Annotated in this window: 54 protein-coding genes (1 of these 54 running past the window's edge); 27 read left to right on the forward strand and 27 right to left on the reverse strand. The window is 46.5% G+C overall.

What is annotated here, in order from left to right; all coding sequences use genetic code 11:
• Positions 1–24: 24 nt before the first annotated feature.
• A complete protein-coding gene (locus RHEIN_RS06345) occupies positions 25–768 on the reverse strand; it encodes a YciK family oxidoreductase (protein ID WP_008898152.1) in 744 nt (247 codons plus the stop codon).
• 219 nt (positions 769–987) lie between these two features.
• Between RHEIN_RS06345 and RHEIN_RS06350 the strand changes: the two genes are divergently transcribed.
• From RHEIN_RS06350 to tmpT, 3 genes are all read left to right on the forward strand, one after another.
• On the forward strand, positions 988–3,384 hold the full coding sequence (locus tag RHEIN_RS06350) for a VolA/Pla-1 family phospholipase (RefSeq protein ID WP_008898153.1): 2,397 nt from the start codon (positions 988–990) through the stop codon (positions 3,382–3,384).
• Positions 3,385–3,732: 348 nt separating this feature from the next.
• Entirely contained in the window at positions 3,733–4,722 is a 990-nt protein-coding gene (gene sohB / locus RHEIN_RS06360) for a protease SohB (protein WP_008898154.1), read from the forward strand.
• Positions 4,723–4,725: 3 nt separating this feature from the next.
• A complete protein-coding gene (tmpT, locus tag RHEIN_RS06365; RefSeq protein WP_008898155.1) occupies positions 4,726–5,376 on the forward strand; it encodes a thiopurine S-methyltransferase in 651 nt (216 codons plus the stop codon).
• A 248-nt stretch (positions 5,377–5,624) separates the two neighbouring features.
• Here tmpT and RHEIN_RS06370 read toward each other — a convergent pair whose 3' ends face one another.
• The gene (locus tag RHEIN_RS06370; protein ID WP_040554660.1) at positions 5,625–6,932 is read right to left on the reverse strand and encodes a dicarboxylate/amino acid:cation symporter; all 1,308 of its coding nucleotides are present in this window, start codon (positions 6,930–6,932) and stop codon (positions 5,625–5,627) included.
• A 168-nt stretch (positions 6,933–7,100) separates the two neighbouring features.
• Between RHEIN_RS06370 and RHEIN_RS06375 the strand changes: the two genes are divergently transcribed.
• Positions 7,101–9,305, forward strand: a complete 2,205-nt coding sequence (locus tag RHEIN_RS06375) for an Ig-like domain-containing protein (protein WP_008898157.1) — start codon at positions 7,101–7,103, stop codon at positions 9,303–9,305.
• 139 nt (positions 9,306–9,444) lie between these two features.
• Here RHEIN_RS06375 and astB read toward each other — a convergent pair whose 3' ends face one another.
• On the reverse strand, positions 9,445–10,788 hold the full coding sequence (gene astB / locus RHEIN_RS06380; RefSeq protein WP_008898158.1) for an N-succinylarginine dihydrolase: 1,344 nt from the start codon (positions 10,786–10,788) through the stop codon (positions 9,445–9,447).
• A 554-nt stretch (positions 10,789–11,342) separates the two neighbouring features.
• Here astB and topA point away from each other — a divergent pair.
• Positions 11,343–13,940: a type I DNA topoisomerase gene (topA, locus tag RHEIN_RS06385; protein WP_008898159.1), complete on the forward strand. Its 2,598-nt coding sequence runs from the start codon at positions 11,343–11,345 to the stop codon at positions 13,938–13,940.
• Positions 13,941–13,980: 40 nt separating this feature from the next.
• Here topA and RHEIN_RS06390 read toward each other — a convergent pair whose 3' ends face one another.
• The gene (locus tag RHEIN_RS06390; RefSeq protein ID WP_008898160.1) at positions 13,981–14,742 is read right to left on the reverse strand and encodes a hypothetical protein; all 762 of its coding nucleotides are present in this window, start codon (positions 14,740–14,742) and stop codon (positions 13,981–13,983) included.
• Between the two features lie 91 nt (positions 14,743–14,833).
• Complete coding sequence (locus tag RHEIN_RS06395; RefSeq protein ID WP_008898161.1) at positions 14,834–15,526, reverse strand: sensor histidine kinase; 693 nt, start codon at positions 15,524–15,526, stop codon at positions 14,834–14,836.
• 158 nt (positions 15,527–15,684) lie between these two features.
• Here RHEIN_RS06395 and cysB point away from each other — a divergent pair, with 158 nt between their 5' ends.
• Together cysB and RHEIN_RS06405 are read left to right on the forward strand one after the other, a co-directional pair.
• A complete protein-coding gene (cysB, locus tag RHEIN_RS06400) occupies positions 15,685–16,662 on the forward strand; it encodes an HTH-type transcriptional regulator CysB (RefSeq protein ID WP_008898162.1) in 978 nt (325 codons plus the stop codon).
• A gap of 319 nt (positions 16,663–16,981) precedes the next feature.
• Entirely contained in the window at positions 16,982–17,860 is an 879-nt protein-coding gene (locus RHEIN_RS06405) for a LysR substrate-binding domain-containing protein (protein ID WP_008898163.1), read from the forward strand.
• On the opposite strand, the gene queC is transcribed toward RHEIN_RS06405, so the two are convergent.
• A complete protein-coding gene (gene queC / locus RHEIN_RS06410) occupies positions 17,848–18,525 on the reverse strand; it encodes a 7-cyano-7-deazaguanine synthase QueC (RefSeq protein WP_008898164.1) in 678 nt (225 codons plus the stop codon). The two genes, RHEIN_RS06405 and queC, sit on opposite strands and share 13 nt — an antisense overlap.
• 87 nt (positions 18,526–18,612) lie before the next feature.
• Between queC and queE the strand changes: the two genes are divergently transcribed.
• Entirely contained in the window at positions 18,613–19,278 is a 666-nt protein-coding gene (gene queE, locus RHEIN_RS06415) for a 7-carboxy-7-deazaguanine synthase QueE (protein WP_008898165.1), read from the forward strand.
• A 23-nt stretch (positions 19,279–19,301) separates the two neighbouring features.
• Here the strand turns inward: queE and RHEIN_RS06420 are convergent, their stop codons facing one another.
• The 9 genes from RHEIN_RS06420 to RHEIN_RS06465 form a co-directional block, all read right to left on the reverse strand.
• Positions 19,302–19,892, reverse strand: coding sequence for an LON peptidase substrate-binding domain-containing protein (locus RHEIN_RS06420; protein WP_008898166.1), 591 nt, complete (start codon positions 19,890–19,892; stop codon positions 19,302–19,304).
• Between the two features lie 55 nt (positions 19,893–19,947).
• Positions 19,948–20,376, reverse strand: coding sequence for a DUF2069 domain-containing protein (locus RHEIN_RS06425; RefSeq protein ID WP_008898167.1), 429 nt, complete (start codon positions 20,374–20,376; stop codon positions 19,948–19,950).
• The gene (gene wrbA, locus RHEIN_RS06430) at positions 20,373–20,960 is read right to left on the reverse strand and encodes an NAD(P)H:quinone oxidoreductase (RefSeq protein ID WP_008898168.1); all 588 of its coding nucleotides are present in this window, start codon (positions 20,958–20,960) and stop codon (positions 20,373–20,375) included. Before wrbA ends, RHEIN_RS06425 begins: the two co-directional genes overlap by 4 nt.
• Positions 20,957–21,304: an arsenate reductase (glutaredoxin) gene (gene arsC, locus RHEIN_RS06435; RefSeq protein ID WP_008898169.1), complete on the reverse strand. Its 348-nt coding sequence runs from the start codon at positions 21,302–21,304 to the stop codon at positions 20,957–20,959. Before arsC ends, wrbA begins: the two co-directional genes overlap by 4 nt.
• A gap of 16 nt (positions 21,305–21,320) precedes the next feature.
• Complete coding sequence (locus RHEIN_RS06440; RefSeq protein ID WP_008898170.1) at positions 21,321–22,781, reverse strand: M48 family metalloprotease; 1,461 nt, start codon at positions 22,779–22,781, stop codon at positions 21,321–21,323.
• 301 nt (positions 22,782–23,082) lie between these two features.
• Entirely contained in the window at positions 23,083–25,098 is a 2,016-nt protein-coding gene (locus RHEIN_RS06450; protein ID WP_008898171.1) for a TonB-dependent receptor family protein, read from the reverse strand.
• 16 nt (positions 25,099–25,114) lie between these two features.
• Positions 25,115–26,227 (reverse strand): PQQ-dependent sugar dehydrogenase, encoded by a 1,113-nt coding sequence (locus tag RHEIN_RS06455; protein ID WP_008898172.1) that lies wholly within the window; start codon positions 26,225–26,227, stop codon positions 25,115–25,117.
• A gap of 103 nt (positions 26,228–26,330) precedes the next feature.
• Positions 26,331–26,804, reverse strand: coding sequence for a thioredoxin-dependent thiol peroxidase (gene bcp, locus RHEIN_RS06460; protein ID WP_008898173.1), 474 nt, complete (start codon positions 26,802–26,804; stop codon positions 26,331–26,333).
• A 23-nt stretch (positions 26,805–26,827) separates the two neighbouring features.
• Complete coding sequence (locus RHEIN_RS06465; protein WP_008898174.1) at positions 26,828–27,355, reverse strand: glycine cleavage system protein R; 528 nt, start codon at positions 27,353–27,355, stop codon at positions 26,828–26,830.
• A 142-nt stretch (positions 27,356–27,497) separates the two neighbouring features.
• Here RHEIN_RS06465 and dapA point away from each other — a divergent pair, with 142 nt between their 5' ends.
• The 15 genes from dapA (at position 27,498) to RHEIN_RS06545 (ending at position 46,915) form a co-directional block, all read left to right on the forward strand.
• A complete protein-coding gene (gene dapA, locus RHEIN_RS06470) occupies positions 27,498–28,379 on the forward strand; it encodes a 4-hydroxy-tetrahydrodipicolinate synthase (protein WP_008898175.1) in 882 nt (293 codons plus the stop codon).
• A 10-nt stretch (positions 28,380–28,389) separates the two neighbouring features.
• Positions 28,390–29,454, forward strand: a complete 1,065-nt coding sequence (gene bamC, locus RHEIN_RS06475; RefSeq protein WP_008898176.1) for an outer membrane protein assembly factor BamC — start codon at positions 28,390–28,392, stop codon at positions 29,452–29,454.
• A gap of 801 nt (positions 29,455–30,255) precedes the next feature.
• Positions 30,256–31,338, forward strand: coding sequence for a DUF2066 domain-containing protein (locus tag RHEIN_RS06480; RefSeq protein WP_158005468.1), 1,083 nt, complete (start codon positions 30,256–30,258; stop codon positions 31,336–31,338).
• A complete protein-coding gene (gene hda / locus RHEIN_RS06485; RefSeq protein ID WP_008898178.1) occupies positions 31,338–32,045 on the forward strand; it encodes a DnaA regulatory inactivator Hda in 708 nt (235 codons plus the stop codon). The genes RHEIN_RS06480 and hda overlap by 1 nt, the downstream gene beginning before the upstream one ends.
• Positions 32,046–32,217: 172 nt before the next feature.
• On the forward strand, positions 32,218–33,198 hold the full coding sequence (gene pheS / locus RHEIN_RS06490; protein WP_008898179.1) for a phenylalanine--tRNA ligase subunit alpha: 981 nt from the start codon (positions 32,218–32,220) through the stop codon (positions 33,196–33,198).
• Positions 33,199–33,211: 13 nt separating this feature from the next.
• Positions 33,212–35,599, forward strand: coding sequence for a phenylalanine--tRNA ligase subunit beta (gene pheT / locus RHEIN_RS06495; protein WP_008898180.1), 2,388 nt, complete (start codon positions 33,212–33,214; stop codon positions 35,597–35,599).
• Between the two features lie 2 nt (positions 35,600–35,601).
• Positions 35,602–35,898 (forward strand): integration host factor subunit alpha, encoded by a 297-nt coding sequence (gene ihfA / locus RHEIN_RS06500; protein ID WP_008898181.1) that lies wholly within the window; start codon positions 35,602–35,604, stop codon positions 35,896–35,898.
• Between the two features lie 276 nt (positions 35,899–36,174).
• Entirely contained in the window at positions 36,175–37,761 is a 1,587-nt protein-coding gene (locus RHEIN_RS06505) for a S8 family serine peptidase (RefSeq protein ID WP_008898182.1), read from the forward strand.
• Positions 37,762–38,056: 295 nt separating this feature from the next.
• The gene (locus RHEIN_RS06515) at positions 38,057–38,998 is read left to right on the forward strand and encodes a YbgA family protein (RefSeq protein WP_008898183.1); all 942 of its coding nucleotides are present in this window, start codon (positions 38,057–38,059) and stop codon (positions 38,996–38,998) included.
• A gap of 79 nt (positions 38,999–39,077) precedes the next feature.
• Positions 39,078–40,511: a deoxyribodipyrimidine photo-lyase gene (gene phrB / locus RHEIN_RS06520; protein WP_008898184.1), complete on the forward strand. Its 1,434-nt coding sequence runs from the start codon at positions 39,078–39,080 to the stop codon at positions 40,509–40,511.
• Positions 40,504–40,968 (forward strand): nuclear transport factor 2 family protein, encoded by a 465-nt coding sequence (locus RHEIN_RS06525; protein WP_008898185.1) that lies wholly within the window; start codon positions 40,504–40,506, stop codon positions 40,966–40,968. Before phrB ends, RHEIN_RS06525 begins: the two co-directional genes overlap by 8 nt.
• A 235-nt stretch (positions 40,969–41,203) precedes the next feature.
• Complete coding sequence (locus tag RHEIN_RS06530) at positions 41,204–42,457, forward strand: NAD(P)/FAD-dependent oxidoreductase (protein WP_008898186.1); 1,254 nt, start codon at positions 41,204–41,206, stop codon at positions 42,455–42,457.
• A complete protein-coding gene (locus RHEIN_RS06535) occupies positions 42,454–43,209 on the forward strand; it encodes a DUF1365 domain-containing protein (RefSeq protein WP_008898187.1) in 756 nt (251 codons plus the stop codon). Before RHEIN_RS06530 ends, RHEIN_RS06535 begins: the two co-directional genes overlap by 4 nt.
• Positions 43,206–44,450: an SAM-dependent methyltransferase gene (locus RHEIN_RS06540; RefSeq protein ID WP_008898188.1), complete on the forward strand. Its 1,245-nt coding sequence runs from the start codon at positions 43,206–43,208 to the stop codon at positions 44,448–44,450. The genes RHEIN_RS06535 and RHEIN_RS06540 overlap by 4 nt, the downstream gene beginning before the upstream one ends.
• A gap of 65 nt (positions 44,451–44,515) precedes the next feature.
• On the forward strand, positions 44,516–46,915 hold the full coding sequence (locus tag RHEIN_RS06545; RefSeq protein ID WP_008898189.1) for an EAL domain-containing protein: 2,400 nt from the start codon (positions 44,516–44,518) through the stop codon (positions 46,913–46,915).
• 106 nt (positions 46,916–47,021) lie between these two features.
• Here RHEIN_RS06545 and RHEIN_RS06550 read toward each other — a convergent pair whose 3' ends face one another.
• The 3 genes from RHEIN_RS06550 to RHEIN_RS06560 all read right to left on the reverse strand — a co-directional run bounded on the left by RHEIN_RS06550 (position 47,022) and on the right by RHEIN_RS06560 (position 48,732).
• Positions 47,022–47,870: a CvfB family protein gene (locus RHEIN_RS06550; RefSeq protein ID WP_008898190.1), complete on the reverse strand. Its 849-nt coding sequence runs from the start codon at positions 47,868–47,870 to the stop codon at positions 47,022–47,024.
• Between the two features lie 4 nt (positions 47,871–47,874).
• Positions 47,875–48,441 (reverse strand): YaeQ family protein, encoded by a 567-nt coding sequence (locus tag RHEIN_RS06555; RefSeq protein WP_008898191.1) that lies wholly within the window; start codon positions 48,439–48,441, stop codon positions 47,875–47,877.
• 90 nt (positions 48,442–48,531) lie between these two features.
• Positions 48,532–48,732: a DUF2061 domain-containing protein gene (locus RHEIN_RS06560; RefSeq protein ID WP_008898192.1), complete on the reverse strand. Its 201-nt coding sequence runs from the start codon at positions 48,730–48,732 to the stop codon at positions 48,532–48,534.
• Between the two features lie 151 nt (positions 48,733–48,883).
• Between RHEIN_RS06560 and RHEIN_RS06565 the strand changes: the two genes are divergently transcribed.
• Together RHEIN_RS06565 and RHEIN_RS06570 are read left to right on the forward strand one after the other, a co-directional pair.
• Complete coding sequence (locus RHEIN_RS06565; RefSeq protein ID WP_008898193.1) at positions 48,884–49,252, forward strand: thiol-disulfide oxidoreductase DCC family protein; 369 nt, start codon at positions 48,884–48,886, stop codon at positions 49,250–49,252.
• Entirely contained in the window at positions 49,252–49,551 is a 300-nt protein-coding gene (locus tag RHEIN_RS06570) for a hypothetical protein (RefSeq protein ID WP_008898194.1), read from the forward strand. Before RHEIN_RS06565 ends, RHEIN_RS06570 begins: the two co-directional genes overlap by 1 nt.
• A 54-nt stretch (positions 49,552–49,605) precedes the next feature.
• Here the strand turns inward: RHEIN_RS06570 and RHEIN_RS06575 are convergent, their stop codons facing one another.
• Both RHEIN_RS06575 and RHEIN_RS06580 read right to left on the reverse strand, forming a co-directional pair.
• A complete protein-coding gene (locus RHEIN_RS06575) occupies positions 49,606–51,114 on the reverse strand; it encodes a DUF3413 domain-containing protein (protein WP_008898195.1) in 1,509 nt (502 codons plus the stop codon).
• 4 nt (positions 51,115–51,118) lie between these two features.
• Positions 51,119–51,343 (reverse strand): DUF1414 domain-containing protein, encoded by a 225-nt coding sequence (locus tag RHEIN_RS06580; RefSeq protein WP_008898196.1) that lies wholly within the window; start codon positions 51,341–51,343, stop codon positions 51,119–51,121.
• A 71-nt stretch (positions 51,344–51,414) separates the two neighbouring features.
• Between RHEIN_RS06580 and yejK the strand changes: the two genes are divergently transcribed.
• Entirely contained in the window at positions 51,415–52,449 is a 1,035-nt protein-coding gene (gene yejK, locus RHEIN_RS06585; RefSeq protein ID WP_008898197.1) for a nucleoid-associated protein YejK, read from the forward strand.
• Positions 52,450–52,467: 18 nt separating this feature from the next.
• Here yejK and RHEIN_RS06590 read toward each other — a convergent pair whose 3' ends face one another.
• From RHEIN_RS06590 to RHEIN_RS20335, 5 genes are read right to left on the reverse strand one after another with little or no spacing between them, the layout of a single operon-like run.
• Positions 52,468–52,725, reverse strand: coding sequence for a Protein of unknown function (DUF2897) (locus tag RHEIN_RS06590; protein ID WP_008898198.1), 258 nt, complete (start codon positions 52,723–52,725; stop codon positions 52,468–52,470).
• 2 nt (positions 52,726–52,727) lie between these two features.
• Entirely contained in the window at positions 52,728–53,402 is a 675-nt protein-coding gene (locus RHEIN_RS06595) for a M15 family metallopeptidase (protein ID WP_008898199.1), read from the reverse strand.
• Positions 53,399–54,532, reverse strand: coding sequence for a succinyl-diaminopimelate desuccinylase (gene dapE, locus RHEIN_RS06600; protein ID WP_008898200.1), 1,134 nt, complete (start codon positions 54,530–54,532; stop codon positions 53,399–53,401). Before dapE ends, RHEIN_RS06595 begins: the two co-directional genes overlap by 4 nt.
• Positions 54,529–54,882: an ArsC family reductase gene (locus tag RHEIN_RS06605; RefSeq protein WP_008898201.1), complete on the reverse strand. Its 354-nt coding sequence runs from the start codon at positions 54,880–54,882 to the stop codon at positions 54,529–54,531. The genes dapE and RHEIN_RS06605 overlap by 4 nt, the downstream gene beginning before the upstream one ends.
• Before the next feature lie 13 nt (positions 54,883–54,895).
• Positions 54,896–55,411: a PTS glucose transporter subunit IIA gene (locus RHEIN_RS20335; protein ID WP_158005469.1), complete on the reverse strand. Its 516-nt coding sequence runs from the start codon at positions 55,409–55,411 to the stop codon at positions 54,896–54,898.
• A gap of 613 nt (positions 55,412–56,024) precedes the next feature.
• Here RHEIN_RS20335 and yfbV point away from each other — a divergent pair.
• On the forward strand, positions 56,025–56,468 hold the full coding sequence (yfbV, locus tag RHEIN_RS06615) for a terminus macrodomain insulation protein YfbV (RefSeq protein WP_008898203.1): 444 nt from the start codon (positions 56,025–56,027) through the stop codon (positions 56,466–56,468).
• Positions 56,469–56,482: 14 nt separating this feature from the next.
• Here yfbV and RHEIN_RS06620 read toward each other — a convergent pair whose 3' ends face one another.
• Positions 56,483–57,103: an energy-coupling factor ABC transporter permease gene (locus tag RHEIN_RS06620; RefSeq protein ID WP_008898204.1), complete on the reverse strand. Its 621-nt coding sequence runs from the start codon at positions 57,101–57,103 to the stop codon at positions 56,483–56,485.
• A 3-nt stretch (positions 57,104–57,106) separates the two neighbouring features.
• On the reverse strand, positions 57,107–57,671 hold the 3' portion of the coding sequence (gene xthA, locus RHEIN_RS06625) for an exodeoxyribonuclease III (RefSeq protein ID WP_008898205.1). 248 nt of this gene lie beyond the right edge of the window; 565 of the gene's 813 nt are visible here — the last part of the coding sequence; its start codon lies off the right edge, out of view; the stop codon is at positions 57,107–57,109.

Below are 57,671 nucleotides of genomic sequence, written 5' to 3' on the forward strand. Positions count from 1 at the left end.
CTTGAGCCGGTTTTTTTTCAGGGGTTATTTCTGTTGTGCATCCAGTGACTGGCCATTCACGGCTGTGCTGTCATCACTCATTAAATACAAATACAACGGCATAATTTGCTCCGCTGTAGGCAAACTCAACTGATCTTCACCCGGATAGGCTTTGCTACGCATTTTGGTACGGGTAGCGCCAGGATTAATTGCATTGATTCTTAGTGTTGACCCTTCATACTCAGCAGCCATCAGTTGCATTAAACCTTCGGTGGCGAACTTTGATACGGCATAACCGCCCCAGTAGGCTCTGGCCTGACGACCGACGCCTGAAGAAGTAAAAACAACTGAACTCTGTGGCGCTAATTTTAACACTGGGATCAGAGCCTGACTCATCAACATCGCTGCTGTGACATTGACCTGTAAAATATCCTGCCAGGTGGGCAAATCAAGATGTTCAAAAGGGCTCAATACCCCTAACAATCCAGCGTTGTGCAGTACTCCGTCCAATTTACCAAACTCAGCTTTAATAGTGCCTGCCATGTCCTGATAGTGTTTGGCTGTTGCACCTTTTAAATCCAGCGGAACAATAGCGGGTTCTGGCCAGCCAGCTGCCACTATTTCATCGTACACCGCTGTAAGTTTGGACGTGGTTTTGCCCAGCAGGATAACAGTAGCGCCGTGTTTGGCGTAACAAAGCGCAGCTGCTTTGCCTATGCCGTCGCCAGCGCCTGTTACCAGAATAACTTTGTCTGCCAGTGCTTGAGGCTTAGCTTGATAATTAAACATAAAAAGGGGTCCCAGACGTTGAAAAACGGCGGCAGCATACCTGCTCTGTACTAATTTTGCACCTTTCTTCAACAAGCTTGAATTTGAGCTAGCGAATTTTTTCTGATTGGGTTAAGTTTAACTGGTCGTAGCTGTTAAAGGCTAACATCACAAAACGAATGACTCCTTTAGGTAACTACAGGGGCAGAATAAGAAAAATACAGGACACGGGGAGAAGATATGAACAAGCTTTTGCTTAGCTTTGCTATTGCCAGTGCGTTAGGTTTAGCCGGTTGTGGTGGCGAATCACTGGACGAAATTAAAGAAGATACTCAAACAGGTGGTGAGGTTCAAATCCCTTTATCACGTGTAGTCTATGACCCAGCCAACGGTGTGTTATCACCACCTAACGATTTATTATTACAAGGCACCACTGATGGTACTTTGTTTATGCCGGGCGAAAAAGATGCAGCAGGCGCACATCTTGCTGCTCCTAACTATGCAGACCCTTCAACGGCCTTAGGCGCGTTAGATGGCTGGTCAACACAAAACCCATTTACCATTGCACTGAGCTTTACCTCTGGTGTCAGCTTAGATGCAGCCAGTGTGCAGCAGCCTGGTTCAGTTTACTTAGTGGAAACCCTGATGGGCGACCCGGCATCACCAGATGCAGATTGTCGTGCTGTACCTCGGGGCGCTGCTTGTAAAGCTGTTGGCAGTCTGACCTTTGGTGTTGATTATGTGACCCGTGCCAGCGGCAACAGCGTTGCTGTTATCCCGTTAAAGCCATTAAAACCTGCGACCACTTATATTCTGGTGTTCACTGATGCGTTAAAAGACAGTGAAGGCCGTTCTGTTGCACCTTCCAGCAGTTATGAGTTGGTCAAGCAGGACATCAATACTAAGCCATTAGGCACAGCTGCTCAGTTGGCTTTACAAGGCGTCATTAACAGTTTTGAAAATGCAGTCTCTGCACAGTCGATTAACAAAGCCGGCATTATCTACACTGCTGCTATCACTACCCAGTCTACAGCTCCGGTATTTGCCACTATTAAACAGTTAATGGCACCAAGTCCGTTAAATAACAACACTCCTCCTTCAGTAGCTCTTGCTGATACTGGTGCTGTGGTTTCGGATTTATTGTTCCCGGGACAAACTGTAGCGGATAGTCTGGCTGATCCTCGTTTTATTTTTAAACTGGCTAAGTTATACAGCGGTACTATTAACCTGCCGTATTATTTGGGGGCAGCAACTGCAGAAAATCCAATGGCTCCTTTAAGTACCCGCTGGATGGCCCGTTGTGACTCAGGCGCAATTATTGCTTCATTAACAGATGCACAAAAAACAGCCTTAGAAGGCAGTATTACTGATCCGGCTCAGGCGGGGAATGATGCCTTCTGTAATGCCGCTTCAAATGGCGCTTTACGCGATTTTGGTCTGGATAAACAACGTCACCTGACCAAGTTTAACGTGATCCCCAAAGTAAACAGCACTCAAACTTTAGCAGTGCAGGTCACAGTACCTGATGAGGTTCGCGGTGCCGCTTTAGGTTTGGTGAAACCAGCAGCAGGCTGGCCTGTGGTGATGTTACAACATGGTATTACTTCGAAAAAAGAAGATATGCTTGCCATCACCGGTGCTTTATCTGCCCGCGGTTTTGCCACTATTGCGATTGACCATCCGTTACATGGCAGCCGTGGTTTTGGTCCATTAAACGCTAGTAATGGTAATGCAACTGTCTATATGAACCTGTCGAACCTGTTGGTGACCCGTGACAATTTACGTCAGAGTATCGCTGATATGCTGGGCTTACGTTTAGGCATGAACTTTAACAACCAACCTGGCTTGTTAAATACTCAGGACGTCCAGTTCTTAGGTCATTCTTTGGGTGCAATCTCTGGTACTGCTATGGTGGCTTTGGCCAACAGCACAACAGGCAGTGCTCAGTTGGATGCTTTGTATAACATTCGCTCAGCTACCTTAGCTATGCCTGGTGGTGCTGTGGCTAACTTCCTGTTGGAGTCAGCTTCTTTTGGTCCTACCATTAAAGCCAGCGTATTGTTAGGTGCTGGTGGTGCCACTGCTCAGGGTTACATTGACTTTGCCACCAACAATGCCTGTGGTGCAGGTCAGAGTGCCCCTTATGCGGCGTGTTTTAATGACTTTGCTCAGGCGCTTGCCGTATCTAATCCAGCGGCACTGGCAACATTAAACGCTTCGTTCTCGTCTTTTGCTTTTGCAGCTCAGACAGTAACAGATGCTGGCGATCCAAATAACTATGCTTCTATGCTGGTGGCTTCTGAAACCCCAACTTATATCATTGAAGTGGTAGGCAACGGTTCGGATCAGTTACCAGACCAGGTGATCCCAAATCGCTCTGCTGCTATGCCTCTGGCCGGCACTGAGCCTCTGGCTGCTTTATTAGGTGCTTCAGCTTTAAGTAACGTGGCTGGTACTTATCCAGTGACGGGCACAGCCTTAAGCCGCTTTATTGCGGGTAACCACAGCTCTATCCTGAGCCCTGAGGGCAGTGCTGCAGCGACAGCTGAAATGCAAGGCCAAAGCGTAAGCTTCTTTATGGGTCGTGGTGCAGGTGTTGTGGTCACCAACGGTGCTGTAATGGCTCCAGCTAACTAATAGCTCAACCTCTGTAAAGCCCGGCTCTGATGCCGGGCTTTTTTATGTCCAAGGATGGACGGTATGTCGCAACTGTCGGGAACATTGTTGTGACGATGTCCAAGGATGGACGGTATGTCGCAACTGTCGGGGTGATAACGGTCTTTCGAAATGCCAACAGTTTGGCATTTCGCCGTTATCACGCCTTCGCCTCTGGCGCAGGCCGGAAGTTTGTTGTGACGATGTCCAAGGATGGCACTGCGCTGCAGTTCCAATGCTGACATCAAACCCAGCTATCAGGGTCAGAGCATATTTTCGACACAATCACCGCCATCAAGTTACAATGCCTGTAGTTTTTCTTGAGAAGGAATGGAAGTGGAATTTTTATATCAATACGGTTTATTTTTAGCGAAAACAGCCACAGTGGTGATTGCTGTCGCAGTTATTGTTGCTGTTGTGCTGTCTGCTAAACAAAAAGCTAAAAAGGGTGAACTGGAGTTTAACGATTTATCAGAAGATTACGCTGATTTAACTGCTGATTTACAGCAACAGTTGCTGGATAAAAAGGCGTTTAAGGCCTGGACTAAAAACCAGAAACAAAAGGACGAGCCAAAAGAGCGGCTTTTTGTACTGGATTTTAATGGCAGTATGGATGCACATGAAGTAGAAGCACTACGTGAAGAAGTCACAGCTGTGCTTGCTGTTGCAACGGAAACAGATGAAGTGCTGATCCGCTTAGAAAGCCCGGGTGGGGTAGTGCATGGTTATGGTCTGGCGGCTTCCCAGCTTGACAGAATTAAGCAGCAAAATATCCGCCTGACGGTAGCTGTCGATAAAGTAGCAGCCAGCGGTGGTTATATGATGGCCTGTATTGCCGACCGTATTTTAGCTGCCCCTTTTGCCATTGTCGGCTCTATTGGCGTGGTAGCTCAATTACCAAACTTCCATAAGTTGCTTAAAAAAAATCATATAGATGTGGAGCAGTTCACTGCAGGTGAATTCAAACGCACTGTGACCGTATTCGCTGAAAATACAGACAAAGGCCGTGAGAAGTTTCAGCAAGAACTGGAACAAACCCATATTTTATTTAAAGATTTTGTGTTTAAACACAGGCCTGTGCTGGTGATGGATCAGGTGGCGACAGGGGAGCACTGGTTTGGTTATCAGGCCCTGGATTTAAACTTAATCGATCAGTTACAAACCAGTGATGACTATCTGGTTCAGCAATTTAAAACCAAAAAGGTTGTGCAGGTGAAATACCAGCTTAAACGCAAACTGGCGGAAAAAGTCGGTTTGGCGGCAAGCTCTGCGCTGACTGCCAGCCTGAACAAATTGTCGCAACTTAGTTTCTGGCGTTAATGCATGCAAGCGGAATTTTGGCACAATTGCTGGCAGAATCAACGTATAGGTTTTCATCAAAGTGAAATCCATCCACTGCTGCCTGTGCTGTTTTCGCAGTTAAATCGGGACAGTTCCAGCGCTATTTTTGCGCCTTTGTGTGGTAAAAGTCTTGACCTGTGGTGGTTGGCACAACATGGCAAAGTGACTGGGGCTGAGCTGTCAGAGCTGGCTTGTCAGCAGTTTTATCAGCAACAGGGACAAGAGTTTTCTGCTTCTCCATACAACGAATTTCAGCACTTTAGTCATCCGGCTGTTGATATCTGGCAAGGTGACTTTTTCGCCTTAAAGCCAGAGCAGTTGGGTTATATAGGGTTGATTTATGACAGAGCAGCTCTTATCGCTTTGCCTGAGCAGATGCGTAAAGACTATGTGCAGCAGTTAAAGCAACTCTGTCAGGGGCCTGTCTCTTTAGTGTTATTGAGTCTGGAGTATCAACAAGATGAAATGTCTGGTCCGCCATTTTCGGTGACAGAGCAGGAGGTCAGAAGCTTATTTGATTTTGCATCCTCCATACAGCTGGTGGCGGTTCGTAATCTGACAGGACGACCTTTTGCTCAGCGTCAGTTTAAGGTCAGCCAACTGCTGGAAAAGGCATTTTTAATCCAGTGGTAAATTTCAGGTAGTGAAAACAGTTAGAATCGTAGCAACAAGCATCCGGCCTGCGCCAGAGGCGAAGGCGTGATAACGGCGAAATGCCAAACTGTTGGCATTTCGAAAGACCGCTATCACCCCGACAGTTGCGACATACCGTCCATCCATGGACATCGTCGCAACAATGTTCCCTACAGTTGCGACATACCGTCCATCCATGGACATAAAAAAACGCCGCAATTTGCGGCGTTTTTTCTTAGAGGCGAAACTTAAGAGTTTCTTCCTGCATCCGGGTTGTTAAAACACTCTGCATCAAATTGATTTTCGCTTTTGGCGATAAGACAGGACACCATAGCATCCCCTGTCACATTCACTGCTGTGCGGGTCATATCCAGTAAACGGTCCACGCCAATAATCAAGGCAATACCCTCCACTGGTAAGCCCACTTGCTGCAATACCATGGCCAGCATAATTAAACCTACACCAGGCACACCTGCAGTGCCGACAGAAGCTAAAGTGGCGGTCAGAATCACCATCAGGTAGTCCATAGTGGTTAAATCAACCTGAAACACCTGAGCGATAAATACAGTCGCCACACCTTGCATAATGGCTGTGCCATCCATATTGATGGTTGCACCTAAAGGGATAGTGAATGAGGCAATACTGTTGCTGACCCCCAGTTTTTTGGTGGTTGTTTCCATATTGACCGGAATGGTGGCATTACTGCTGGACATGCTAAAACCAAACAAAGCGGCATCTTTCATTTTGCGGAAAAACATCAGAGGGTTTAAGCGACCTAAAACAGAGATAAATAAGCCATAAACAACAAAACCATGGAAAAACAATACAAAAAGCACAGTACTAAAATACCAGCCCAGGCTTTCCAAATTTTTCAAATCTAAAGTGGTAAATAGTTTGGCCATCAGGAAAAACACACCATAAGGTGCCAGAGCCATCATAAAACCAACCAGTTTCATCACCACTTCGTTTAAGTCATTAAACAAAGCCCGCACTCTGGAACCCGCTTCTCCCGTTAAAGCAACGGCTAAACCAAAAAGAACTGAAAACACGATAATCTGCAGCATTTCCCCTTTCGCCATGGCTTCCACCGGATTACTTGGGAACATATTGATAAAAACCTGAGTAATAGAGGGGGCTTGTTGCACACTAAATTGTGCATCTGCAGTCATTTGTACTCCTGTTCCGGGGGAAACCAGAAGTGCAAAAAAGATAGCCAGAGCTATAGCAACAGCTGTGGTCAGAATATACAAACCAACAGATTTACCGCCAAGGCGACCCAAGGTGCTGCCATCACTCAATGAACTGGTACCGCAGACCAGAGAGACAAAAACCAGCGGCACGACCAGCATTTTTAAGCTGGCGACAAAAATTTGTCCACCTGCGTGAAAAATACCGTCGACAAAAAAGGCCCGCAAGCCAAGCTCTGCGCCAAACAAACTTAAAGTTCGTTCTGCTTCACCTGCTAACAGGAATTTAAAAAAAGCACCGACCAGTATGCCCAGCGCCATACCAATCAAAATACGTGGGGTTAGACCTAGTTTCTTTTTTGCAGTCATTTTTATTTTATTATCAGCCCGGAAAATGCCGCTTAGCCTAACAGTTTGTGAGTCAAAAGAAAAACCGCAACTGACGGAATTATTTTGCATCTGGACTTAGCCCACTGCATAAGTTTCGACTAAGCTAGAATAATTACAATAAGTTAGCGCATCCAATGGAGAGTCCAGATGCTTAGAGTCAGGTGCTACTTTGTCGTCGTTGTCTTGTTCTTGTTAGCTGGGTGTGGTGGGGGGGGCACTATTACTGATGATGGCGACGGTGGCGGTACAACCGAAGTGATCAGCATCAGTCTGGTATTGACGAATGCATCCGCTGCGGTGTCCGCAGAGGTAAGTAAAGCTCAGCCCCTGACATTAACAGCGACTCTCACTTCGTCAACAGGCCGCTCTATGGCGGGTCAACTGGTGACTTTTAGTTTTAACGATGCACTTTTAGCTAACTTTAATAATGAGGCCGGCACGGCTCAAACCAACAGCAATGGTGTTGCTGTAATAGGTGTGCTGGTGGGAACCAAAAGTGGCGCCGGTACTATAGCGGCTACTTTAACCGGTGGACAATCCAATACCATTAGCTTTGCTTCAGCTGGCGATGCGGATGATGTAGAACCTGAAAAACCGGTCGGGTCACTGCGCTTAATTGCCGACACCCTGCAGTTAGGCTCAGGCAGCACAGCACAAGTGGCTTTGTCTGCTGTTGTTCTGGATACCAGCAACGTATTGCAACCCGGAGTCACAGTGCAGTTCAGTTCCTCTTCAGGTGAACTGCAAGTGGTAAGCGCTATTACTGAAACTGATGGTGTAGCCAAAGCCATTTTATCCAGCAGCGTGGATCCATCCTTACGCACTATTACAGTGACAGCAGCAGTCGGGGATAGGATCGCCACTGTGGATGTCAATGTGGTGGGCACGACCATTCTTATCAGCGCACCACGTTCTATGGTGTTGTCTGACGAAGTGACTATTACCGCGGATCTAACTGATTTTGACGGCAAAGGTATTCAGGGGCGGACCTTAACTGTAACTTCTGCTTTAGATAACCCCATCACCAGTACTTCGCTGGTGACTGCTGGCAATAGCGGTCGGGTCTCTTTTACCTACAGAGCAACGCAGGGCGGCACAGATGAACTTCGTGTGACTGGTTTAGGGGCCACTGCAGTTGCACCTATCAGTATTCAATCCGACCAGTTCCAGTTTTTAAATACCAACCTAATTGAAGTGCCGCTGGGCACAGAGCAGCAACTCACAGTAGAGTGGCTGGTGAATAATTTACCTAATACGAATAAAGCTCTGAATTTGACCACCACCAGAGGCACTTTGGGATTGCTGACGGGAAACCTGACCCAGGTGTCTGTTGATCAAACTACAGATCTGCAAGGGCAAGCTTCAGTTCTGGTAGCGTCCAGCTTTGCAGGTTTTGCCAATATAGCGGCAACAGAAATTCGCCCAGGCGCTACTGATTTATTAACGACACAAACCCAGATTGAATTTGTTGCCACTGTGCCTGATACAGTCGGGGTTTCAGCCTTTCCAGCTCAGTTAGGGCCTGGTGAGCAAAGTGTGGTGCGTGCAGTTGTCAGGGATGCAAATAATAACCCGGTGAAAAACCGCACTGTCGCTTTTACGCTGGATGGTGCTCCTGGTGGGCAAATTAATCCGGCAACTGCTATTACAGATTCGCAAGGCCTGGCCAGTACCGTATTTACAGCGGATAACACCACAGGTGCAGGTACAGGGGCCAACTTAAGCGTATTGGCGACAGTGCTGAATACAACACCTGTGGTCAGTGGCAATACGCCGGTTTCTGTCGGGACCCGAACCCTGTTTTTTCGCTTTGGTACAGGTAACTCTGTTGCAGAACCCAGTGTTTCGTTGTTTAGAAAAGAGTTTTCTGTTTTAGTGACTGATTCGTCAGGCAACCCAGTGGCCGGTCAGCAGCTTAACGTTTCTGTATTGCCATTGAGTTACAACAAGGGTTTTTGGATGGCAGTACCGGATCTGATTGAGTTCGAATACTGGGATCCGGTGATCACCAGTGTTGACTGTCAAAGTGAAGATGTAAACAACAATGGTATTTTGGACCAAGGTGAGGATTTTAATGGCGATGGTCAATTAACGCCTGGCAATGTGGCTACAGTCCCCCGTACTATCCAGGCAGACAGCAATGGCATTGCCACCTTCGATTTAACCTACCCTAAAGATATAGCGCCATGGACAAGGTTGTTGTTGTCGGTAACAGGCTTTGCCGATGGTTCAGAAAATGTTTCCAGTCGTGAATTCAGGACTACTGTGTCAGGTAATTATGTGGCTGACGAAACTGCTGCTCCTGCCAGAAATCCTTTTGGGATTAACGCCAGTTGTGCGAACACCTTTTAATAGGTGTTGAGCGGCTTTCGTTGTAAAACAATACGCAAAAAAGTAAGGCGGATTAAGTATCCGCCTTATTTATTCAGGTTTATGTAAGCCTCTCTCCAGGCGGCAGTTATTCTCGTTGGCCGCTTAAAGTGTCAGGCACTTAATTACGCTGGAACTGATACACAGAACCTAGTTTTAAGATTTGTGTCAGTTCATCCAATGCCTGACGACTTTCAATCAGCAATTGCGGATCGGCTAAATCAGCTTCGCTGATCTGGTCACGATAGTGTGTATCCACCCACTGATTTAACCGGACAAACAAGCTGTCGTTCATCAGCACGGCCGGATTCACTGCCTGATGCTCAGCAGCACTCATTGCTACGCGCAGGCGTAAACAGGCTGGACCGCCGCCATTTTGCATACTTTGCTTTACATCAAAATAATGCACCTGACGTACTGGTGTGCCACGACCAGTCAGTTGTTCCAGATAGGCAGACACAGTGTCGCTGTCTCGGCATTCTGTTGGCGCAATAATGGCCATATCGCCGTTTGGTAAGGTGACTAACTGGGTGTTAAACAGATAGGTTTTTACTGCTTCAGACACTGAAACTTCTGAAGTTTTTACTTCAATAAAATGCAAATCTGCAGCTGTGCCAAACTTACGGCGAATTTCATCCAGCTTGCTTTGGGTATCAACAAAAGCCTGCTCATGGAAAAACAACACGTTTTGGTTGCCAACCGCAATCACGTCATTGTGAAAGACACCCTGATCTATCACATCCGGATTTTGCTGCATCATCACAGCGCCGTTTTCAGACAAGCCATGCAGGCGGGCGACCGCTTCACAGGCCTCCAGTGTATGACGGGCAGGAAAGCGTTTTGGCGCAGGTTTTGATGAATCAAAGGCATAACGACCATAAACAAACAATTCAACACCAGCATCACCATAGGCGCTGCATAAGCGGGTATGGTTCGCTGCGCCTTCGTCACCAAAGTGATCGTTGTCCGGCAAATGTTGATGATGCGCAAAATGTTTATCATCACTGAACATGGCCTTGAGGATCCGACCTGTGGTTAAGGGTTCCAGTGAACGGTGAAACTTATTGGTTAAGTTTGCCGGGGTAAAATGAATTTTACCGTCCGCTGTGTCTGCACTGGGTGAAATAGTGGCGGCGTTGGCTGTCCACATACTGGAGGCAGAGCAGACGGCTTTGAGCACAGCTGGCGCTTGTTTTGCCGCTTTACTAATGACTTCACTGTCAGTGCCGGTGAAACCCAAACGTCTTAAGGTATAGACGTCAGGGCGCTCTTGTGGAGCCAAAACGCCTTGAACTAAACCAAGTTCGGACAAGGATTTCATCTTCTGCAAACCCTGCTTAGCGGCTTGTTTTGGACTTGAGGTATTTTTGGCGTTATTTAGCGAGGCAACATTGCCGATGGATAATCCGGCATAGTTGTGCGTCGGCCCGACCAGGCCGTCAAAATTTGCTTCAAAGAACTTCATTTTTGCTTTATTCCTTCATTTTTTGGGAAGGGGCTCTGCTTTTATTATTATTGCGGCCGTTGCTTCATTTTATCCCTGCGTACTTAAAGCTACAGCGTTGTTGACTGCGCTACTCGCCCCAGTCACATAGGACCTCTATGCTCCTGGGGTCTCGCTCGCTTGTCGCCTAGCTGTCACTTCAATTACTTTGGGTAATATCCCTGCGTACTTAAAGCTACAGCGTTGTTGACTGCGCTACTCGCCCCAGTCACATAGGACCTCTATGCTCCTGGGGTCTCGCTCGCTTGTTGCCTAGCTGTCACTTCAATTACTTTGGGTTATATCCCTGCGTACTCAAAGCCACAACTTTGTTGACCACCTTACGGCGAGCCGTTTTGCTGCGGCTTTGGCTACTTTATGCAGGTCCCGCTGATTTATTCAGCGAAAAGTCACTAAATTGTGACCTTCTGGCATAATAATGAACTTATTCTCTTGTCACAACTTGAGTTTGCGGATATACGTTAAAAAAGAAGTGCCCACCGGCACGCGAAAAGGTCAGGGATCTCAATCATAAAATGGCGAAATCACTAGTCATAGTCGAATCACCGGCGAAAGCTAAAACCATCAATAAATACCTGGGAAACGATTTTATCGTTAAATCCAGCGTAGGTCATATCCGCGATCTGCCCACCAGCAGTAACAAAGATAAGGTCAAAGAAGACAAAACTAAGCTCAGCAAAGAGCAAAAAGAGTATCAGGCTCTGGTTGAACGTATGGGGATAGATCCAAACAACGACTGGCAAGCCCGTTACGAAATTTTGCCCGGCAAAGAGAAGGTCGTCAAAGAGCTGAAAGCTCTGGCTGAAAAAGCTGACACTGTTTATCTGGCAACAGACTTAGACCGCGAAGGGGAGGCTATTGCCTGGCACCTTCAGGAAATTATTGGTGGCGAGCATCAGAAGTTTAAGCGGGTGGTGTTTAACGAAATCACTCAAAACGCTATAAAAAATGCTTTTGTTGAACCAGGTGAAGTCAATCAGCACCGCGTCAATGCTCAGCAAGCCCGTCGCTTTTTAGACAGGGTTGTTGGTTTTATGGTTTCCCCATTGCTGTGGAAAAAAGTAGCCCGTGGCTTATCCGCTGGTCGTGTGCAGTCTGTGGCTGTGCGTTTAGTGGTGGAGCGTGAGCGTGAAATTAAAGCTTTTGTGCCTGAAGAATACTGGACTGTTGCTGCGGATACGCAAACCAATGCAGGTGTAACGCTGCAGCTGGACGTAGCTAAACAGGCTGGAAAAGCCTTCAGACCTGAAAATAAAGCCCAGACCGATGCTGCTGTGGCTGTGTTGCAAAAAGCAAGCTATGAAGTCATTGAGCGTGAAGATAAGCCATCGAGCAGTAAAGCTCAGGCGCCTTTTATTACCTCAACCTTACAGCAAGCCGCCAGTACCCGTTTAGGTTATGGTGTGAAAAAAACCATGATGCTGGCACAGCGTTTGTACGAAGCCGGTCATATTACCTATATGCGTACCGACTCAACCAACTTAAGTGTGGATGCGCTGACCGCCTGTCGTGACTATATTGAACAAAATTTTGGTACTAAGTATTTGCCAGAGCAGCCATTAAGTTATGGTAGCAAAGCCAATGCTCAGGAAGCGCACGAAGCCATTCGTCCATCTGATGTTTTTGTTTTGGCAAGCAGCCTGCAGGATATGGAAGCCGATGCCCGTAAACTCTATGAGCTGATTTGGCGCCAATTTGTGGCCTGTCAGATGCCTTCTGCACAGTATGATGTCACAGTGATCACTGTGGCTGCAGCTGATTTTGAATTAAAAGCCAAAGGCCGGGTATTACGTTTTGATGGCTGGACTAAAGTGCAACCAGCTCAGAAGCGCAAAGACGAAGAAGAGCTGGAATTACCGGATGTAAAACCGGGTGAAGTATTGAAGTTGGAACAGTTAGCGCCGGCTCAGCATTTTACTAAACCTCCGGCTCGTTTTAGCGAAGCCAGTTTAGTAAAAGAGCTGGAAAAGCGTGGAATAGGTCGTCCTTCCACTTACGCCGCCATTATTTCGACTATTCAGGAACGTGGTTATGTCAAAGTAGACAACCGTCGTTTCTACGCTGAAAAAATGGGTGAAATTGTGACCGACCGTTTAGTCGAAAACTTCGGCGATTTAATGAGTTACGATTTTACTGCCAATATGGAAGTGCGCCTTGATGACATAGCTCACGGTGAACTGCAATGGCGTAAAGTATTGGATCAGTTTTATGGCGATTTCTCTCAGCAGTTAAAAACCGCAGAATCGGATCCAGAGCAGGGCGGCATGCGCACTAATCAGTTTGTACTGACGGATATTGCCTGTCCTACCTGTGGTCGCCAGATGGGGATCCGCACCGCATCCACAGGTGTGTTTTTAGGTTGTTCAGGGTACAACCTGCCGCCAAAAGAACGTTGCACCACCACTATGAATTTAACGCCTGGTGATGATGCGGTGGAAGTGGCAGATGAAGATGAATTAGAAACCGAAATACTGCGTCATAAAAAACGTTGTGCTAAATGTGGCACCGCCATGGATCATTACCTGATTGACGAGCAGCGTAAGCTGTATGTCTGCGGTAATAACCCGGGTTGTGACGGTTATCTGGTTGAAGCTGGTCTATTTAAGCTTAAAGGTTATGACGGCCCACTGATCGAATGTGAGAAGTGTGGTTCGGATATGCAGCTGAAATCAGGCCGTTTTGGTAAATACTTTGGTTGCACCAACGACAGTTGCAAAAATACCCGTAAACTTTTGAAAAGTGGTGAAGCTGCACCACCAAAAGAAGATCCGGTGCATTTGCCTGAGCTCAAATGCGAAAAATCAGAGACCTACTTTGTGTTGCGTGATGGTGCTGCAGGCTTGTTCCTCGCTGCCGCTACTTTCCCTAAATCCAGGGAAACACGAGCGCCACTGGTGTCTGAATTAGCGCGTTTTAAAGATCGTCTTGTGCCGAAGTTCCATTACCTTGCTGATGCTCCTGCGGCTGATGCTTCAGGCAATCCAACCATCATCCGCTGGAGTCGTAAGACCAAGCAACAGTATGTGATGACGGAAAAGGATGGCAAAGCCACTGGCTGGTCGGCCTGGTACGAAAATGGCCGCTGGGTTGTGACTAAGGAAAAAGAAAAATAATTTCATAGTAATAAAAAAGGCGCCTCAGGCGCCTTTTTTATTACCATTTACGTTTCGGAGCGAACAGCACATCCAGATCATTGTTTTCCTGTTCGGCTTTTTTCTGTCTGTCGCGCAGGTTACCTTCTTTTAATTCAGTCGCTATATCTTCAAGTATGGTCATTACTTCACTTTTACGAGTGGTGATGTAATCGTCCGAGTGAGCACAGTTTGACATAGTGGTGAGTGCTTTTTCATAACACTGACGGGCTGAGCCCAGCATGTTGCCTGCTCTTGCCTGATTGCCTCTTTTAATCTGGCTTTCCACATTAATACGTAATTGCAGCATTTCCAGTCGTCTGTCTTCCTGCACTACGGTTTGGGTGTCTATATTACCGCGGGCATGTTCGCTGCGCAAAATAGTCCGCAGTTTTTTAATGCCCTGAATCATGCCAATAATCTGTTTGTCATTATCTGGCATGGTTAAGCCTTCGACCGCCATATCTCCAGCTGCTGTATCGTTTAAACGGGCTTCTGTCTCGCCAATACGTTTTTTCAAATCCTTCGAATTGGGTTCCAGTTCAAGCATAGCTTTGAGTGTAACCGCTATACGTTTGAGCAACATTTGCATGATGCCTTTTGTCATGGGGACATTGGCAGCATTCAGCAGAATGTCTTCTGTTTCTTCCAGCAAAGTGCGGAGTTTAGAAAACTCTGCTCTTTTCAGCGCGGCTAGCCGCTCTTTATGCTGCTGTACTGCGTTGACAATCACGGCGATAATCACCAGTGCAACAACCAGCACAATAATAATAGTAAAAAGCATCCAAACTCCGTTGCCCCCGGATTCATCGGGGTATTTCAGCTGTGGCCTGATTTTAAGCCGGGCTTTGAAAAATATCTATGTTAAGTGCAAATCAGGGTAAATACAGGCTGAACATAGCTCCGCCATACAAACCCCCATTATTTAAACGAATAAAACCAGTTTTACCATGATTTTTGTGCGCTTTGGCGATTAACCCTGCAAAAAACAGGCCTAAGCCTGTGCGGCCAGCCGCTAAATTTAAATCTTTCATCAGCGTATCGGCATTTTCAAGCATAAATTCAGGATAACCTGGGCCATCATCATGCAGTTCTATCGCCAGCCCATGTGCTGTCAGCTCTGCCCTTAATAACAATTTGCTTTTGGTGTAGCGCAACGCATTCACGAACATATCGTTAAGCAAGTTGCTGATCAGATCGCTGTCAAAATACCAAAGTAAATCGCTGCCATCCTGAACTTCGACCTGAATATCTTTCTGACTGATGTACATTTCATTTTTCAGAAGAATTTCTTCAAACAAATCAGAGATATAATACTGGTCAATTTGCAAAGGTAACTGGTTCTTTTCGATACGGTATAAGGACAACAGTTGCAACAGATTGATATTGAGTCTGTTGGCTTCGTAATGAATACGGGACAATTCTTCCCGGCCGTTGCTGTCCAGTTGTTGCTGCTCTTGTTGCAGGTTATCAATGGATTGGATCAATAAACACAAGGAGTTTTTCATATCATGTGCAGCTGACGCCAGCACTGTCGCAAAGTCGATGGATGAGTCTGAAGTTGACATACAGTCCCCGATGATCCCGTTGTACCGCCATTGAGAAGCAAACAGCAGTTTTTTTAGTTACTATTGGTTATATATTCCAAGTAAATCAAAATAAGTTGGAATATCCAGATGAATATGTATAGTGTTTATAGCATATGCCAAGAACGGATCACTGACACATGAAATTACAACAGCTACGTTATATTGTTGAAGTTCTCAATCACAACCTGAATGTCTCTGCGACAGCAGAGAGTTTGTATACCTCACAACCTGGCATCAGTAAACAGGTGCGGATGCTGGAGGACGAACTGGGTATTCAGGTCTTTGGCCGTTCCGGTAAACATTTAACTCATGTTACACCAGCTGGCAGAGATGTTATTGAAATAGCTCAACAAATACTAGCAAAAGTTGAGAGCATCAAGGCGGTTGCCAAAGAACATACTTTGCCTGATCAAGGCAAGTTGAATATTGCCACGACCCACACTCAGGCCCGTTATGCTTTGCCGCCAGTGATCAGTGGTTTTATGAAAAAATTCCCCAAAGTCTCTTTGCATATGCATCAGGGCACACCGTCACAAATTGCTGAAGCAGCCTCTCGGGGTGATGCAGACTTTGCAATAGCCACAGAAGCTATGCATTTATTTAATGATTTAGTGATGTTGCCTTGTTACCACTGGAACCGCAGCGTGATAGTGCGTCATGATCACCCACTGGCAAGCTTAAGCCGTAAAATTGCAGTGGAAGATGTGGCTGAACATCCTATTGTCACTTATGTATTTGGTTTTACCGGCCGCTCAGAGCTGGACCGTGCTTTTGGTGAAAAGGGCTTAGAACCCAAAATTGTCTTTACAGCCACAGATGCTGACGTCATTAAAACCTATGTACGTTTAGGTTTAGGCGTAGGAGTGATCGCCTCCATGGCCATGGATAAAGATTTGGACAAAGATTTAGTTTCTATAGACGCCAGTCATTTATTTGCGGCCTCGACCACTAAAATTGGTTTCAGAAAGGGCACTTTTTTACGTACTTATATGTATGACTTTATTGAACGTTTTGCCCCGCATTTAACCCGCGAAGTGGTGGAAAAAGCCAATATGCTACGTAATCAGGATGATATAGACAGAATGTTTGCCAAATTTGAGCTACCGGTTAAGTAGGTCGGTTTGATAGAACAAAAGGGCCTTGATGGCCCTTTTTTAATACTTAACATTTAATATTTAATCTGAATGGACAAATTCTTGCCACAGCCCGGATTGATCCACAAATGCTCTGCCTCTAAACAGCGCTGCTGTCTTTTTAACGCACGTATTTTTACCAATATGAGGGAAGCCGCGGTTATGTACTAACGCATGTTATTTTTTTGTTTGGGTGTCCAGATGTTTACATGGCTAATATTGATGTTTATGCTAAACAGAGACAAACAAATGAATTGCATGGTTAGTATGAAGAAAACTTTTGTTATAAAGGAATGGGCAGATGATTGATTTAAAACTGCTGCGTACCTTACAGGCGTTGCAGCAGAGCGGCACTTTAGTGGCTGCTGCTGATCAACTGTGCCTGACGCAGTCGGCCTTATCGCATCAGCTTAAAGAAGCCGAATCCTATCTTGGCGCTGCACTTTATCTGCGTAAAAGCCAGCCTGTATCATTTAGTCCCCAAGGTCAGCTGTTATTGGAGTTGGCAGCCCAAGTCCTGCCCTTAGTGGCGCAGGCTGAAACTCAGCTCAAAGGCAAAAGCTTAAGCCGTATTCGATTGGCAGTGGAATGCCATGCTTGTTTTCATTGGTTAATGCCAGCTGTGAAAGCTTTTGGGCTGTTGCAACCTCAATGCCCGGTCGAGTTTTCTGCTGAAATTGAACACAACGCTTTGGATGCCTTGTTAAGTGATGAACTGGATTTAGTGCTGACCACAGACCAACGTGAGCTTGCAGGTTGTTATTTTGAAGCTTTGTTTGAGATGGAATTATGCCTTGGAGTCAGTGCTGATCATCCACTGGCATTGCAGCCTTTTATCACAGCGCAGCAGCTAAAACAGAACACTTTATTAGGTTATCCATTGCCTTTGGATCGGCAGGATTTATACCGTTATGTGCTGGCTCCGGCAGGTTTGGAGGCAAAGTTCAGAACTGTGGCGCAAAGCAGTCAGATTTTGCAGCTGATTGCAGCAGGGCAGGGAGTTGCGTTATTACCGAGATGGCTGATGGAACCTTATCGTGCTCAGGGGCTGTTGGCTGTTGTGCCTATAGGGCAGCACGGTTTATTCAGAACTATGTATGCAGTCTGTCGGCAGGGGCAGCAAGAAGCCAACCCGCTGCGACAGTTGTTAGAGCAAATTAGCCTGCATCAACCTTCGTAGGCTAAAGGATCTGTTGCGTTATTCAGTTCAAAAGCTTCGAGGCGTTCCTGACAAGAGCCACATTTACCGCAGGCTTTTTCACGGCCGTTGTAGCAGGTCCAGGTTTTGCTGTAATCCAGTCCCATGGCTAAACCATCGCGTAAAATTTCGATTTTGGTCTGGCTTAAGTAAGGGCTGACAATGTCTACAGGCTCGTAGTTAGCCACCTGGCAAACTTCATTCATTTTATGCACAAAATCAGGACGGCAATCCGGATAAATAAAGTGATCACCAGAATGAGCACCGTAATACACAGCACGGGCATTCAGCGACACCGCATAACCAACGGCTAAAGACAATAAAATCATATTGCGGTTTGGCACCACAGTGGATTTCATGGTGTCGGCAGCGTAGTGGCCTTCGGGAATTTGAATATCTTCATGAGTGCTGTCTGGCGCCATCAGGCTAGAACCGGCCAGTAACTGATTAATCGCAGAAATATCCACCACTTTATGCGGAACCCCTAACTCTTCACAAACACTGCGGGCACAGACCAGTTCTTTAACATGGCGCTGACCATAGTTAAAAGACAGGGCATAGACTTCATGACCATCAGCTATGGCTTTATGCAACACGGTAAATGAATCCATACCGCCGGAATAGATCACAACAACTTTTTGCGGCATCTGTCAGGCTCTCTCGCTATAATAGGCAAAATTTCGGGCGCGCATTGTACTGTATCTGAGCCTGTAGCTAAAGGAAAACCCCACAAAGTGTATAAAGTAAACGAGATTTTCGAGACCATTCAGGGTGAAGGCAGTTACACTGGCACTCCTGCTATTTTTCTGCGTTTACAAGGCTGTCCTGTAGGCTGCTCCTGGTGTGACACCAAACAGACCTGGGAAATCGATCCGGAACTGCAACTGAGCCCTGCGGCTATTTTAGAGAAAAAAGCCGACTCGGATCACTGGTGCAGTTTATCTTCAACCGAAGTGCTTCAGTTGTTTGCCGACAAAGGCTACCGCGCTAAACATGTGGTGATCACAGGTGGCGAGCCTTGTATGTATGATTTACGGCCTTTGTGTGAACTGTTGCATTCTGTCGGATATTCCACTCAGATAGAAACCAGCGGTACCTTTGAAATTCTCGCGCCGCAAAGCACCTTTGTCACAGTTTCGCCAAAAGTGAATATGAAGGGGGGCTACGAAGTGCTGCGTACCGCACTCGAACGCGCTAATGAAATTAAGCACCCTGTGGCTATGGAAAAACATATAGAGGAGCTATTGGAGCTGCTACAGGGTCTGGATTTAACCCATACACTGGTGTACCTGCAGCCGATCAGTCAAAAAGCCAAAGCCACCCAGCTTGCTATTGAATTCTGTAAACAGCACAACTGGCGTTTAAGTGTTCAAGTGCATAAATATCTGGGCATTAATTAAATCCCGCATTGATGCAGCAAAAATTAACTTAGTTCTTCCAGACTGTCTTCCAGCCAGAGTTCCAGATCTTTGGCTGTGTCAGTCAGCTCCTGCTGCAGCCACTGACGTTTTAAATGAGGTGTCAGGGGTAACAGCTCCATCCAGCGTGACACCAGCCAGCATAAATTGTCAGGTTCTGGCTGCGGGTAGAGTGTGGCCAATTCAGGGTATTGTTTAAACACCAGCTGTAATTTATGCCACAACAGCTGCTGTTCAGCGCTGGTGTTCTGTGCTGTCCAAAATGGGACCTGAGTCAGTTCTGCCACATGCAACTGGTCGTATTCCTGCCACCTTTTGCTGATGTGATAACGGCCTGTCCCCTCGACAGTAATGCCAAGCAAACCATCAGGCAATTGCTCAAAATCAACAATAGACACCAGTGTGACTTCAGGGCAAATTCTGTCCTGATGATGCTGGCTCACTAAAGAATTAATACTGGCGATGGCAAAGGGCCTGATGCCGCTGCTGGCGTCTTTCATAAGGCGTAAATAACGGGGTTCGAATAAACGCAAACGCATTCTGCCTTCAGGCAGCAGCAGGGTATTCAATGGAAATAAAGCTATTGTAGGGTTCATAACCGCATGTCGTTAACTACTCTGCGGTTATGTACGCTGGCGTTGTTACTTTAGATTAGTCTTTGATGCTTCTTATTGGATCATCTTTTAATTTAGGGATTTTTAAACCCAGCTCTCTGCCTCTGTTACGGGCGTAATAAGTGCAGCCAACAAACATCAGGCAAGAAAACACTAACTCTACCAGTGCCAGCAAAAATTCTGTGCCTGAACTTATCCACAAATGGGTCAGGCTGTGGATCATATACAGCATGACAATAAAGTTCGCCCAGGCAAAGGTATAAGCTTTGCCGGTGATCATGCCCCAAAGCGGAAACCACAAAGGTGTCCACAACAGAGCAAGCAGAACCTTGGCACTGCCAAGTTCTGGTGGGGCGAGCCATAAAACCCAGAGGGGGATCAGCAGAAAAAGCCCGCTAAAGCCAAGACGGCCAAGCCAAAGATAAAGACGGGTGGAGGAGGCCATAGCGACAGAAGAGTTTGTCATAAAGTACTGAATCCAGAAGTTTTTAATGCGATAGCGGCTAATGCCAGACGTTTGCCAAATTGAAGCGCCAGTTGATGCTCATCTTTACTTAAGCTGTCTGAAGCAGATAAACCACTGACATGACTTGGACCATAAGGAGTGCCACCAGTTTGGGTATGATGCAGCTCTGGTTCAAGGTAAGGCAAGCCAACAATCAGCATACCGTGATGCAATAAAGGCAACATCATGCTGAGTAAATTGGCTTCATTACCACCATGCATGCTGCCAGAGGAGGTAAAGACACCGGCAGGTTTGTCCGTTAATGCACCTTTTAGCCACAGACTACTGGTGTTATCCCAAAAGGCTTTCAGTGGTGCAGCCATATTGCCAAAACGCACCGGACTGCCAAAAGCAAAGCCGTCAGCATCCAGCAAGTCCTGCTCTGTCACAACCGGATGAAGGCCTGGCACTGAACCGTCTAAAGCCGGCACAGTCCGCAGCATCACTTCAGCGCCGGCTTGTTGGGCACCAATAGCAATTTTTTCAGCTAAAGCGGTAACAGAACCATGACGGGAATAATACAAAATCAGTAACACAGCTTTCATGCCAGCAGTGCCAGCATTTTATCGGCAGGACGGGCTATTACAGCTTTGCTGCCCACCTGTAACACTGGTCTTTCCATCAGTTTTGGATGAAGTACTATAGCTTCAATCAATTGCTGTTCGGACAATACAGGATTGGCCAGATCCAGCGCTTTGTATTCATCTTCTTTGCTGCGCAATAAATCACGGACAGGTAGCTGCAGCGCTTGAAGTAAAACGCTCAGTTCATCAGCAGATAAAGGCTGGTCCAGATAATAACGGATGGAAAAATCTTTACCGCTTCGCTCCAGCAGTGCTAATGCTTCACGACTTTTTGAACAACGATTGTTGTGGTATAGCGTAATCATAAATAGTGCCTTGAGTTTATAAACGTTTCAGACGGTTTAATTCGGTTTGCCATTGTTTTTTCTTAGCTTCAATCCGTCTGTTTTCTAAGCTGTTATTTGGCTCCAGATGATTTAACGCCTCGTTTAAGTCATCTATGGCTTTAGGGTAGATTGCCATTTGGTAATATAACTCAGCTCTTGCTTCGTAATAACGTGCAAAATCTTCCATCGCTTTGTAGGTATCTGCCAGCATTTCATAAGCTGGGAAAATATCATTTTTGTAATAAAGTAAGTTACGCAGCAAGTGAACGGCCAGTCGGTAGGCTTTGCCCTGAATGGCGGCATTGGCGTAATTCAGAGTCACCACCTGGTTATTAGGTTTGAGCAGGTACTGTTGCTCCAGCATGGTCATGGCTTGTTCAGCCTTACCTTGTGCCAGCAAAATATCAGTATAAGCGTCTATGTAATACAAATTATCCGGTTCTTGCTGACGCAGCTTAGTGATAATTTGATCTGCTTTTTCCACTTGCTTGTCATCAAAATAAGCTAAAGCCAGGCCATACTGATTGGCTTTGGTATTGCCGCCAGGTTCGGCCAGCTTGCGTAAAAAATAGCTCTGGGCGTCTTTGCTTTTGTAGTGATAGCGCGCCATTACGCGGGCTTTGGCCAGTGCATAATCCTGACTGTCTGCAACAAAACGTTTAGGGTATTGTTCGGCTCTTAAACGTGAATCGGCAACCCGGGATTGTGACAAAGGGTGAGTGTATAAAAAAGCCAGCTGAGTATTGGCAAAACGGCTTTTTTCCGCCAGTTTATTAAAAAACTCAGGCACAGCATAAGGGTTATAGCCGGCATCGGCCAACAGCTGAATACCTATACGGTCTGCTTCCTGCTCGTTACTGCGGGTAAAATTGATTGCACTTTGTTGCGCCAGTCCCTGAGCGGCCATAATACCTGCCATGCCAGCTTCAGGATTGACTGTTGCCAGCAGAATTGAGCCTAAAATACCTGCGAGTGTTAATGGGCCATTTTGCGAACGGGCTTCGACAGAGCGGGCTATATGGCGCTGCGTGACGTGAGAAATTTCGTGTGCTATCACAGAGGCAAATTCACTTTCGCTGTCTGACACAGCCAAAGTGCCGGTATGGGACACTATATTGCCGCCGAGCGTGGCAAAAGCGTTGATGTTTTTATCATTCACCCAATAAAACCGGAACGGAAATTTAACGTCCTGAGCTTTAGCTACCATTTGGTTGCCCATCGCATTCAGGTATTCATCCAATAAAGGGTCATACACCATAGGCAACTGGCCTTTGGTCTGGCGCATCATCACGTCGCCTAACTGCTTCTCTTTATCCGGTGTTAAGGTGGAAAAGGCATTGCCACCAATGTCAGGTAATGCATTATTTGCCTGAACTGAAGTTACAGAGGCCAGAGCTAAACATAAACTGAACAGGCTCAGCTTCACGAGTTGTGTTTTTACTGCAAATTGCTTCATTTATTTTTGAACTCAGTCATACCGGCTTTAAACACAGGCAATTTTAATTCACTTGGTCTGCTTACCCCAGCTTTTTTTGATAAATCTGTAACCGCAACACAGAGATAGATGATCTTGAAGTTGCATCAGGGTATTTATCAAAGCCAGGGTAAAACGGAGTCTACAGTGGTTCAGTTAAATGTGGGTAAGCCACTGATTAATTTCACTGTCTTTGGCAGAAAAAAACCGACGAAGTTCAACACAATCTGTTTTTTAACAAAATGCAGAGCTTACCCCGTGAAAGATAAGCCCTGCGATACTATTAAAAACTCAGGCTAAGTCCCAAAGAAACTGAACGGGGCAATGCAGGTTCAAAAGCACGTCCATTGGCCTGATTGACCACAACAGCACCGACATAGTTTTTATCGGTCAGATTGTCCAGACCCAACCAGTAGCTCAGTTGCATTGCAGGCAAAGTGGATCCGCCCATCAGCTTCAGGTGATACACAGTAGACGAAGGGGCAAACAGCAGGTTTTGATCGCTGGTTGCTACTTTGCTGCGATACAAAGTGTCCAGTTGCAGCATCCATTCAGAGCTTTGGAACGGCATCCAGCTGATTTGCCACTGGGCTTGTTGTTTGGCGACACCAGGCAGCAATTTACCGTCCAGATCGCCTTGCACAAAACTGGCATTGAGTTGGGTCAAAGTCCATTGATGTTGCCATGAAGCAGAAGCAAACCATAATGCTGACAGCTCGACGCCGGTCCGTTTTGTTTCGCTGGCATTACGGTAGCTGGTGCGACCGCCGAAGGACCTGTCTACCACTAACTCGTTTTCACTTTCAACCAAAAACACGGCCACGCTGGAGCGCCAGTTGTTTTGCTGCCATTTATTCCCCAGTTCCCATTGCTGATTGGTGCTGGCTTTTAATCCCAAATTCAGGCCATCGCTATTACTTTGGTAGGCCATTTCAGTAAAAGTTGGGGTTTCAAAGCCTCGTCCTGTGCTGATATACCAGGATAAATGCTCAGATTGAGCAAAATTAAGGGCTAAAGCCGCTGAGGTTTTGCCAAACGAAGTGGAGCCGCTGTCGTCCGGATTTTGTGGCGTGATATAAAAATCTGTCACATCAAAATCCAGTTCAGATCGGCGCACACCGCCACTGAGTTGCCAGTCAGGGTTTACATCCCAGACAAAACGGCTGTACAGATCAGCTGATTGTACTTCGCCTTCTTCATCGCGGCGCAAATCACCTTGTATACCCTGATTATTGACATAACCCCGGCGTTCATCTGTGCTTTGTTCCAGAGCGCCGCCAACACTTAAACGAAGCTGCTTAAACTGCCAACTGTAGGATGCATCCAATCCCTGATAAGGCCGGCTTAAATCAATCACGCCGCCAGCCGAAGTGGGGGCTGCACCATCAAAACCTAAATACTGACCTACATCACGTTGACCAGACCAGGCGGCCAGCTGCCAGCTTTGTCTATCCAGTTGCTGCGACAGGTTCAGGCTCCATTGCTGTTGTTTGCTAAATTTACGGGTATCAAAAGTCAGCGCATTAGCGGCTGTCTGGCGAGGGTTGTCCTGCCACTCCTGTGCAGTTAACCCCAGTGGATCCTGCAATAAAGGATCGTAAGACCAATCGTAGCGCAGTTGCAGTTTTAGCTCGTTATCAAAAGCACTTTGCCATAACCACTGCGCTTGTTGCTTTTTTGCATTGCTGTGTGGACGTGAGCTTTGTAATTCTGCATTCTTCAGGCTAAGTGAAGTCGCATGCTTGCCCTGCACTAAAGCGCCGGATAGTAGCTGTTGGCGGGCAAACTGGCTGTGGCTTAGTTGCACTGAAGCAGAGTTTTCTGTTGGCCAGCGGCTTTGCAACGCCACTACACCACCGGCTGCATTGCCATACAAGACAGCAAGAGGGCCTGTCAGCACTTCAACGGATGCCAGCTGATCCAACAACACTGAACTAAGCTGACCCTGACCATCCGGGCTGGACAGCGGAATACCGTCCTGCAACAAGCGAATGCCCCGAATGCCAAAACTGCTACGGCTACCAAAACCTCTGGCACTTAACCGGCTGTCCTGAGCATAGTTGGCTCTGCTGTCGGCCTGAATGCCGGGAATATGTTGCAATAAAGCGGCGGCATCTATTTGCAGCGAAGGGTTGTTAAAGTCTTTACGAAAACTACTGGCAGCACTGCCCATCCACGGAGATTGCTGCGCCTGAGCTGTGATCACAATGATTTCATCAGGAAGTCTGTCTTCTGCGCTTAAGGCGACAGAAAAAAAACTGAGCGCCAGAGCGCTCAGTTTAAAAGGTAAATAATTCATGTAGAGGAGGTTCTCATCACTGTGGTGATAAACGTAATAACTTACCGTCATTTTCGTCTGTCAGCAGATACACTGCGCCATCTGGTCCTGCCTGCACGTCACGAATGCGGGAACCGATACGAATACGTTCTTCATGGCTGACTTTATCGCCTGTCAGTTCTAAACGTACCAGTTGACCAAATTTAAGCGAGCCTACTAACAGGTTGTTTTGCCAGCCATTGATTTGACTGCCAGTGTAAAAACTCATACCACTTGGGGCTATGGATGGCACCCAGTAATGCAATGGTTGCTCTAAACCTTCTTTAGTTTTTTGGCCTATCACACCACCACCGTATTCTTCACCATAAGTGATCACAGGCCAGCCATAATTTTTACCTGCAGCTGCTATATTAATTTCATCGCCGCCCTGAGGACCGTGTTCGTGAGTCCATAACAAGCCGGTTTGTGGGTGAATGGCTGCACCTTGAATATTGCGGTGTCCATAAGACCAGACATCGGCTTTGGCATCAGCCTGGCCTGCAAAAGGATTACCGGCAGCAACTGAACCATCTTTATTCACTTTCACTACTTTACCAAAGTGGCCTGACAGTTTTTGAGCGTCATCACGACGTGAACCTCTATCACCCAAAGTGATAAACAATTCTCCTGCAGGAGTAAACACCAAACGGCCACCGTAATGGTGGTTGCTGTTAATGGCTTCAGCCTGACGGAAAATGACCTTCAGCTGTTTTAAGCTCTTGCCATCCAGTACGGCACTGGCAACTGCTGTCGCATTGACACCACCATCGCGAGGTTCACTGTAACTGATGTAAATAGTTTTGTTTTTGGCAAAATCCGGATCAAGCACCAGGCCTAATAATCCACCCTGGCCTTTGGCATGCACAGCTGGCACGCCTTGAATCGGCTCACTTTTTTCGCCGGTTTTGCTGATGTAACGTAAAGTGCCAGTGCGTTCTGTAACAAGGAAAGAGCCATCTGGCAAAAATTGCATGGCCCATGGGTGGCTCAATCCGGAAGACAGCGTTTGCATGTCCAGTGTTACTTTTTCAGTTTTTAAGGATTCAGCCAGCAGGGGCTGAGTGGTCAGACTAAGTCCGACAATCAGGCTGAACAGGGATAATTTACGCATACCACGGATCCTTTTTTAAACAGATTAAAAAATTGAGCATAAAGGATACCGTAAAAAAGTACCGAAAATGCGGCTGGTATCCAGATGGACAGGACTAACGGGGTTAAGCCTGACCTTTCAGGTAAGCCAACACCACATCATGGTGATTACTGGTTTTAAAGTTATCAAATACCTGACTGACATTGCCATCTTGCTCAATAAGGAAGCTGATACGGTGAATACCGTCATAAACTTTCCCCATAAATTTCTTTTCACCCCAAACCCCAAAGGCTTCTGCAGCTTTGTGATCTTCATCACCCAGCAAAGTAAAGTTTAACTGCTCTTTTTGTTCGAATTTCGCCAAACGGGCAGGCGCATCAATACTAATACCTACAACTTGGACATTAAAATTCGCCAATTGCGTTTTACTATCGCGTAAACCACAGGCCTGTACTGTGCAGCCTGGTGTCATAGCTTTAGGGTAAAAATAGACCAATACACGACTTTGTTTTAATAAAGTGCTGAGCTGTACCATCTGACCTGTCTGGTCTGGCAAACTAAAATCCGGCGCCTGTTGTCCTGCGGTTAATCTGTTCATCGTTTTTCCTTTTCACTTTCTGTTTATAGCTGAGCTTCAAAACACCCTGTCAGTTGAAGCTGTTCAAGTAAGACAAACAGGTCCTGCTTAATCAGTTCAATCTGCGCACCTTGCGGCAACTGTACCGTCATAGTGCAATGGTTTAACAGCTGCTGAGTTTTAGCGTCCGTCAGCGTTTCAGTTCGCAGCGCACCTATATGGATCTGATGATTGGCAAGCAAAGTGGTGATAGCACCCAAAGTGCCCACTTTATCTTTACCTGTGTATTCCAGCACATAATGTGCGCTTACCGCTGCGGTGGGCTGAGCAGATGTACGTTTGGTCATGGTGAGCAGATCAAGTTCAAAACCTAATCCAGGCAATAAATGTTCTATGCGGCTGATGGCCACTGCATCACCGGATAACAGCATAATAAAAGTGAATTCGTTGCCAAAAATAGCCATACGGCTATCGACTATATTGCAGTTACAGTCTGTAACCAGACGCGCCAGACGGCTGACCAACCCTGTTCTGTCTGCACCTATTGCAGTGACGACCAATTGTTGTGGCATGCTAAGTTGATGTCTCTGAATGAAAAACGGCTGCGAAGTTTAGCATATTTAGCGTAAATTTCACCTGTGTGACAGTCCCTTGCTTGTGTTTGTTGTCGTGCGTCATTACCATAGGCAGCCTGAAAATTATGGAGCCTTTAGCATGTTTAGCGGAAGTATTGTTGCTTTGATCACCCCTATGGGTCCTGATGGTGCTGTGGATTATGGCAGCCTGAAGAGGCTGGTGGATTTCCATCTAAGCAATCAAACTGACGCATTGGTGATTATGGGCACTACTGGCGAGTCCGTTACTTTAAGTTTTGCCGAACAATTAGCAGTGCTCAAGGCTGTTCTTGAACAGGTTGATGGCCGTATTCCCGTGATCGCAGGCAATGGCTCGAACTCAACTGCTGATGCGGTGGACAAGACCAAAACCTTATCGGCATTACCCATAGCAGGTTTTTTAACCGTCACGCCTTATTACAATAAACCTATGCAAAAAGGCATGCTGGCGCATTATCAGGCCGTTGCTGCCGCCACTGACAAGCCTGTTATTTTATATAACGTGCCTGGTCGTACCGGCGTGGATCTATTGCCGGAAACTGTGGCTGAACTGGCAAAAACCCCGAACATTGTGGGTATTAAAGAAGCAACGGGTTCTATGCAACGTCTGGCGCAATTACAGGCTTTGTGTCCGGCAGATTTTTTATTATTCAGTGGTGACGATGCAAGTTGCTGCGAATTTATGTTAAAAGGTGGCCATGGCGTCATTTCGGTGACCACCAATATAGCGCCTGCTTTGATGGCCCAGATGTCAAAAGCAGCGATAGAAAAAAATACAGAATTGGCAACGCAGCTCGATCACAAGCTTCAGGGCTTACATCATCAGTTGTTTATCGAAGCCAATCCTATTCCGAGTAAGTGGGCACTGCTGAAAATGGGGTTAATTGCTGATGATATGGCAAGATTACCTTTAACCCGATTGGAACCAATTCATCAAAGCGTAATCGAACAAGCGCTGAAACAAGCCCAGATTAATGTGTAGGAGTTTTATAGTGCAGTATTGGATCCCGGCAAGCTTAGCTGCCTCGTTATTAATTTCTGGTTGCTCTTTATTCCCTGAAGATGCTGCTGATCAAGCGGCTCCAGAGGCAAAACCAGTGGCTGAGTTACAAGTTCCGGCTGGTTTAGCCGCTGCGAAAAGACCGGCACAATTTGATATTCCTCCAACGCCAAACGCTCCAGTGACGGAAGTGGAGCTGAAGTCGCCTATGCAGGTGCTGGCTCTTGCAACCAATAGCAGAGTGGAAGAAGAAGAAAAAGAAGCACGGATTTGGTTTGAACGTTCAGAGTTTTCCGGTGAGTTATTGCCTTACCTGAAAAAGAGTCTGCAGGATTTTGGTCAGGAAAAACAAATCGAAATTACGCAAAAAGATCAGGACGCATTAGTCTTTGAGACCGGTTGGGTCAGCCGTTTCGAAGAAGAAGGTTTCTGGTTATGGAAGAACATGGTCGAAAAAGAGCAAAGTCGTTTCCTGATGGTATTTGAACCTAAAAGCCATGGTCGCTCTGTAGGTGTGCGGGTCCAGTTACTTCAGCACCGTTTTATTGACAAAGATTCTAAACTGTCTGCGATAGCGCAAAAACGTGAAGAAGTTTACTTCCTCAATCGTTTTGTAGATAAAGTGGCTACGGTAGAACTGGCGCAGATTAGACAGAAAAAAGCTCAGTCACGTCAGATCACTCTGACCACAGGATTTGATGCTGAAGGCAATGCGGCCATGCTAACAGGCCAGTCTATTGATGTAGCCTGGTCACAGTTAGAACTGATGTTTGAACAGAATGGATTTTTGGTTAACGATTTGGATAGAACCAAGTACACTTTTTTCCTGACTTATCAGCAACCTGAAGCGGGCTTCTGGGATTCATTGTGGGGTAGTAAAGAGACTATTGCTGTGCCTTTGACTCCTGGTGACTATCAGTTAGTGCTGACAAAAGCAGACCTTGGCACCAACCTGAGCTGGCGTGATAGCTCAGGCAAAGTATTGTCTGCCGATCAAATCACGGCTTTGCATCAGACTCTGGTGCAAATAATCAGAAAAGATAATATAGAGCTGTAATAGCTTGCTTGCAAACAAGTGAAAGCTGAATGCATTTGTGCCTGTTTCCAAAGTCCTATGCAGCTGTCTGACAAAGTGTAGGTAGTGTGTAAAGTCAAAGCCGGATGACTCCGGAGCCAGATTTAAAAAAAACCACCTGCGGGTGGTTTTTTTATGTCCATGGAAGGACGGTATGTCGAAAATGCAGGAGCATATTTTCGACGATGTCCATGGAAGGACGGTATGTCGAAAATGCAGGGTGATAGCGGTCTTTCGAAATGCCAACAGTTTTGCATTTCGCCGCTATCACGCCTTCGCCTCTGGCGAAGACCGGAAGCTTGTTGCAACTATCAGCAGCCTTCTTTGAACAGAGTCTGACAGCAAGCATCAAAAACTACTGTATCTGCGCCAAGCGGTGCAGGATGAATAAAATAACGCTATGATTAGGCTCAATTTAATTGCCTTCAAAAGCAAATAAAAGGCAGCAGATACTGAGTCAGCTGTATGAGCTGAGCATTTTTGTCGGCATCAGCTCTGTTGTTTTGTATGCCAACTAAGCGGACGGCTGGCTTCATAACCTTATAATTTCAGCAGAAATAGGTGTTGTTGCTATTCTGTTGGCGATCCTGATGCGCTTATCAGGTAAAATAGCACGCTTATGAGGGCAAACCTGGTGATTCGGCTTATTATGGCGGCTATCTCCATTGAGTTTATCAGTCTTGGCTTAAAGGGTATTTTCCCTGTTTTAGCTGGTTAAGAGTATTAGCAGGTTAAGGGTAAAAGATGAGATTACTTAGTGCTGTATTATGTTTGATAGCGTGTATGAGTGTTGCGCACGCAAAACAATTGACTGATTTGTATCAGTCCGTTGTGCCTGCAGGTCAAAGCCAAAGTGCCTGGCAACAACAGGCACTGGCGCAGGTCTTGGTGAAAGTGACAGTTAATCCTCAAGTGATTGAACAAGCGGCTATCAAAGCCGAGCTGAAAAATGCCGGTAACTATATTAAAACCTTTGCTGCAGTCAGTTCAGAGCAGGGGCCTGCATTAAAAGTAGGGCTGGACGAGCAAAAAGTGCAGCAGTTGTTAAGTCAGCACCAGATCGCGATTTGGGGCAGCAGACGCCCTGCCATCGTACTCTGGGCTGTGGAGCAAACCTCTGAAAGCCGGGTATTTATGCAAGGTGCTGCTCATCCTGTGTTGGAGCATTTAAAGCAACAGGCCTTGGCTATTGGTTTACCGTTAGATTTACCTACCGCCAACGATGCCTATGTGCCATCCTTGACCCAGGACGATGTATGGGCTGGTAACTGGTTGCTGATTGAGCAGGCTAGTTTGCCTTTTAACGCGGATCAAACGCTGATTTTGTTGTTCGATCAGCCTTCTGCCGATCAATACAGATTAACCTGGCAAGGTTATGAGGCTGGTCAGTTGGTCAGCAATGAACTGCTGGCCAGTTCACAGCAAGCATTAGCCAGTCAGTTTTTAACAGCTTTGACAGCCCAACTTGCCGGTAAATTTGCGGTTCAGTTAGGCAGTCAGCAGGGAGATATTGAGCTTGAGCTGGATATCGAAGGCCTCACTAACTTTGTTGATCAGGTCAAGGTCCAGCAGCTATTGGGAGCTATGTTGTCGGTAAAACAAGTCACAGTGCAGGAACGTAAAGCTGATTTATTGAAGTTTAAAGTGCAATTGGCGGCAGACCGCAGTGCCTTTATTAATTCTTTATCGCTGGAACGCCGTTTCCAATCGCTGCAAACCCAGGCTGAACACATCACTCCAATCGAATCAACAGATGCAGCGGACGAGCTGTTTTCTGAAATGGCGGCAGAAATGGCAAAAGAGGCAGCAGAGCCAGTGCCAGAAGCTTTACCTGCCGTATTACGTTACAGGTATATTCCGAACTAATGACTCCGGTGCAATACACTCTGGCAGTGACGCTGCCGGAAGATGAAACTCTTGATACCTTCTATGGGGCTGAAACCAGCCCTGTGGTAGGTTATATCAAACATTTTTTAACCACTCCCTTTGAACATCGACTGCCTTTGTATTTGTTCGGTGCCAGCGGCAGTGGCAAATCACATTTGTTATACGCAGCTTGTGTGCAGGCGCAGGAGCTGGGTTTAACCAGCCAGTTGCTGAGTCTGGAAGATTTTAAAGCCTGGAGTCCCCGTATTCTGGATCAACTGGAAGAACTGGATGTTGTCTGTCTGGATAATATTCAGGCGATAGCTGGGGATATCAGTTGGCAGGTGGCGGTGTTTGATTTGTACAACCGCATGACAGAGCAGGGCAAAGCTTTGATTATTGTTGCCGATCAGGCACCAACTGAACTGGGTATTACCTTGCCGGATTTAGTCTCACGCTTGCAGGCCTGCACCAGTTTTCAGTTGCGTTTATTAGGCGACGAAGATAAACAAAAACTGCTGCAACAAAAGGCCCGTTTACGTGGCATGGAGCTGCCGGACGAAGTGGCACGCTTTTTACTCAACCGTCAGCAACGTGATATTAGAGAGCTGGTGCAAATTCTCGATTTACTGGATAAAGCATCCATAGTGCATCAGCGTAAGCTGACCATTCCTTTTGTCAAAGATATGCTGAGCTTATCTCACTGATTATTAGCCCTTTGAACTAAAAAAAGCCTTATTTTACCCAAGCCCTGAGCGCAAATCTGGTGTATTATTGCCACCTTTTTATACGACATCTTTACCCAAAGGGAGTAACGCCACAGCCCAGAAAGCTGTGGCTGCAGCTACTCAGGGAATTAACGCTGGTCTGAGGATAGCGATGAACTTAACCGCCATTTTAGAAGAAGCCTTACAGGCAGTCGCTGTAGCGAATGATATCAACGCACTGGACGAGGTACGTGTTGCCTTTATGGGCAAAAAAGGCAGCATCACTGAGTTGCTGAAATCTTTAGGTGCTATGGATCCGGAAACCCGCAAAACTGCAGGTCAACAGATCAATGACTTAAAACAGCAAGTGCAGGATGCGTTAAACAATAAACGTGATCTGATGCAACAGGCTGAGTTGGCAGAAAAACTGTCAAAAGAGCAAATTGATGTCACTTTACCAGGTCGTGTGTTAGAAGCTGGTGGCTTGCACCCTGTGACCCGCACTATTCGCCGTATTGAAAGCTTTTTTGGTGAGCTGGGTTTTGAAGTCAAACATGGCCCGGAAATCGAAGATGATTTCCATAACTTTGACGCGCTGAATATTCCGGCGCATCACCCGGCCCGTGCTGATCACGACACTTTCTACTTTAATCCAAAGCAGATGCTGCGTACCCAGACCTCTGGTGTGCAAATTCGTACCATGGAAACAGAACAGCCTCCGCTGCGGATCATTTCCCCTGGCCGTGTGTATCGTAACGACTACGATCAAACCCACACCCCGATGTTCCATCAGGTCGAAGGTTTGATGGTCGACAAAAACGTCAGCTTTACTGAACTCAAAGGTATTTTGCACGACTTCCTCAATAACTATTTTGAAGAAGACTTGCAAATCCGTTTCCGTCCGTCTTTTTTCCCTTTTACAGAACCTTCAGCTGAAGTAGACGTGATGGGCAAAAACGGCAAATGGCTGGAAGTATTAGGCTGCGGTATGGTGCATCCTAATGTATTACGTTCTGTTGGCATCGACCCTGAAATCTACAGCGGTTTTGCTTTTGGTATGGGCGTTGAGCGTCTGACCATGTTGCGTTATGGCGTAACAGACCTTCGTTCATTCTTCGAAAACGATCTGCGTTTTCTAAAGCAATTCAGATAAGCGGGAGCAGATAATGAAATTCAGTGAATCCTGGTTACGTGAGTGGGTCAACCCGCAGTTATCGACCAATGAGTTAGCAGAACAAATTTCGATGGCCGGTCTGGAAGTAGACGGTGTCGAGCCTGTTGCCGGTGAGTTTAGCGGTGTTGTAGTGGGCCATGTGGTTGAATGTGGTCGTCATCCGGAAGCCGATAAGTTACAAGTCACTAAAGTCGATATTGGCTCTGGCGAATTATTAGATATCGTCTGTGGTGCAGCCAACTGCCGTCAGGGCTTAAAAGTGGTGGTTGCGACAGTAGGCGCTGTATTGCCTGGCGATTTTAAAATTAAAGCCGCTAAGTTACGTGGTCAGCCGTCCAACGGTATGTTGTGTTCTTTGTCTGAGCTTGGCATGGCCGAAAGTTCAGAAGGCATTATTGAACTGCCTGCTGATGCGCCGCTGGGGCAGAATATTCGTCAGTACCTGACGCTGGACGACAATGCCATTGAAGTGGATTTAACGCCAAACCGTGCTGATTGTTTAGGCTTAAAAGGCTTAGCCCGCGAAGTAGGTGTGCTGAATAACTTAGACGTCAAACAGCCGGACATTGCCGCTGTTGCTGCTACTATCAGCGACATCAAAGGCATTCAGTTATCAGCGCCTCAGGCTTGTCCACGTTATTTAGGCCGTGTGATTCGTAATATCAACACAGCGGCTGTCACACCTTTGTGGATGGTGGAAAAATTACGTCGCTCTGGCATCCGCTCTATTGATGCTGTGGTGGATGTGACCAACTTCGTATTGCTGGAGTTGGGTCATCCAATGCACGCTTTTGATTTAGCAAAAATCGAAGGTGATATTGATGTGCGTATGGCCAAAGACGGCGAAAAACTGGTGCTTTTAGACAGTAACGAAGTGACGTTAAAAGCCAATACACTGGTGATTGCAGATAGCGAAAAAGCGCTGGCTATGGCTGGTATTTTTGGTGGTTTACACAGTGGTGTCACCAAAGACAGCACCGATATTTTCCTTGAAAGCGCATTTTTCTCTCCGGTTGAAATGGCAGGTATGGCCCGTCAATACGGTTTGCATACAGATGCATCACACCGCTATGAACGTGGCGTCGATCCAGAGTTGCAACGCACAGCCATGGAAAGAGCAACAGCTTTGTTGTTAGCTATTGTTGGTGGTGAAGCAGGCCCTGTGGTGGAAGCTGTGTCAGATCAGCACCTGCCAAAAGCTGCACAAATTTCGTTAAGCCGCGCTAAGTTGGACCGTATTTTAGGTATCAGCATAGCGACAGAGACTGTGACTGAAATTTTCCAGCGTTTAGGTATGCAGGTTGAAGTGTCAACTGACCAGTGGCAGGTGACAGTACCAAGCTACCGTTTTGATATCTCAATCCCTGAAGATTTAATCGAAGAAGTAGCGCGGGTTTACGGCTACAACAATATTCCTAATGTAGCGCCACAAGCTGCGCTTGCGATGAGCAAACATCAGGAAAGTCGTATTTCTGTCCACAGCTTACGTGACTTGTTAGTCGCCCGTGGTTATCAGGAAGCTATTACTTATAGTTTTGTTGATCCTAAGGTGCAGGACGCTTTATTCCCAGGTCAGGCGGCTTTGGTATTACCTAATCCAATTTCGGTTGATATGTCGGCGATGCGGTTAAACCTGTGGCCGGGTTTATTGCAAGCTGTGCAATACAACCAGAACCGTCAGCAAAACCGTATTCGTTTATTCGAATATGGCCTGAAATTTATCCCTGATGCGAACGCTGAAGGTGGTGTACGTCAGGTGCCGGTTTTAGGGGGCGTGATTGTTGGCAGTTATGGCAACGAACATTGGACCATGGCTGAGCGGGCCGTTGATTTTTATGATGTTAAGGGTGATGTGGAGGCGCTGTTAAGCTGCACTTCAGCTACAGAGTGTTTTACTTTCGCTACAGGTCAATACAGCGCCTTACATCCGGGTCAAACGGCTCAGTTAAACCGGGATGGTAAAGCTGTAGGTATACTTGGCGCCTTGCATCCGGAAGCGGAACGCAAATTGGGTATCAAAGGCAAAGCCTTTTTATTTGAAGTTGAGCTGGAAGCATTTGGTGATAAACATATTGTTTTAGCTCAGGAAACTTCAAAATATCCTGCAAACCGTCGCGATTTAGCTATTGTTGTGAAATCTGATGTGCGTTTTTCAGATATCCTTGCTACTATTAGAAAAGTTGGCGGAAATCAATTAGTTGACCTAAAATTGTTTGACGTCTACACAGGGCAGGGTGTAGCACAAGGCCATAAGTCATTGGCTATAGCTTTAACCTTGCAGGACAAGGCGCGAACGCTTGAAGATAAAGATATCCAACAGGTTATCTCTTCCGTGGTCGAGGTGCTGAGCAAAGAGTTCAACGCAACGTTGAGGGATTAAGAATGGCGCTTACCAAAGCCGATTTAGCAGAACGTTTATTTACCAAGTTTGGCATCAGCAAGCGCGATGCAAAATTAATAGTCGAATCTTTTTTTGAAGAGATCCGCATTGCTTTGGAAGCAGGCGACCAGGTAAAACTGTCAGGTTTTGGTAATTTTGACCTGCGGGTAAAAAACCAAAGGCCAGGCCGTAACCCAAAAACAGGTGAAGATATTCCTATCTCAGCCCGTTGCGTGGTGACCTTCAGACCTGGCCAGAAGTTGAAAAGCAGAGTCGAAGTAGGCACCGCCAAGAAGTAATGCCTTATCTAGTGGTTAAAAAAGGAGTGTACCTTCAGGGCACTCCTTTTTTATTGTAAAAACTCCCTTTAAGACTGTTCTGATCAGGTCCTGGTGTTGCAACTACAACTCTTACTGTACAAAAAGTCACAAGTTTTAATAAATTCAACCAATTGTAAAGAATATATAATAAATATATAACAATAATATAAAGACTAATCTTTATGCCTTGCTAAGTTTTGAGCCGCAGGATGCAACTTCACATCAAGGACTTCAAAATTCTTACAAGGTACACATATGAAAAATAGAAACAAAGTACTGTTACTGGGAACTGCTGGTTGTTTTGCTTTATCCTTAACTTCAGTGGCTGTCGCTGCTGCGGTGGATGGACCAGAGTTTGTCACTGCTGCCAGTGTTGCTGCAATTGATCCAAGTGATGACAGTACCAAACGTTACATCGTTAAATATAAAGATGGCAGCACAGGCTCTTTACAAAACGGCGCTCAGTCTGCTGCTGCATTTTCAGTGCAAAGAGCTGAAACCTTTGCGCGTAAATACAAAGGCAAAGTGATCAAACACTTAAGTTCAGTGAAATCCAGTGTGCTGGAATTAAATCCACGTCAGTTACAAGCCATGGTGTCGGATCCGGAAGTGCAGTACATCGAAGTGGATCAAAAGCGTTATCTGTTTGATGTTATTACACCCATGGCGCAAAGCACACCTTATGGCATTTCAATGGTTCAGGCCAATCAGGTCAGTGATAACAACGCGGCTAACACCCCGGTTTGTGTTATTGACACTGGCTATCGTCTAAATCATGTCGATTTACCGAGCTCAGGTGTGACAGGCTTTGCGTTTTCAGGCCATGGCAGCTGGTCCACAGATGGCAATGGTCACGGTACTCACGTGGCAGGCACTATGGTCGCACTGAATAACAATGACGGTGTAGTGGGGGTCTTACCTTCAGGTCAGGCTGGGGTTCATATTGTTAAAATATTTAACGACTCAGGCAACTGGACTTTTGCTTCTGATCTGATTGATGGTATTCAGTCTTGTCAGAATGCTGGTGCTAAAGTGGTCAATATGAGTTTAGGAGGCGGAAGTTCCAGTCAGACTGAACAAAGCGCCATGACTAATTTCTACAATGACGGCATGTTACTGATTGCTGCCGCAGGCAATGCCGGTAATACCAGCTTGTCTTATCCTGCATCTTATGATGCTGTAGTTTCAGTGGCTGCTGTGGATTCAAACCGTAATCTGGCCAGTTTCTCCCAGCGTAACGCTCAGGTGGAATTAGCAGGCCCTGGTGTGGCTGTGAGTTCAACCTGGAACAATGGGGGCTACAACAGCATCAGCGGTACCTCTATGGCTTCTCCGCATGTTGCCGGTGTGGCTGCTTTAGTCTGGAGTAACCATCCACAATGTACAGCACCGCAAATTCGTAGCGCTTTACAAGCAACAGCACAAGACAGAGGTACGGCTGGTCGTGACAACTCATTTGGTTTTGGTATAGTTCAGGCCAAAGCTGCAGTGGATTATCTGACCGCCAATGGTTGTAGCGGCGGTGGTGGTGGTAACCCTCCTCCTACAGGTGGTGAAACTTATCCTAATCTCTCCGCCACTACGGGCAACTGGTTACGGGGTTCTTACGTTATCCCATCTGGTGTCAGCACCTTAACCTTTACCATAGCAGGTGGTTCAGGTGATGCAGATTTGTATGTGCGCTACAACAGCCAGCCAACAACCAGCCAATACAACTGCCGACCATACTTAGACGGTAATGCAGAGCAGTGTACTATCACGAATCCGCAAGCAGGTACCTGGCATGTTGGTATCAGAGCTTATTCGACTTTTAGTGGTGTAACTTTCAGTTATTCTTACTAATAAAAAGTTATTTTCGTGCTGATAAAAGCTGCGCCTTATGGCGCAGCTTTTTGCCGTCCAGAAAAATGCTCCGGTCAGTGCGCAGAGCCACTGGCACCCATCCGGGCATTGGCACAGTGTTGGCCGTTTTTTAACCGACTTTGTTATGCAGGCTATAGTCACTGTGTTCCGATCTGAACAAAGGCTCCTGACTAGTGTGTTACTACCAAATATTTTAACTTGCAGTGATCCAATGAAGCTGCTGATCTGTAAACAAATCTAGTCATCTCCGTGATCTTCTTTGTGAGTCAGTATTATGAGTATCCAAATTGGTGTCAGCGCTTGTGTGCTTGGACAAAAAGTGCGTTTTGATGCCGGCCATAAAGCGTCAGACTTCTGCAACAGCACTCTTGCTCCTTTTGTGTCTTATGTGCCGGTCTGTCCTGAACAGGCCATAGGCTTAGGTGTACCTCGTCCAGCTATTCGGCTGCAGCTCAATGCGGATCAGCAAGTGAGATTAGTAAACAGCAAAGACAGCAGCATCGATCACACCGACACCATGGCACAATTTACCGACAAATTGCTGCCGGAATTAAAGCAGTTGTCTGGTTACATTGTCTGCGCCAAATCACCCAGCTGCGGTATGGAGCGGGTGCGTTTAAATGATCAGCATGGCAATCAGTTAGGCAAAGTTGGAGTCGGTGTTTTCACGCAGAAGCTGATGCATAGCTATCCCTGGTTACCTGTAGAAGAGGATGGCCGTTTACTTGACAGCAATTTAAGGGAAAACTTTGTGACCCGCATTTTCGCCTGTCACGACTACCAGCAAATGCTGCAATCGGGTTTTACTGTCGGTAAGTTAGTGGCCTTTCACAGTCGTTATAAGTTTCTGGTGATGGCGCATAGTCCAACAGCTTATCGTGAACTAGGTCGCTTGGTGGCTCAGGCGAAACTTTTTGCTCCAGATGAATTGGCACAGCGTTATTTACTGGATTTAATGCAGGCTTTAAAACAACAAGCGACCCGCAAACAGCAAGCCAATGTGCTGATGCATTTGCAGGGCTTTTTTAAGAAAATGCTCAGTAGCGAAGCCAAGCAGGAATTGCTGAAGCTGATCCATAAATACCGGCAGGGTCATTTGCCCTTACTGGCACCTTTGACACTATTGCGCCACCATTTGTCGCAACATCCGCATCAGTATGTGGCGGCGCAGCAGTATCTGCAGCCTTTCCCCGATGAACTGGGGTTACGCGCCTGATGAATATGACATTTTCTTTGGATTGGCTGCTTAGTGATCTGCAGGCATTTCTTCCCGATGAACTGGGGTTACGCGCCTGATGAAAAACACAGCATTTTCTCTTGTCTGGTTGCGTAATGATTTGCGTGTTTATGACAATCAGGCCTTGTTTGAAGCTTGTCAGTCCGGTTTGCCTGTGGTTGCGCTTTTTGTTGCAACACCTGATAGCTGGCAGCAGCATTTTATGGCGCCCATCAAACAAGATTTTATTCGTCGTCGTGTTGTGCAGTTACAAACTGAGCTGGCGTTGCTGAATATTCCTTTACTGGCGGTTGAAGGCAGCCATTACGATGCTTTACCTGCGCTGCTGCAACAATTTATCGACGCTGGGGCAGAAGCTTTATATGGCCATAATGAATACGAATTACGGGAACGGCTTCGCGACAACAAGGTCAGCGCCACTTTTGCTGATGCCGGCAAAACCAGCTTTTGGTTTGACCGAAAAGCTGTTATGCCACCAGGTTCAATCTTAAGTAAAACCGGGGGTATTTATCAGATTTTTACACCTTTTAAGAAAACCTGGCTGGCGCGTTTGCGTGAAACCGGTGTGCGCTGCTTCCCTAAGCCCAAAGCTTTAGCTGACGTAACGCTGCAATTGCCTGCGTTACCGACGATGCAACGAGGGGATGGCAGTTCAGCAGCTTATGGGGTGGAAGAGCTGAAGGTTCTGGAGCAAATGCGGCAGTTTTGTCGTGACAAAGCGGCTTTTTATCAAACAGAGCGGGATTTTCCGGCTTTAGATGGTACTTCTTCTTTGTCGGCTTATCTGGCGATAGGGGTTGTATCTGCTCAGCAGTGCATCAGTCGTTTGCAACTGGAAGCGGCGAGCGACTGGGACAGAGAAAAATCAGGGGCTTCAGTCTGGCTGTCTGAACTGGTATGGCGGGATTTTTATCATCATATTCTGATGGCCTTTCCGGATTTGATTAAACACAAAGCCTTCCAAAAAGACACAGACGGTATTGTCTGGCCTAATAATCCGCAGCTGTTTCAGGCCTGGTGTGAGGGCAAAACCGGTTATCCGATAGTGGATGCTGCTATGCGTCAGTTGAATCAAACCGGCTGGATGCACAACAGGTTACGCATGATAGTGGCCAGTTTTCTGGTGAAGGACTTACATATCGACTGGCGCTGGGGTGAGCAGTATTTTATGTCGAAGCTGATTGATGGTGATTTTGCTGCCAATAATGGTGGCTGGCAATGGGCCGCTTCTACAGGCACAGACGCTGCACCTTATTTCCGCATTTTTAATCCTGTGACTCAAAGTGAACGTTTTGACCCGGACGGCGTATTTATCAAGGCTATGCTGCCAGAGCTTGCTGATGTGCCAAAAAAGCAAATTCACTGGCCACATCCTTTGCCGCTGTGGAGTGACTATGTCAAACCCATGGTGGACCACAGCAAAGCAAGGCTTCGCACCTTAGAGTTATTTCATACTGTTAAAAAACCGCAGGATAAGTCTGATCATGAATGAACACCAAGCGACAGAACGGCTGGATGAATTTTTGAGCTTTTACAATAACCTGAGCCAGAACAACTTAGACTCACTGCATCACTTGTATGCGGCTAACGTTGAGTTTATCGACCCCGTTCATCATATGCTGGGGCTGGAGCAGTTACAGCAGTATTTTTCTCACGCTTATGCCAGATTAAGCAGTTGTCATTTTGTCGCCACCTCAAAAATAGCGAATGAAAGTCAGGGCTGCCTGAGCTGGATCATGACTTTTACCCATGATGCTATTGGCAATGGTAAAGCGATTTCTGTGCATGGCTGCTCAGTCGTGCACTGGGACAGCGAAGGCAAAATTGCGTACCACAGAGACTATTACGACTTAAATGAAATGGTACTGGAACATATTCCGCTGCTGGGTTGGGTCACAAAAAAAATTAAGCAAAAAATGGCGAATAACGCTTCAACCCAAACAACGTGAAGTTGCAGGGAGGCGACAAGTAATCGAGGCCCCTGGAGCATAGAACCACTATGTGACCGGGGCCAGTGACCGCAGTCAAGGAAGCTGCGGCTTTACGTAAGAACGGCCTTTACCCAAACAACGTGAAGTTGCAGGGAGGCGACAAGCAATCGAGGTCCTGGGAGCATAGGCCACTATGTGACCGGGGCGAGTAAGCGCAGTCAACAATGCTGCGGCTTTAAGTAGGAAGGGTAAAATGAAAATTGCAGTAGTAGGTGGCGGTATCTCCGGCATGATCAGCTGGTATTTGTTGCAGCGCCAGCATGATGTAACCTTATTTGAAGCTGGCTCTTATCTGGGGGGCCATACCGCCACAGTGGATGTGCAGGTCGAAGGGAAAGACTATGCCATAGACACAGGTTTTATTGTGTTTAACAACTGGACTTATCCGCTGTTTAATAAGTTTTTAGCCGAACTTAAGGTGGAATCACAGCCCACCCAAATGAGTTTTTCGGTGAAAAAAGCCGATACGGGTCTGGAATACAATGGTCATACGCTGTCGACTTTATTTGCCCAGCGTCGCAATCTGTTTCGCCCTTCATTTTGGCGTATGCTGCTCGATATTGTCCGGTTTAACAAATTGGGTAAAGCACTGCTGGAGCAAAACCATCCTGATCTGGACTTACTGATTGACGAGTTTCTGGCCAAACACAACTTAGGCAAAGAACTTCGGAATGACTATTTATTGCCGATGGGGGCCGCCATCTGGTCGTCAGGCCTTGCCGATATGCCGTCATTTCCACTGCGGTTTTTCCTGAATTTCTTCAAAAACCATGGTTTGCTGAATGTGGCTGACAGGCCACAGTGGTCAGTGATTAAAGGCGGATCGCGCCAATATGTGCGTGCTTTGCTTAATCGCCTTAATCCAGAGCAGGTACAGCTTAATAGTCCGGTAAAATCAGTCACACGACATGCAGATGGCGTTACGCTGGAGTTTACTGATGGACGCACAGAGTCTTTTGACCAGGTGGTCTTTGCGTGCCATAGCGATCAGGCTCTGGCGCTGTTAAAAGACCCGACAGAGGCAGAGCGTCAGGTATTAGGCGGTATTGCATATCAAAAGAACGAAGTGATTCTGCATACAGACCAACGCATTTTACCCAAACGCAAAGCGGCCTGGGCTGCCTGGAATTACCATCTGACTGGTGACGCTTCCAGTCATGCCACTTTAAGTTACAACATGAATATTCTGCAGGGCATTGAAGCCCCAGTGACTTTTGTGGTGACGCTGAACCATAGTCAGGCCATAGATCAGAGTAAAATTTTAAAACGTTTTCAGTACGATCATCCGGTCTTTAACCACTGCACTATTGCAGCACAGCAACGCCGTGCTGAAATTAATGGTGTCAATAATAGCTGGTTTTGTGGAGCTTATTGGTATAACGGTTTCCATGAAGATGGGGTGCGAAGTGCAGTGGATATAGCCCATGCCATGGGAGTGGAGTTTTGATCCCATCAGGTCATGCGGTATTAACAGGTGAAGTAGGGCATAAGCGCTATCTGCCCAAAGTACATGGTTTTGATTATCAGGTGCATTACTTCTGGCTGGATCTGGACGAACTGGACCGCATTCCGGCTAAAGGCTGGTTATGGTCAAAAGCACGACTTGCGGCCTGTAGTTATCGTCGTGCTGACTATTTACCCGGAGCTGCAGATTTAACAGAAGCCGTGCGGCAAAAAGTACGGGATTTAGGTTTTACAGGCGCTGTAGCTAAAGTCTGCATGATGAGCCCGCTGGCGAACTGGGGTTATTACTTTAGCCCTCTGACGTTGTATTACTGCTTTAATGCTACAAAACAGCTGGTGGCCTTGTTGGCTGAGGTGAGTAACACCCCATGGAATGAACGGCATTATTATCTGGTGCCTGTTGCTGACGCAGAGCGCTCTCATTATCAGCATGATAAAGCCTTTCATGTGTCGCCTTTTAATCCTATGGATATGCAATACCACTGGACGGTGCTGGCTGATGCAGAGCAACTGGAATTAAGTATCACGAATTTTAAAGCAGAACAAAAAGTGTTCAGCGCCTGGTTCCATCTGGCTGTGCAGCCTTTTAATCTGAGTTTGCTTAAAAGCTTACTGATCCGCCGTCCATGGCAAAACGTACAAGTGATGACCCGAATTTATTGGCATGCGATGAAACTGCTGTTCAAAGCAGTACCTGTGTATGGCCACCCTAAGTCAAAGGAAACACCAAGATGACGGTTTCTATTACCGGACAATGCCCTTTTCAAAATTTAAGTTGGTTTGATAAAACCTGTCGTACTTTGGTACTGAAACAGCTCAACCAGCTGCAATACGGCGCTATTTTACTGGTCGAAGGCCAGGAACAAACCTTGCTGGGCGATGGAAGAGGGGAATTGCAAACAACACTTACTGTATTGGATCCGGATTTTTATCAGAAACTTGCCTTTGCAGGTTCTGTCGGGGCCGGCGAATCCTATATTTTGGGTCAGTGGCGCTGTGATCATTTAACAGTGCTGGTGCAATTGCTGGCTCGTAATGCGTCTCTGCTGGATAAACTCGAGTCGGCATGGGCGCGCTTAAGTAAACCTGCCTTAAAGTTGCTGGACTGGCGTAATCGCAATACTAAAGAGCAGTCACGCAAAAATATTTCAGCGCATTACGATTTAGGTAATGCCATGTATCAGTTGTTTTTAGACCCAAGCATGATGTACTCCAGCGCTGTTTATGAAACTGAAAGCTGCACACTGGAGCAGGCACAGCTGAACAAGCTGAAATCTATTTGTGACAAGCTACAGTTAAAACCCAGTGATCATCTGATAGAAATTGGCACTGGTTGGGGCAGTATGGCTATTTTTGCCGCCCGCAATTACGGCTGCAAAGTCACCACTACTACTATTTCCCGTGAACAACATGACTATGCGGCACAACAAATCCGTGAAGCTGGATTGGAATCACAAATTACCTTGTTATTTCAGGATTACCGGGATTTAACCGGTACTTACGATAAGCTGGTGTCTATAGAAATGATTGAAGCTGTGGGCGATGAGTTTTTAGATCAGTATTTTGCCAAATGCTCAAGTTTACTCAAAGACGATGGTTTGATGGTGTTACAGGCCATCACCATAGCCGATCAGCGCTACAGCCACTATGTCAAAGAAGTTGATTTTATTAAACGCTACATTTTTCCCGGCGGTTGTTTGCCATCGATACAGCGCATGAGTAATGCAGTGGCAAACTACACGGATTTAGCTCTGCGTCAGGTACAGGACATAGGTCTGGACTATGCCCGAACCTTGCAGGACTGGTGTCACAATTTTATGGCGTCACGCGATAAATTACATCAATTGGGCTATGACGATCAGTTTATCCGTCTCTGGCATTTTTACTTGTGTTACTGCGAAGGCGGCTTTTTGGAGAGAGCCACCAGTGCTGTGCATTTAGTCTTCACTAAACCTTTGAATAGGAACAAAATCTAACTTTTCGTTGCTTATTAAAGCGCGGTCGTCTATAACTTTCTACGTATTAATGTAGTAGAGTCTGTATGACGACCGTGACCACTTCACTGCCCCAAACTGATATCAGTGTTCTTCACGCTCAACTCCAGCTGTTACAGCAAGAAAATGCCAGACTAAGCTTAATTAATCAGTTTGCCATTGATCTGCATGAGTTGACGGGCGCGGATGACATTCTTAATTATGCTGCAAAACATGTCGTGGCAGGCTTAGGCTTTGTCGATTGTGCTATTTTTATTCTGGCACCGGATCGACAAACACTGGTGCGTAAAGCAGGCACAGGTACCCGCGATTTACCTTCCCATTTAGGCATAGCTGAATTAAAAATTGGTCATGGACTGGTGGGTTATGCCGCCAGCACTAAAGCGTCTGTGCTGGTGTCTGATACCCGGAATGATCCTCATTATCTGGCTGATTTAGTGCCCAGCTTGTCGGAGCTGGTTGTGCCTATTCTGGATGGTGATGAGGTGTTGGGGGTGATTGACTGTGAACACTCTCATATTAATTATTTTACCCTTGAACATCAGCAAATTCTTGAAGTGGTGGCCTCTATTCTGGCCAGTAAACTTCGAAAGGCGCAGATGCTGGATACTCTCGAGTCGTCAGTCAGTAAACTTGAATATGCAGAGCGCTTACAAAAAGCCTTATACGAAATAGCCTCCTTCTCTTATTTTGCCAACGATTTCTCCGGTTTCTACAAAAGAATGCATCAAATCGTGAATTCACTGATTTATGCGCCAAACTTTTTTATTGCTTTGTACGATGATGAAGCCGAGTTGCTACAATTTCCATACTTCGCCGATACCGAAGATGATTTACATCCCGATCAGGTCTTTGGCAAAGATGTACTGGAACACAGCCTGACGGGCCATGTGTTTCGCTCCAATAAGCCGTTATTGATCCTGCGGGAAGAGATAGCGGCCTTTGAGCAAGAGTATGATGTTAACTCATATGGTTCTGAGCCTGAAGCCTGGTTAGGTGTGCCTTTTCAGTCCAGTGAAACAGTGCGTGGTGTAGTGGTGGTGCAAAGTTATGTCGCCAATATTCAATACACAGAACGTGATCTGGAGCTGATGATTTTTGTCTCCCAGCATATCTCCAACGCGCTGGAGCGGGTATTCTCCGAAAAACGTTTACAGCATCAGGCATTACATGACGCTTTAACGGCTTTACCCAACCGCAGTCTGTTGATGGACAGAATTGGTCAGGCGTTTAAACGAATGCAACGTTTTCCAGCCAACCATCTGGCGGTGATGTACCTGGATTTAGACCGTTTTAAAACCGTCAATGACACTTTAGGTCATCAGGTCGGCGATGATTTTCTTATTCAGGTTGGACGGGTGCTGAAGCAATGTATGCGTCAGACCGATACACTGGCACGTTTAGGCGGCGATGAATTTGCCGTGGTACTGGAGGATGTGGCAGGGCTCTCTGATGTCACAGAGGTAGCCCAACGTATTATTCAGGCGCTGCAGCAACCTTTATTGGTCGGGGAGCATACGCTGCTAACCTCTTGCAGTATTGGCATAGCGCTGGCTAATTCAGGGGATCAGCTGCAGTCAGCGGACGAGCTTATTCGCCGCGCTGATATCGCTATGTATCAGGCCAAACAGGATGGCCGTGGTGTCTACCGTATTTATTCAGCAGATATGCAGGCGCAGGAAAGTCAGGAGTTCAAATTAGGGCTGGAAATTAAAGCGGCTTTGGCGCAGCAGCATTTTATGCTGCATTATCAGCCTATTATCTGCCTGGAGACAGACGACACTCTGGGCTTTGAGGCGTTAATTCGCTGGACTCACCAGACTCAGGGCGTGATCACGCCGGATCAATTTATTCCTTTTGCCGAAAAAAACGGCTTGATAGGGCTGATCGACCATTATGTATTGTCGCAAAGTATCGAACAAATCCGTCTGTGGCGACAAAATTACGGCACGCCTTTTTATGTCAGCGTTAATGTATCAGGTCTGGCATTCTCAGAGCCTGATTTTGCCACTGCAGTGATCCAGAAACTGGCGGACGCTGATGTTCCAGCCCGTTATCTGGCGATAGAAATTACAGAGCGGGCTTTGATTGAAAATATCGATCAGGCGCGTTTGTGCTTAAAACAGCTGCGTCAGCATGGGGTGAAAGTACTGCTGGATGATTTTGGCACCGGGTACTCCAGTTTAAGTTATCTGAATGAATTTAAACTGGACGTGCTAAAAATTGACCGCTCTTTTATTGCCAATATGAAACCCCGGATCCAGGATAACCCTGTGGTTAATACTGTGATTGCTTTAGCTAAAACTTTGAATTTAAAAGTAGTGGCAGAAGGAGTGGAAACCAGTTTACAGCGGCAGTTATTAAAAGAACTGGGTTGTGATGCCGGGCAGGGCTATTGGTTTGCTAAGGCTTTGCCTGCAGCCGATGCAATCAAATGGCTACGTTAAACACTTCGTACTTAAAGCTGCAGCGTTGTTGGCTACGCTACTCGCCCCAGTCACATAGGACAACTATGCTCCTGGGGTCTCGCTCACTTGCCGCCTAGCTGCAACTTCAATTACTTTGTGTTTGGTTTAGGCGGATGGCCTCTGCTTCAATAACGATTTGGCCAGCTTTATATAAAGCACCTATGGCTTGCTTAAACATCTTTTTACTGACACCAAACTCACCGTAAATTTGCTCCGGCGTGCTTTTATCCGATATCGGCAAGCTGCCGCCTTTGTGCTTTAGGCGCTCTAAAATCACATCAGTAAAAGCCTGAGCTTTTTCATAACCAGGTTTGTCCAGCATCAGATCAATACGGAAGTCGTCACGCATTTTCTGCACATAAGCTGTGCCTTTGTAGCCGATACGCAGGGGTTTAAATACCTGATTTTTATACAATAAGCCCCAGTGCTGATGATCCACTACTACTTTGTAGCCAAGATCAGTCTGAGACGCGACATAAAACTGTACTTCATCGCCTGGTTGATAATCCGGCGTGTCTTTGCCTATGTATCTGTCCAGCTTGGCTGAGGCGACAATGCGGTTACTTTTATCAACATAACAGTACACCAGATAATATTTATCCAGTTGCATCGGAATTTGTTGTTCGCTAAAAGGCACCAGTAAGTCTTTTTTCAGACCCCAGTTTAAAAAGGCACCTACTTTGGTGATAGCTACAGCTTTGAGCTGTGCAACCTGACCGACCATCACATAAGGTTTTTCTGTAGTGGCAATCAGCTGATCTTCAGAGTCCAGATACAGCAGTACTTCAAGCACTGTACCAATCTCTGTGCCAGCAGGCACATAACGTTTAGGTAATAAAATATCACCCCAGCTTAAGCCATCTAAGTAAACGCCAAATTCGACCTGCTTTTTGACGGCCAGTTTGTTCAGTTTGCCTAAAGCGAGTTGGGTCATGTGATTACTCCGATGCCAGCAAGGCTGGGGTTGACTGTTGAATAAATTGTAGTTGGACCTGTACGCTTTGGGCTGAATTGCCAAACCAGATCTGGCCTTCATTAATAGTGCATTGTAGCTGCATGCTTCTGTCGCATAATTTCGCAAGCTCTGCTGTATCCGCAGGAGACACCGCTACTATGGTCAGGTTTTTTAACTGACTCAACGCTTTTTGCTCCGAGCTGTACCATTTATCGACAGCAGTACCGCCGTAAGCGAGCAGTAACAATTGTTGAGTTTTATGACTGGCGCGGCGTAAACGTTTTTCTTCCGGCAAACCCAGCTCAACCCAGAGCTGATAATCACCTGTCAGATTTTGGCGATACAAAGCCCCTTCATCCTCATCAGAAATACCTTTACCAAAGCTCAAATCTTCATGGGCACACAAGGCAAAAGCCAACAAACGTAACATCATACGCTCTGTGGTTTCAGAAGGGTGCTGGGCAAGTGTCAGGTTATAGTCCTGATAATGATGGCGTGACATATCCGCCACAGCAAGGCTTGCTTTAAAAATGGTCGCCTTTAAGGCCATAACAAATCCGCAGTACAAATCAAAAGGGCGCTAGTGTACCTTGTTCGTCGGAATAATGCAGCTTGTGTGAATAGCCTGAGGTGAAGCTGCTCAGGCTTGCAGTTGATGCTGCAGTTTTTGCCGCAGTGCTATACGGTTCCAGGCTTTTTCATGAAAGAAGTAAGCGACAGTATTGATCGCAGGCTCTATAGTCGCGACTAAACCACCCACCAGCAAATCACCAGTTAACAGGTAAGCTACGCTAAAAGCCACAGTAAAATGCAGCACGGCAAAAGTCATTGTTTTTAACATGGTATGGCTCCAAAGATCTGAATGTTCATCAAGCTTAGCTTGCTGTACTTGGCATCGAAAACGAATTAATCCAATCGCCGTTATCGTTTTTTATGTTCAACCGATCTTAAAACCACAGGTATGCGTATTAAAGCAGTAACAGGAGCATAAAATGAAATCACTTGAAGTTTTTTACGATGGCGGCTGCCCTTTGTGCCGACGGGAAATTGCTTATTTTCGTGCTTTGAAAAGCCGGGTGCCTGTGATCTGGCTGGATTTAACCGATTTAAATGCAGAGCTGCCAACAGAGCTGGACAGATGTAGCGCGCTGCAACGCATGCATGTACGGGTTGACGGACAGAGCTATTACAAAGGGGCAGCTGCTTTTGCCATGCTCTGGTCGCAGTTTGCGTATTGGCGTATGCTGGGGCTGTTTTTAAGAATTCCGCCCTTTACCTGCTGCGCTGACTGGCTTTATCGCATTTTTTTGAAGATAAGACCGCATCTTCAGCGCTGGGTACGAACACAGGAGAAACCCTGATGGGGTTAGATTGTCGTGAACTTTTGGATGTCAAAGAGTATGAGTTTTTAATCAACTGGTTTATGCGTCAGCAAAAGCAGCACCAGTTGGCTGAATTGAACGAACCATACAGTTATGATGGCTATTCTTTGTATGATCAAAAAGTGAATCAGCTGATTGCTGAAGCCAGCATCGCCTTTGTAGAGACGTTCCAGCGGGAAGCACCAGCTTTGGTTTTTACTAATTTATTTCATTTGGCTGAGCTTGAATTGCAGGGCAAACGTGATCGATTGATCAAAGCGCCAAAAAGGCTTCAATAGGTGTATGCAATAAAAAACCACCGCTCGGTGGTTTTTTAAAGCCTTGTTTTGCAGCTACTGCTGTTGCACCCGTTTTAATGCGTCGGTCAACTGAGGGATATCCAGTTTTTCATTCAGTGGTACCAGAGTACCTGCAGACCAAACACTGTAACTGCCATCATCCCGCACTAAAATCATTTTGTCCTTTTTAAAACTGACCATCTGGTGAGGTAATAAATTCAGCTTTGGATAAGCAGAAGGTGTAAACCAGTTATCACCAGGCCAGTTGCTGTGGCAGCCAAGTTGGGCCAACAGAGTAGGGATCAGATCCAGATGTTGGGTCACTGTATTGGATATAGCCCTATGCAAAGCAGGCCAACGGCTGTAAAGCTGAGCTGGTGCCAGGTCAAATTGTGAATCTCTGGCCTGCAGAGTCAGCACCAGTAGCTGTTGCCCTTGATCTGGCTGAGTTAAGTCTGCTGCTAAATCGCTGCTGAACTTGATCTGCAATGGCGCCGCTGCATCCGGGCTTAAAGCTAACCAGGGCAGTAGTTGTTGGAATTGTGCGTCACTGGCGCTGATGCTCAGTTGTCCTGCTGGCAATTGCTCCATCCAGACCGGAGCTTGCTGTAAAGTAACATCCATGTCTTTATTCAGCTGCATGCTGCCATAGAGTAAATTCAGCAAGGCACTGGGGGCTTCAACAGGCGCAAAATGCAGCGGGTGTGCTTTGAAGTTGTGTTGTTCCAAAAGTGCTGTATCAGAAGCAGATAAAGCGGGCACAATCAGTACTGTAACGGCTTCAGTCTGTTGATTGACGCATTGCAGAGTTTCGGGTTCACGCCAGTTGGTCGGGCGTTGCAACTGCTCTGCTTTGGTTTCCTGTAAACGGGATAAATCCAGCACATTGTATTTGGCTAAAAAAGTATTGGCTGTCGCAGGATAAGTAAAAGGCAACACATTGTCTTGTTTCAGCACATCCAGATCCAGTTGAGCATCAGCCCAAATATGTAAGCTGTGACTGGTGACAAAACAACCTAAAAACAGATAAAGCGCGGGTTGACCTAAACCAGAGGCCTGCAGTCGTGGCACCTTTTTCCAGCATAAGTTACTCAGCACTAACTCTATCGCCAGCAATAAAGCAGCCACTACAGAGGTGATCAGAATAAAATTACGCAGATTAGTCACCACCTGCTGGCGTAATAAATCTATGGTTTGTTCGCTGGAGGCGCTGCCGACATGGTAACCAAGGGCCTGATAGACATAAGCGTCAAAAATTAACGCGACCAGGCCTAAGGTGGCTAAAGCTGCGGCTATACCCCGCACATGGCGCTGGTATGGAAAAATAAGAGTGACAGGGAATATCGTCAGAATAAAAAACAAAAAACATAAAAAGGCGGTGTGGCCCAGCCAGTTGGTTACCAGATACAACCAGCCGGTGATGCTTTGTGGCAAAGGTTCTGCCCACCAGTAGGCTGATGTGATCACCAGCGCCAGCAGGATATTAAAAAAAGTAAACCAGTGACCCCAGTTCAGCAGGCGGTTTACTTTATTGACCAATGACAGGTTTTGTTCCAGCACCATAAAGTTATTGTTTCTTGCTGTTGACGGCGTCTTTGAGCGCCTGACCAAAATGAGTCACCACATCCATACGCTGAGCAGCAGGAACACTGGTATTGATAATATGACTGATGGTATTGCCTAAACACATCAGGCTTAATTCCGTCGTCGCATCCTCTGCACGTAATTGCTCCAGCAGAGTGTTAACGATCTTTTCAATTTGGTCGGTCGAATACTTTGATACAATAGGCATGAAGGTCTCTGCTCGAAATAAAATGGAACAGCGGGGAATACTAGCAGAATTAGCTGAGAACAGGAAAATATATGTCCGTCGATGTGTTGCATCTGGCAATAAATTTTATCGAAAGTACTGAAAGTGAGCAGTTGCAGGCGCAATTTCGTCAGGAGTTGGTGCCGGTATCGCAATCTGTGGCGCATTTAATCGAGCAACTGCATTTAGCCTATAACGGCAAACCAGCCAAGGGCTATGCAACTTTTGCCGACGACTTACAGGACAGAATGGCGCTGCCTTTAGCAGAGTGGCAAGCGCAGGAACGCAGTTTTCTGCAGCTGGCAGAACAAGCCACCAGTCAGTTGGTGGTGCAATTGGTACAGCATCAAATTCAGGAAACCGGCTATTTTATGCTCTGTCATTATCGGTATCTGGCGACGGAATATGTGTTGGTGACTTTATTAGGCAGTAAAGATCACTTCAGTGTGACACCGGATTTATTACTTTCCACCGATCAGCATCTGGATATAGCCCGGATGCAGCTGGCAGCTCGTATTGATTTAACCGAATACCAAACCAGCCCAGAGCAAAACAAGTACATTTCCTTTATTCGTGGCAGAGCAGGACGTAAAGTCGCTGACTTCTTCCTCGACTTTTTAGGTTGTGCTGAGGGCATGGTCGCTAAAGAGCAAAGCAAAGTGGTGTTGGCTTCTGTTGAAGAGTATTTATCGGCCTCTGATTACGATGCCAGCGAAAAGTCGGCAGTGCGTAAACAAGTTTATGAGTACTGTGAAGAACAAACCAAACAAGGCCTGGATGTGCATTTACAGGAACTCTCGGCCACGATCGACAGCAGTGACGCCCGCGCTTTTACTGATTACTGCGCAGAGCAGAATATTGAAGTACCTGACCAATTCCCGGTTGATGTCAAAGAGTTAAAAACCCTGGTGAAGTTTTCAGGTGCTGGTGGTGGCGTCAGTATCAGCTTTGAACAAAAGCATTTAGGCGAACGTATCCGCTACGATATAGAAAAAGATCTGCTGATTATTCAGGGTGTGCCGCCGAACTTAAAAGATCAGCTGCAACGCTTTTTAAAAGGTTTTTCCAGCTTTGATAACAAAGGCTAAAACGCCAGCCGAAAAATGCTAGTCAGTGCCACCACCGCCATCAGAGCCACCCTCTGATGAGTTGTGGTGGTCAGTATCAAGCTGTTTGTTCTTGTGTACTTCTGTACCGCTGCCCGCCACTATAGTTCCGGTGACACCACCTTCAGTGGTCTTTTTCTGTTTGATTTCTTTTCTCGGTTTTACCTGCTGGCGTTTTTTATTCAGACGCAGCAACCACAAATTACCCAGCACCAGGCCAAAAATAATAAGCAGCATCCACCATAGGTTTAGGGTCATATTTAATCCTTACAAATAGTGCAGACATAACGCTGAAAAATCAGCGGCAGATGTTCAAGCAACAATGCTTTATCCGGCAGTTCACTTTGAGTTATAGCTTGAGCCAGCATGTTGTGCTCAAAGGACTTTAAATAACCCTCGGCCAAAGGACGATAGCTTAAATGCCAGGCCTCTTTTGCTACGCCGCCTTGATCGTATAAATAAGGCCGGAAAAAGCCAAAGTCGGCAGCACGTTGCTGCAGCCACTGATCCAAAGCATAAAAAGGACCACCTGGTTGATACTCTGCATCCAGTAATTGCACCTGATAATCAGCCGCTACTGCTGCCTTGTCAAATACATCCAGATCCGTGCCCCAATGATGGCGGCTGGCGCCGGGCAAAGCAGAGTACAATAAAATAGCTTCCACTTTGGCAAAGCCAGTTAAGCTATGGATATCAACCTGTTGCTGTGCTTTATTGTAGACAGGGCGCTGACCTGTATATTTAGCTGTCCAAATTCTCGCCTGCTGGGCAAAAGAGCGGTACGACGAAACCAAGGCCAATTCGATGCCATCCAAAGCCGCAGCCTGTTGCATCTGCAGATAAGCTGCTTTGACTTGTGGCATTAATCGATGCTTCAGCTCCAGTTCGACCAGAGCTGATTCGTCAAAGCCTGTCAGAAGCTTAGCTACATTCATTTGGCGACCAGATGCTGCAATATATGCTGATACATATCGGCTAAAGGTTCCAAATCAGCCACTGCCACGCATTCGTTTATTTTATGAATGGTGCCATTACAAGGACCGAGTTCCAGCACCTGAGCGCCTGTAGGCGCGATAAAACGACCATCTGAAGTACCGCCCGAGGTTTCCAGTGATGGTGCAAAGCCTTTTACCTTGTGCACTGCATGCACAGCGGCAGCCACCAGCTCACCACTGTCGGTCAGGAAAGGCAGGCCATTAAAGACCCAGTCGATACTGTAGTTCAGGCCATGCTGATCCAAAATCGCCAGAACCCGCTGTTGCAATTGTTCTGCTGTCACTTCAGTGCTGTAACGGAAGTTAAAGGTCAGTTGCACATCGCCAGGCACTACATTAGTGGCACCGGTGCCAGCATGAATATTGGAGATCTGAAAACTGGTGGCAGGGAAATAAGCATTGCCTTGATCCCAGACGGTTTGTGCTAATTCCGCCAGCGCAGGAGCTGCTTTATGAATAGGGTTGTCCACCAGGTGTGGATAAGCCACATGGCCCTGAATACCTTTGACCGTCAGATAACCTGTTAAAGAACCGCGACGGCCATTTTTAATCACATCGCCCAATTGTTGGCTGCTGGATGGCTCACCCACTAAACACCATGTTATTTTTTCCTGACGGCTTTCCAGTACTTCAATGACACGTTTGGTGCCATTGATAAATGGGCCTTCTTCATCGCTGGTAATTAAAAAGGCAATATCACCAGTAAGCTCCGGATTACTGGCTAAAAAACGCTCTGTCGCTACCACCATAGCGGCCAGGCTGCCTTTCATATCCGCAGCGCCACGGCCGTATAACATGCCATCACGAATTTCAGGTGCAAATGGCGGGCTGGTCCATTGATCCAGTGGTCCTGTTGGTACTACGTCTGTATGACCGGCAAAACAAAATAAGGGTTTCCCCTGACCTCTGCGCGCCCATAAATTCAGTGTGTCTTCAAAAAACATCGACTCAATAGTAAAACCTAAAGCTTCAAGACGTTGTGCCATTAATTGCTGGCAACCGGCATCTTCCGGAGTGACCGACTGGCGGCTGATTAAGTCTTTGGTCAGATCTAGTACTGCTGTGCTCATGCGGAGATCCCAAAAATTGTCTGATAATTTTTTTCTGAAAAACCAAGATGAAAAGCGCCATTGTGCTCAAGTACGGGTCGCTTTATCAAGGCCGGTTGCGCCAGCATCAGTGCCACGGCTTTTTCAGCCGTCATGTTGTCTTTGTCTGCATCCGGTAAGGCTCTGTAGGTAGTACCTTTGGTATTGAGCAATTGTTGCCACTGCAACTGCTGCATAAATTCTGCTAAAAGTGCTGCACTGATCCCATCCTGACGATAATCAATATACTGGTGCGGCAGTTGTTGCAGCTCCAGCCATTTGCGGGCTTTTTTGATAGTGCCACAATTTTTGATGCCATAAATGCGGGTCATAAAGCCATAAGTCCTAAGCGCTAACCAATTGAATAGCCAACAAGTCATCCTGTAGCGCCTGATGATAACCTGCACGGCAATGAATACTATGAATTTTGGAGTGGGGGGCAATACGTAAAAACAACCCGAAGCTCTGACCAGGCTGACTGAGCAGCGCCTTATCGTAATGCAGTAAGGCTTGTCCTGCCTGAACCTTAGTGTGCTCGCCGACCAGCCAGTGAAACCCCAGGCCCTGTTTATCCTGACAATAAAGTGGAAAATCCAGCACAAGTTTCAATCCGCTGGAGTGGATAAACTGAAGATGTTGGCCTGTCTGATTTTTCCGGCTGAACAAGGCTGTAAAGGGGCTGTATAAAGTAGTGCCACGTAATTCAAGCCAAAGCCCGTCGCCCTGTAAGCCTGATACCATCAGGGGATCTGTACTGTCCATACGGTTGTGGCTGAACGCATCGACCGGACTTCTGATCCGTAACTTTAACTGTGGATCCAGGCTGGTATGCCAGTGCAACAGGCTAAAAGGGCTGAACATGGGCAAAAACATTTAAAGGAATATGGCTTGATAGTAACGAAAAAAACAGAATTTGGCGAAGACTTCCTGTAAGCCGGATTATTTTTCCGGCTTTTAGTCAGGCGGCAGAACTTGTGCAGAGTAGGGCAGTCAAACAAAATAAGGTATTTCCTGGGTTTGAATATAAAAACGTCATGAAAAGCTGATAAACAACAGTCATATTTGATGACAAAACCATGTAAGCCTTATGCATTCTTTGTTACTGTTGTCCACAGATTCTGTGGATAACTTTGTGTGTTGTTATGTTTAACTGCTTTAACTGTTTGAATTTAATGGTTAAATACTAATGGCACAAAATTTGTTTAGTTTGGCCTTTAGCAAATAGTTGGGCAAAGGCAGGAAACTGATAGTTTTCATCTTCAATCTGAAACTTTTGCCGTAAAACATTTGAGCTTTGTTTGTTTCAAAAATGTTGATATTAGCCGTGTTTGATCAGTTAACCAGAGAATATTTTAAGGTCAGGCCGATTTTACCTTTAGTTTCAGCCAAAGCTGGACGATAGTAAGTACAGGGGGTAGACTCCGAACGAACGACCTTGTGGTAAATACACCCATCATCAAGAGGAGTGCCTGCGATGTCAGCTACGTTTTCGACACTCAAAGCGGGGATGCAGTACAGCCGTGACTGGCCTGTGGTACCTCAATTAAATGCAGTTTTTCCGGAAAACAAAATTATCCGCATGACAGTATTTGCGCAAAAAACATTGCCTGTCATCGCAGTGTTGGGTGCAGTTGTGCAGTTTAACCAGCTTGGCTCAAGCCAATTGCCGCTGATCCTGACCATGATGCTGTTTATTTTATCTATGCCGTTTCAGGGCTGGTATTGGCTGGGAAAAAGAGCGCAAACTGAATTGCCGCCTGGCCTGAGTAGCTGGTATGGTGAAATTAAACAGAAGATGCAGGCGCAGGGGCTACAAACCCAAAACCCACAACACAAATTGCGTTATGCAGATTTGGCGTTGCTGCTCAAACAGGCTTTTGGGCAACTGGATAAGACCTTTCTTCGCGACTGGCTGTAAGCCAGTCGTCCTCTTTATTTTTCGGACAAATAAATTCGCCGAGAATAGGTATAGACCCACTCTGGTTTGTAAATGACCAGCAGGGTCATCGCCATGCCATTAAGCAAAGCTTCCGGCAAAGCCGCCAGTGGAATAAAAATTAAGTAACTGTCGTAGAGTTGATGCGCACTGTACTGATCCGCGTGATACCAGGCTTGCAGCAGCATAAATACTACCAGAGCCAAAGCGCTGTTTAAAAAAGCCGCAACAAATAAATAGACAAACAAGTGTCGCTTCAAATAATAAAAACAGAGCAGGTAAACAGCATAATTCAGCGCCAGTACCAACCAGCCAGAGGCTAAAGCCCAAAGCAATTGATCCAGGCTTTGGGTGTTCATCAGCCATTGCAGCGCCATCACCAGCACAAACAGCAGGCAGCTTAAGCGCAAACCAAACAACAACACCAAAGTGGTCAGTGCCAGAAAATGAATGGATAAGGCATCCAGTACAGCGGCGTCGGTTTGCCATAACAAAGCAAGCACGCAAACACTGGCCCCGGCTACAGGCCAGGGCACTGCTTTATGCGGCAATTCGCGCCAGAAGTCGCGGTTGAGTACCAAGCCCGCAAACAACAGCAGGCAAAATGCCGCCAGCATCAGTTAGCTCAGATCAAAAGTAGACCAGACAGGTGCATGATCAGAAGGACGCTCTGAGGCTCGCAGTTCATAATCTACGTCACTTTCTGTACACAAAGCGGCTAAAGGTGGAGTCGCCATTACCACATCAATACGCAGGCCTCTGTTGTCATCAAAACCTTTAGAACGGTAATCAAACCAGCTGTATTTTTCGGTTGCATCCGGATGCAAAGCACGGAAGGTATCTATTAAACCCCAGCCTTTTAATGTTGCCAGCATTTCACGTTCTTCCGGTAAAAATGAACATTTCCCTTCTTTTAACCATCGTTTGGCATTGGCTGCACCTATGCCTATATCCAGATCTTCAGGGGAAATATTAATGTCACCAATGACGGCGACATAATCATCCGGGCTGTGGTGGTTGATTAAATACTGCTGCAGGTCGGCATAAAATTTCTGTTTGGCCGGGAATTTAGTTTCATGACTGCGGTTTTCACCTTGCGGGAAATAGCCGTTTAATAAGGTCAGGGTTTTACCATTGTCCAGCGCAAAAGTACCAATCAGCATACGACGCTGGGCATCAGGAGCA

This window comes from Rheinheimera sp. A13L (assembly GCF_000217935.1).
Taxonomy (GTDB): Bacteria; Pseudomonadota; Gammaproteobacteria; order Enterobacterales; family Alteromonadaceae; genus Pararheinheimera.

Coding starts and splice junctions, on each gene's coding strand:
- arsC (WP_008898169.1), bottom strand. CDS start 21,304: ATGATTACGCTATACCACAACAATCGTTGTTCAAAAAGTCGTGAAGCA.
- RHEIN_RS06420 (WP_008898166.1), bottom strand. CDS start 19,892: ATGAACCCTACAATAGCTTTATTTCCATTGAATACCCTGCTGCTGCCT.
- RHEIN_RS06515 (WP_008898183.1), top strand. CDS start 38,057: ATGAGTATCCAAATTGGTGTCAGCGCTTGTGTGCTTGGACAAAAAGTG.
- RHEIN_RS06350 (WP_008898153.1), top strand. CDS start 988: ATGAACAAGCTTTTGCTTAGCTTTGCTATTGCCAGTGCGTTAGGTTTA.
- topA (WP_008898159.1), top strand. CDS start 11,343: ATGGCGAAATCACTAGTCATAGTCGAATCACCGGCGAAAGCTAAAACC.
- RHEIN_RS06605 (WP_008898201.1), bottom strand. CDS start 54,882: ATGACCCGCATTTATGGCATCAAAAATTGTGGCACTATCAAAAAAGCC.
- RHEIN_RS06405 (WP_008898163.1), top strand. CDS start 16,982: ATGATTGATTTAAAACTGCTGCGTACCTTACAGGCGTTGCAGCAGAGC.
- hda (WP_008898178.1), top strand. CDS start 31,338: ATGACTCCGGTGCAATACACTCTGGCAGTGACGCTGCCGGAAGATGAA.
- RHEIN_RS06560 (WP_008898192.1), bottom strand. CDS start 48,732: ATGTTAAAAACAATGACTTTTGCCGTGCTGCATTTTACTGTGGCTTTT.
- phrB (WP_008898184.1), top strand. CDS start 39,078: ATGAAAAACACAGCATTTTCTCTTGTCTGGTTGCGTAATGATTTGCGT.
- RHEIN_RS06555 (WP_008898191.1), bottom strand. CDS start 48,441: ATGGCCTTAAAGGCGACCATTTTTAAAGCAAGCCTTGCTGTGGCGGAT.
- cysB (WP_008898162.1), top strand. CDS start 15,685: ATGAAATTACAACAGCTACGTTATATTGTTGAAGTTCTCAATCACAAC.
- RHEIN_RS20335 (WP_158005469.1), bottom strand. CDS start 55,411: ATGTTCAGCCCTTTTAGCCTGTTGCACTGGCATACCAGCCTGGATCCA.
- dapE (WP_008898200.1), bottom strand. CDS start 54,532: ATGAGCACAGCAGTACTAGATCTGACCAAAGACTTAATCAGCCGCCAG.
- RHEIN_RS06545 (WP_008898189.1), top strand. CDS start 44,516: ATGACGACCGTGACCACTTCACTGCCCCAAACTGATATCAGTGTTCTT.
- RHEIN_RS06455 (WP_008898172.1), bottom strand. CDS start 26,227: ATGCGTAAATTATCCCTGTTCAGCCTGATTGTCGGACTTAGTCTGACC.
- RHEIN_RS06370 (WP_040554660.1), bottom strand. CDS start 6,932: ATGACTGCAAAAAAGAAACTAGGTCTAACCCCACGTATTTTGATTGGT.
- bcp (WP_008898173.1), bottom strand. CDS start 26,804: ATGAACAGATTAACCGCAGGACAACAGGCGCCGGATTTTAGTTTGCCA.
- tmpT (WP_008898155.1), top strand. CDS start 4,726: ATGCAAGCGGAATTTTGGCACAATTGCTGGCAGAATCAACGTATAGGT.
- RHEIN_RS06375 (WP_008898157.1), top strand. CDS start 7,101: ATGCTTAGAGTCAGGTGCTACTTTGTCGTCGTTGTCTTGTTCTTGTTA.
- RHEIN_RS06425 (WP_008898167.1), bottom strand. CDS start 20,376: ATGACAAACTCTTCTGTCGCTATGGCCTCCTCCACCCGTCTTTATCTT.
- pheS (WP_008898179.1), top strand. CDS start 32,218: ATGAACTTAACCGCCATTTTAGAAGAAGCCTTACAGGCAGTCGCTGTA.
- yfbV (WP_008898203.1), top strand. CDS start 56,025: ATGTCAGCTACGTTTTCGACACTCAAAGCGGGGATGCAGTACAGCCGT.
- wrbA (WP_008898168.1), bottom strand. CDS start 20,960: ATGAAAGCTGTGTTACTGATTTTGTATTATTCCCGTCATGGTTCTGTT.
- RHEIN_RS06525 (WP_008898185.1), top strand. CDS start 40,504: ATGAATGAACACCAAGCGACAGAACGGCTGGATGAATTTTTGAGCTTT.
- RHEIN_RS06575 (WP_008898195.1), bottom strand. CDS start 51,114: ATGGTGCTGGAACAAAACCTGTCATTGGTCAATAAAGTAAACCGCCTG.
- RHEIN_RS06620 (WP_008898204.1), bottom strand. CDS start 57,103: ATGCTGGCGGCATTTTGCCTGCTGTTGTTTGCGGGCTTGGTACTCAAC.
- RHEIN_RS06345 (WP_008898152.1), bottom strand. CDS start 768: ATGTTTAATTATCAAGCTAAGCCTCAAGCACTGGCAGACAAAGTTATT.
- RHEIN_RS06440 (WP_008898170.1), bottom strand. CDS start 22,781: ATGAAGCAATTTGCAGTAAAAACACAACTCGTGAAGCTGAGCCTGTTC.
- RHEIN_RS06505 (WP_008898182.1), top strand. CDS start 36,175: ATGAAAAATAGAAACAAAGTACTGTTACTGGGAACTGCTGGTTGTTTT.
- RHEIN_RS06480 (WP_158005468.1), top strand. CDS start 30,256: ATGAGTGTTGCGCACGCAAAACAATTGACTGATTTGTATCAGTCCGTT.
- RHEIN_RS06580 (WP_008898196.1), bottom strand. CDS start 51,343: ATGCCTATTGTATCAAAGTATTCGACCGACCAAATTGAAAAGATCGTT.
- RHEIN_RS06540 (WP_008898188.1), top strand. CDS start 43,206: ATGACGGTTTCTATTACCGGACAATGCCCTTTTCAAAATTTAAGTTGG.
- RHEIN_RS06590 (WP_008898198.1), bottom strand. CDS start 52,725: ATGACCCTAAACCTATGGTGGATGCTGCTTATTATTTTTGGCCTGGTG.
- sohB (WP_008898154.1), top strand. CDS start 3,733: ATGGAAGTGGAATTTTTATATCAATACGGTTTATTTTTAGCGAAAACA.
- RHEIN_RS06465 (WP_008898174.1), bottom strand. CDS start 27,355: ATGCCACAACAATTGGTCGTCACTGCAATAGGTGCAGACAGAACAGGG.
- queC (WP_008898164.1), bottom strand. CDS start 18,525: ATGCCGCAAAAAGTTGTTGTGATCTATTCCGGCGGTATGGATTCATTT.
- RHEIN_RS06450 (WP_008898171.1), bottom strand. CDS start 25,098: ATGAATTATTTACCTTTTAAACTGAGCGCTCTGGCGCTCAGTTTTTTT.
- RHEIN_RS06390 (WP_008898160.1), bottom strand. CDS start 14,742: ATGCTTTTTACTATTATTATTGTGCTGGTTGTTGCACTGGTGATTATC.
- RHEIN_RS06550 (WP_008898190.1), bottom strand. CDS start 47,870: ATGACCCAACTCGCTTTAGGCAAACTGAACAAACTGGCCGTCAAAAAG.
- RHEIN_RS06395 (WP_008898161.1), bottom strand. CDS start 15,526: ATGTCAACTTCAGACTCATCCATCGACTTTGCGACAGTGCTGGCGTCA.
- RHEIN_RS06565 (WP_008898193.1), top strand. CDS start 48,884: ATGAAATCACTTGAAGTTTTTTACGATGGCGGCTGCCCTTTGTGCCGA.
- yejK (WP_008898197.1), top strand. CDS start 51,415: ATGTCCGTCGATGTGTTGCATCTGGCAATAAATTTTATCGAAAGTACT.
- RHEIN_RS06570 (WP_008898194.1), top strand. CDS start 49,252: ATGGGGTTAGATTGTCGTGAACTTTTGGATGTCAAAGAGTATGAGTTT.
- RHEIN_RS06530 (WP_008898186.1), top strand. CDS start 41,204: ATGAAAATTGCAGTAGTAGGTGGCGGTATCTCCGGCATGATCAGCTGG.
- astB (WP_008898158.1), bottom strand. CDS start 10,788: ATGAAGTTCTTTGAAGCAAATTTTGACGGCCTGGTCGGGCCGACGCAC.
- dapA (WP_008898175.1), top strand. CDS start 27,498: ATGTTTAGCGGAAGTATTGTTGCTTTGATCACCCCTATGGGTCCTGAT.
- RHEIN_RS06595 (WP_008898199.1), bottom strand. CDS start 53,402: ATGAATGTAGCTAAGCTTCTGACAGGCTTTGACGAATCAGCTCTGGTC.
- pheT (WP_008898180.1), top strand. CDS start 33,212: ATGAAATTCAGTGAATCCTGGTTACGTGAGTGGGTCAACCCGCAGTTA.
- ihfA (WP_008898181.1), top strand. CDS start 35,602: ATGGCGCTTACCAAAGCCGATTTAGCAGAACGTTTATTTACCAAGTTT.